The organism is Mycobacterium sp. 050134, assembly GCF_036409085.1.
Taxonomy (GTDB): domain Bacteria; phylum Actinomycetota; class Actinomycetes; order Mycobacteriales; family Mycobacteriaceae; genus Mycobacterium.
In genome coordinates this window covers 1-44,104 of the sequence record NZ_JAZGLV010000033.1, presented here as the reverse complement: position 1 = coordinate 44,104, position 44,104 = coordinate 1, and the positions used below count along the sequence as shown (strand labels likewise).

The 44,104-nt window shown below is 66.7% G+C and carries 41 protein-coding genes and 6 pseudogenes; 17 read left to right on the top strand and 30 right to left on the bottom strand.

The features are described from left to right. The coding region (locus tag SKC42_RS27875; RefSeq protein WP_442932267.1) for a hypothetical protein at positions 1-131 on the top strand (131 nt) is incomplete at its 5' end. A 171-nt stretch (positions 132-302) separates the two neighbouring features. Further along, entirely contained in the window at positions 303-1,193 is an 891-nt protein-coding gene (locus SKC42_RS25915) for a universal stress protein (protein ID WP_330967096.1), read from the top strand. 84 nt (positions 1,194-1,277) lie between these two features. On the opposite strand, the gene mhpA is transcribed toward SKC42_RS25915, so the two are convergent. From mhpA to SKC42_RS25900, 3 genes are read right to left on the bottom strand one after another with little or no spacing between them, the layout of a single operon-like run. Continuing rightward, positions 1,278-2,807 (bottom strand): bifunctional 3-(3-hydroxy-phenyl)propionate/3-hydroxycinnamic acid hydroxylase MhpA, encoded by a 1,530-nt coding sequence (mhpA, locus tag SKC42_RS25910; RefSeq protein ID WP_330967095.1) that lies wholly within the window; start codon positions 2,805-2,807, stop codon positions 1,278-1,280. Next, complete coding sequence (locus SKC42_RS25905; RefSeq protein WP_330967094.1) at positions 2,804-3,748, bottom strand: fumarylacetoacetate hydrolase family protein; 945 nt, start codon at positions 3,746-3,748, stop codon at positions 2,804-2,806. The genes mhpA and SKC42_RS25905 overlap by 4 nt, the downstream gene beginning before the upstream one ends. Then, entirely contained in the window at positions 3,745-4,875 is a 1,131-nt protein-coding gene (locus tag SKC42_RS25900) for a VOC family protein (RefSeq protein WP_330967093.1), read from the bottom strand. The genes SKC42_RS25905 and SKC42_RS25900 overlap by 4 nt, the downstream gene beginning before the upstream one ends. Positions 4,876-4,971: 96 nt before the next feature. Between SKC42_RS25900 and SKC42_RS25895 the strand changes: the two genes are divergently transcribed. Next, entirely contained in the window at positions 4,972-5,616 is a 645-nt protein-coding gene (locus tag SKC42_RS25895; RefSeq protein WP_330967092.1) for a TetR/AcrR family transcriptional regulator, read from the top strand. A gap of 32 nt (positions 5,617-5,648) precedes the next feature. Here the strand turns inward: SKC42_RS25895 and SKC42_RS25890 are convergent, their stop codons facing one another. The 13 genes from SKC42_RS25890 to SKC42_RS25830 form a co-directional block, all read right to left on the bottom strand. Next, on the bottom strand, positions 5,649-6,101 hold the full coding sequence (locus SKC42_RS25890; RefSeq protein ID WP_330967091.1) for a universal stress protein: 453 nt from the start codon (positions 6,099-6,101) through the stop codon (positions 5,649-5,651). A gap of 124 nt (positions 6,102-6,225) precedes the next feature. Continuing rightward, positions 6,226-6,828: a type II toxin-antitoxin system Phd/YefM family antitoxin gene (locus SKC42_RS25885; RefSeq protein WP_330967090.1), complete on the bottom strand. Its 603-nt coding sequence runs from the start codon at positions 6,826-6,828 to the stop codon at positions 6,226-6,228. 112 nt (positions 6,829-6,940) lie between these two features. Beyond that, positions 6,941-8,491 (bottom strand): MCE family protein, encoded by a 1,551-nt coding sequence (locus SKC42_RS25880; protein ID WP_330967089.1) that lies wholly within the window; start codon positions 8,489-8,491, stop codon positions 6,941-6,943. After that, positions 8,485-9,657: a virulence factor Mce family protein gene (locus SKC42_RS25875; RefSeq protein WP_442932266.1), complete on the bottom strand. Its 1,173-nt coding sequence runs from the start codon at positions 9,655-9,657 to the stop codon at positions 8,485-8,487. The genes SKC42_RS25880 and SKC42_RS25875 overlap by 7 nt, the downstream gene beginning before the upstream one ends. Beyond that, positions 9,657-11,213: a virulence factor Mce family protein gene (locus SKC42_RS25870; RefSeq protein ID WP_330967088.1), complete on the bottom strand. Its 1,557-nt coding sequence runs from the start codon at positions 11,211-11,213 to the stop codon at positions 9,657-9,659. The genes SKC42_RS25875 and SKC42_RS25870 overlap by 1 nt, the downstream gene beginning before the upstream one ends. Next, on the bottom strand, positions 11,210-12,769 hold the full coding sequence (locus SKC42_RS25865) for a virulence factor Mce family protein (protein WP_330967087.1): 1,560 nt from the start codon (positions 12,767-12,769) through the stop codon (positions 11,210-11,212). The genes SKC42_RS25870 and SKC42_RS25865 overlap by 4 nt, the downstream gene beginning before the upstream one ends. After that, on the bottom strand, positions 12,766-13,806 hold the full coding sequence (locus SKC42_RS25860; protein WP_330967086.1) for a virulence factor Mce family protein: 1,041 nt from the start codon (positions 13,804-13,806) through the stop codon (positions 12,766-12,768). The genes SKC42_RS25865 and SKC42_RS25860 overlap by 4 nt, the downstream gene beginning before the upstream one ends. Beyond that, positions 13,803-15,122, bottom strand: coding sequence for an MCE family protein (locus SKC42_RS25855; RefSeq protein ID WP_330967085.1), 1,320 nt, complete (start codon positions 15,120-15,122; stop codon positions 13,803-13,805). The genes SKC42_RS25860 and SKC42_RS25855 overlap by 4 nt, the downstream gene beginning before the upstream one ends. A gap of 7 nt (positions 15,123-15,129) precedes the next feature. Continuing rightward, entirely contained in the window at positions 15,130-16,008 is an 879-nt protein-coding gene (locus tag SKC42_RS25850; RefSeq protein WP_330967084.1) for an ABC transporter permease, read from the bottom strand. A 1-nt stretch (position 16,009) separates the two neighbouring features. Next, entirely contained in the window at positions 16,010-16,804 is a 795-nt protein-coding gene (locus SKC42_RS25845; protein ID WP_330967083.1) for an MlaE family ABC transporter permease, read from the bottom strand. 560 nt (positions 16,805-17,364) lie between these two features. Next, positions 17,365-18,045: a TetR/AcrR family transcriptional regulator gene (locus SKC42_RS25840; RefSeq protein ID WP_330967082.1), complete on the bottom strand. Its 681-nt coding sequence runs from the start codon at positions 18,043-18,045 to the stop codon at positions 17,365-17,367. A gap of 190 nt (positions 18,046-18,235) precedes the next feature. Next, on the bottom strand, positions 18,236-18,550 hold the full coding sequence (locus tag SKC42_RS25835) for a hypothetical protein (RefSeq protein ID WP_330967081.1): 315 nt from the start codon (positions 18,548-18,550) through the stop codon (positions 18,236-18,238). Between the two features lie 180 nt (positions 18,551-18,730). Next, the gene (locus SKC42_RS25830; RefSeq protein WP_330967080.1) at positions 18,731-20,059 is read right to left on the bottom strand and encodes an acyltransferase family protein; all 1,329 of its coding nucleotides are present in this window, start codon (positions 20,057-20,059) and stop codon (positions 18,731-18,733) included. A gap of 54 nt (positions 20,060-20,113) precedes the next feature. Between SKC42_RS25830 and SKC42_RS25825 the strand changes: the two genes are divergently transcribed. Next, positions 20,114-21,085 (top strand): aldo/keto reductase, encoded by a 972-nt coding sequence (locus tag SKC42_RS25825; RefSeq protein ID WP_330967079.1) that lies wholly within the window; start codon positions 20,114-20,116, stop codon positions 21,083-21,085. Continuing rightward, positions 21,070-21,607: pseudogene (locus SKC42_RS25820) on the top strand (NAD-dependent epimerase/dehydratase family protein); the annotation flags it as partial. The gene SKC42_RS25825 and the pseudogene SKC42_RS25820, both read left to right, overlap by 16 nt. 136 nt (positions 21,608-21,743) lie before the next feature. Here SKC42_RS25820 and SKC42_RS25815 read toward each other — a convergent pair. The 5 genes and pseudogenes from SKC42_RS25815 to SKC42_RS25795 all read right to left on the bottom strand — a co-directional run. After that, positions 21,744-21,956 (bottom strand): annotated as a pseudogene (locus SKC42_RS25815) (NAD-dependent epimerase/dehydratase family protein); the annotation flags it as partial. A gap of 208 nt (positions 21,957-22,164) precedes the next feature. Continuing rightward, positions 22,165-22,642: pseudogene (locus tag SKC42_RS25810) on the bottom strand (nuclear transport factor 2 family protein). Positions 22,643-22,703: 61 nt separating this feature from the next. Continuing rightward, complete coding sequence (locus tag SKC42_RS25805) at positions 22,704-23,504, bottom strand: acyl-CoA thioesterase (protein ID WP_330967078.1); 801 nt, start codon at positions 23,502-23,504, stop codon at positions 22,704-22,706. A gap of 42 nt (positions 23,505-23,546) precedes the next feature. Then, positions 23,547-23,909, bottom strand: coding sequence for a cupin domain-containing protein (locus tag SKC42_RS25800; protein ID WP_330967077.1), 363 nt, complete (start codon positions 23,907-23,909; stop codon positions 23,547-23,549). Positions 23,910-24,144: 235 nt separating this feature from the next. After that, on the bottom strand, positions 24,145-25,050 hold the full coding sequence (locus tag SKC42_RS25795; RefSeq protein WP_330967076.1) for a cyclopropane mycolic acid synthase family methyltransferase: 906 nt from the start codon (positions 25,048-25,050) through the stop codon (positions 24,145-24,147). Positions 25,051-25,371: 321 nt separating this feature from the next. Between SKC42_RS25795 and SKC42_RS25790 the strand changes: the two genes are divergently transcribed. Then, the gene (locus SKC42_RS25790) at positions 25,372-26,154 is read left to right on the top strand and encodes a glucose 1-dehydrogenase (protein WP_330967075.1); all 783 of its coding nucleotides are present in this window, start codon (positions 25,372-25,374) and stop codon (positions 26,152-26,154) included. 137 nt (positions 26,155-26,291) lie between these two features. Here the strand turns inward: SKC42_RS25790 and SKC42_RS25785 are convergent, their stop codons facing one another. The 4 genes from SKC42_RS25785 to SKC42_RS25770 form a co-directional block, all read right to left on the bottom strand. Beyond that, positions 26,292-29,198, bottom strand: coding sequence for an MMPL/RND family transporter (locus tag SKC42_RS25785; protein WP_330967074.1), 2,907 nt, complete (start codon positions 29,196-29,198; stop codon positions 26,292-26,294). After that, entirely contained in the window at positions 29,195-29,629 is a 435-nt protein-coding gene (locus SKC42_RS25780; protein WP_330967073.1) for an MmpS family transport accessory protein, read from the bottom strand. The genes SKC42_RS25785 and SKC42_RS25780 overlap by 4 nt, the downstream gene beginning before the upstream one ends. A gap of 200 nt (positions 29,630-29,829) precedes the next feature. After that, the gene (locus tag SKC42_RS25775; RefSeq protein ID WP_330967098.1) at positions 29,830-30,438 is read right to left on the bottom strand and encodes a TetR family transcriptional regulator; all 609 of its coding nucleotides are present in this window, start codon (positions 30,436-30,438) and stop codon (positions 29,830-29,832) included. 56 nt (positions 30,439-30,494) lie between these two features. Beyond that, the gene (locus tag SKC42_RS25770) at positions 30,495-31,418 is read right to left on the bottom strand and encodes an alpha/beta hydrolase (protein ID WP_330967072.1); all 924 of its coding nucleotides are present in this window, start codon (positions 31,416-31,418) and stop codon (positions 30,495-30,497) included. 116 nt (positions 31,419-31,534) lie between these two features. Between SKC42_RS25770 and SKC42_RS25765 the strand changes: the two genes are divergently transcribed. The 3 genes from SKC42_RS25765 to SKC42_RS25755 all read left to right on the top strand — a co-directional run bounded on the left by SKC42_RS25765 (position 31,535) and on the right by SKC42_RS25755 (position 35,100). Further along, entirely contained in the window at positions 31,535-32,914 is a 1,380-nt protein-coding gene (locus SKC42_RS25765) for an aldehyde dehydrogenase family protein (protein ID WP_330967071.1), read from the top strand. A 137-nt stretch (positions 32,915-33,051) separates the two neighbouring features. After that, a complete protein-coding gene (locus SKC42_RS25760) occupies positions 33,052-34,296 on the top strand; it encodes an HNH endonuclease signature motif containing protein (protein ID WP_330967070.1) in 1,245 nt (414 codons plus the stop codon). 90 nt (positions 34,297-34,386) lie between these two features. Next, positions 34,387-35,100, top strand: a complete 714-nt coding sequence (locus SKC42_RS25755; RefSeq protein ID WP_330967069.1) for a 2OG-Fe(II) oxygenase — start codon at positions 34,387-34,389, stop codon at positions 35,098-35,100. Between the two features lie 28 nt (positions 35,101-35,128). Here the strand turns inward: SKC42_RS25755 and SKC42_RS27870 are convergent, their stop codons facing one another. Together SKC42_RS27870 and SKC42_RS25750 are read right to left on the bottom strand one after the other, a co-directional pair. After that, positions 35,129-35,230 (bottom strand): hypothetical protein, encoded by a 102-nt coding sequence (locus SKC42_RS27870; RefSeq protein ID WP_442932265.1) that lies wholly within the window; start codon positions 35,228-35,230, stop codon positions 35,129-35,131. Between the two features lie 35 nt (positions 35,231-35,265). After that, positions 35,266-35,799 (bottom strand): annotated as a pseudogene (locus tag SKC42_RS25750) (PPE family protein); the annotation flags it as partial. Between the two features lie 336 nt (positions 35,800-36,135). Between SKC42_RS25750 and SKC42_RS25745 the strand changes: the two are divergent. Then, entirely contained in the window at positions 36,136-37,548 is a 1,413-nt protein-coding gene (locus SKC42_RS25745; RefSeq protein WP_330967068.1) for a phosphoribosyltransferase, read from the top strand. Between the two features lie 20 nt (positions 37,549-37,568). On the opposite strand, the gene SKC42_RS25740 is transcribed toward SKC42_RS25745, so the two are convergent. Further along, positions 37,569-37,865, bottom strand: a complete 297-nt coding sequence (locus tag SKC42_RS25740; protein WP_330967067.1) for a hypothetical protein — start codon at positions 37,863-37,865, stop codon at positions 37,569-37,571. A gap of 248 nt (positions 37,866-38,113) precedes the next feature. Between SKC42_RS25740 and SKC42_RS25735 the strand changes: the two genes are divergently transcribed. From SKC42_RS25735 to SKC42_RS25710, 6 genes are all read left to right on the top strand, one after another. Further along, positions 38,114-38,569, top strand: coding sequence for a DUF5709 domain-containing protein (locus SKC42_RS25735; RefSeq protein WP_330967066.1), 456 nt, complete (start codon positions 38,114-38,116; stop codon positions 38,567-38,569). Between the two features lie 87 nt (positions 38,570-38,656). Then, the gene (locus SKC42_RS25730) at positions 38,657-38,878 is read left to right on the top strand and encodes a hypothetical protein (protein ID WP_330967097.1); all 222 of its coding nucleotides are present in this window, start codon (positions 38,657-38,659) and stop codon (positions 38,876-38,878) included. A gap of 266 nt (positions 38,879-39,144) precedes the next feature. Beyond that, complete coding sequence (locus SKC42_RS25725) at positions 39,145-39,411, top strand: hypothetical protein (RefSeq protein ID WP_330967065.1); 267 nt, start codon at positions 39,145-39,147, stop codon at positions 39,409-39,411. Between the two features lie 57 nt (positions 39,412-39,468). After that, on the top strand, positions 39,469-40,743 hold the full coding sequence (locus tag SKC42_RS25720) for a DEAD/DEAH box helicase (RefSeq protein ID WP_330967064.1): 1,275 nt from the start codon (positions 39,469-39,471) through the stop codon (positions 40,741-40,743). A gap of 103 nt (positions 40,744-40,846) precedes the next feature. Further along, positions 40,847-41,050, top strand: a complete 204-nt coding sequence (gene cspE, locus SKC42_RS25715) for a transcription antiterminator/RNA stability regulator CspE (protein ID WP_330967063.1) — start codon at positions 40,847-40,849, stop codon at positions 41,048-41,050. 114 nt (positions 41,051-41,164) lie between these two features. After that, complete coding sequence (locus tag SKC42_RS25710; protein ID WP_330967062.1) at positions 41,165-41,770, top strand: class I SAM-dependent methyltransferase; 606 nt, start codon at positions 41,165-41,167, stop codon at positions 41,768-41,770. Between the two features lie 413 nt (positions 41,771-42,183). Here SKC42_RS25710 and SKC42_RS25705 read toward each other — a convergent pair. Together SKC42_RS25705 and SKC42_RS25700 are read right to left on the bottom strand one after the other, a co-directional pair. Then, positions 42,184-42,483 (bottom strand): annotated as a pseudogene (locus tag SKC42_RS25705) (MmyB family transcriptional regulator); the annotation flags it as partial. 135 nt (positions 42,484-42,618) lie between these two features. Then, entirely contained in the window at positions 42,619-43,047 is a 429-nt protein-coding gene (locus SKC42_RS25700) for a GNAT family N-acetyltransferase (protein WP_330967061.1), read from the bottom strand. Between the two features lie 163 nt (positions 43,048-43,210). Between SKC42_RS25700 and SKC42_RS25695 the strand changes: the two are divergent. Then, positions 43,211-43,594, top strand: a pseudogene (locus SKC42_RS25695) (CHAT domain-containing protein); the annotation flags it as partial. Positions 43,595-44,104: the final 510 nt, after the last annotated feature.

Below are 44,104 nucleotides of genomic sequence, written 5' to 3'. Positions count from 1 at the left end.
CCACCCGCACCAACGCCCGCGGCGAAACCGAATGGCTCCCCCCACCCCACCTCGACCACGGCCAACCCAAAACCAACCACTACCACCACCCCGAAAAACTCCACCACAACCAAGACGACGACCCCGTCTGACGGCGGATCCGGCCGCCGCCGGCACACCCGGTGACGAGCCGGTGAATACGCCGTAACGGGATCCCGAACCCGCTCGGGTGGAAGTCCTGTGGCCCGTGATGTTAAGGACTTAAGCCTCACGACCGGTGGCCCGCCCCCGCATAGCGTCGTCTGCGATGGAGGGAGTAGGAAATGCCGATTCCGGTTAAAGAACGTGGCATTGTCGTCGCCGTCGACGGCTCGCCAGCATCCGACGCCGCCACCCAATGGGCGGCCCACGAGGCGGCGATGAGGAACGTCCCGCTGACCGTGGTTCACGCGGTGGTGACCCCCACCTCGACCTGGCCGCCGGTCGCCTACCCGGAAGCCTTGGCCGTGCGGCTCGAGGACGAGGGCAAGAAGGCGATCATGCACGCCATGAAGATCGCCGAGGAGGCGATGCCGCCAGAAGACAAGGTCGCGATCAACAGGGAGCTGCTCTATGCGGCGCCGACGCTGGCGTTGATCGAGATGTCCGATCACGCGGAAATGATCGTCATGGGCACCGCCGGCCGGGGGTTAGTCGCGCGCGGTGTGCTGGGTTCGGTTAGCTCGGCGGTGGTGCGGCACGCGAACTGCCCGGTCGCCGTCATCCATGACGAGAAGCTGCCCGACGCGCACGCGCCGGTTCTCGTCGGCATCGACGGCTCGCCGACGTCCGAAGCCGCGACGGCGTTGGCGTTCGACGAGGCGTCCCGTCGCGGTGTCGACCTGATTGCCCTGCACGCGTGGAGCGATGTGACGGCGATCGAACTGCTGGCCCTGGATTGGGCGACGGTGGAGGAGGAAGCGCAGCGCAGCCTCGCCGAGAGCATGGCGGGCTGGCTCGAAGAGTACCCCGACGTCACGGTGCACCGGGTGGTCGTTCGCGACCGGCCGGCGCAGAACCTGATCGAGACTGCGGAGTCCGCACAGCTCATCGTCGTGGGCAGCCATGGCCGCGGCGGCCTGACCGGATTGCTGCTGGGCTCGGTGAGTAACGCGGTGCTGCACGGCGTCCGGATCCCGGTGCTCGTCGCCCGGGTCCCGGCCACTTCGCATTAGTACTTCGCCGCGTCAACAACGAAATTGCCGTGCGGGTCGTGCTTGGTCAGGGATCACGACCCGCACCGCACTTTCGGCGCTTAATCAATCGGTGGCGTGCACGACGGTAGAAGCCCACGTGCACAGCGCGGCGGCGTCACGCCCCGCCCGTGCGACGGTGCGGTCCGGCCGGACGAGCGCGGCGGTCGCGTGACCCCGCCGTAGCCACGCCCCGAGGGCGCTTTCGGGCTCGGCGGTCAGCACGGCGATCCCGCGCCGCCGCAACGAGGTCTCGGCCGGGGCGCTCAGCGGGGCGATGCTGATCAGGCCGAAGCCCGTCCCGAGCACCTCGTCGAGCCGTTGGCCGTCGGGCAGCAGCGGGTTCGGGCAAAGCGTCCCCGCGAGTTGCCGTAGCCCGGGCGAACGGCGCACGAGCGCAGAAGAACACAGGGCCGGCGTGGTGGAATCAACGACCTTCGAGCGCACGCCGGGGACTAGCCGCAGCCGGGGCAGCACCACGCGCCGCGCCGCATCTCCCGCACGGCCGCCGCCGGTCATCGCGCGCCCGACTCCCAGCGCGAGCCGAATCATGTGGCGGGCGTGTGGTTTCCGTTCCCGTTCGTAGCTGTCCAAAACGTCGGCGGCCAAGGTTGCGCCCCGGACGCCGGCGATCTTCCATGCCAGGTTCGCGGCGTCGCGCACCCCGGCCCCCAGGCCCTGGCCGATGAACGGGGGAGTGAGGTGCGCCGCGTCGCCGAGGATGAAGACGTTCCCGCGCCGCCACCGGTCGGCGATCTGGGCGCGGAAGGTGTACTCGGTGACGCGCAGGAGGGTCAGTTCGTCGTTGCCGAGTTCGCCGGTCCACGGCGCGATCAACGGACGCAGGGCGTCGAGCGTGCCGAAGTCATCGGCGCTTTCATCGGCCAGCAGCTGGAATTCCCACCGGTAGCGGCACGCCCCGATGCGCATGTACGTTCCCGCGCGGACGGGGTCGCACACCTGATGCACGCCGTCCCATTGGTGCAGCTCGGCGTCGGCGGCGACATCGGCGACCAGCCAGCGCTGGTGAAAGCCCAAGTCCCGCATGGTTGATCCGATCCGGCCGCGAACGAGGCTGTTGGCGCCGTCGCAACCCAGCACATAGTCGGCGTCGATCCGGTGTCTACTGCCGTCGGTGCGGTCGATGTAGGTGACGCGGCTCCGGTGTGCGCCGACGTCGACGTCGCAGACCTCGGCGCTGCCCCGCAGCACGGCATCCGGGTAGCGCTTGAGGTTGGCGCGCAGCAGGGTCTCCAGTTCCGGCTGGTCGAACATGTTGGCCTGAGGGAAGCCGTTCGCCCCCAACGACGGATCGCGGTGGAACTCCCCGAGCACCGCGAATCGCTTGTCCAGCAACCGCAATCCCAGCGTGGGTCGCGATATCGCGGCGAATTCGTCGGCGATACCGAGGCGGGCGAGGATGCGGTAGATCTCGTCGTCCAGATGCACGGCACGCGGCTGCTGATAGACGCCGGGCCAGCGGTCGAGCAGCATGCATTCCACGCCGTGCTGCGCCAGCAGCGTCGCCGCGACGACTCCGGTGGGCCCGGCGCCGACGATCGCGACGGGGACGCGCGAGACGGGAGCCTCGGTCACGCGAATCTGACTGCGGTGCGCTGTGTTCCGAGGTCGATGGCGCCGTCGTCGGTGGCCACCGCGGCCTCCACCACGTCGCCATCCTGCAAATACTTGGGGTTGCCGGCCTGGCGTGTGAAGAACATCTTCCACTTGATCGCGGGCGGCAACAGGTTGCCGATGATCTGGACCGGCTTCGGCGGGGCGCTCAGGGCGGTGCCGGCGGGGGTGCCGGTGAGGATGAGGTCACCGGGCGCGAGTTCCTGGAACTGGGTCAGTGATTGCAGTGCCTGCAGCGGGCGGTACAGCATGTCCCCGTCGACGAGTGCGTCCTGCCGTTGGCGCCCATTGACACTCAGGCGCAACCGCAGGTCGCCGAACCGCTTGAGCTCGTCGGCGGTCAGCAGCACCAGCTCGGGACCGACCGGGGTGAAGGTCGGGTAGGACTTGGCCTCGTAGAACTGTGTTTGGGGAAGCTGGATATCGCGCGCGGACACGTCGTTGGTGACGACCAGCCCGGCGACGAAGTCGGCCAGGTTCGCGTTGGAGATTTTGGTACCGATCGGGGTTGCGCGCCCGATGACGAGCCCGATCTCCACCTCGTAATCGAGCAGCTTGACGTGGGACGGTTTGATGATGTCGTCGAAGGGGCCCGTGATCGACGCCGACGCCTTGCGGAAGAAGGTGAGGGGCACCGTTGCCGGGTCCATGCCCGCGTCTTTGACGTGCGAGACGAAGTTCGTCATCTGGGCGATGACCCGGCACGGCCGCGTCACGGGTGAGATCAGCGCGAGTTTGTCCACTGGAGTCGGCTGCGCACCGGTCCCGCCCACCGCGGCGTCGATCGCCGCCCGATCGGCCAGCAGCGCGCCGGTGGTGGTGGCGGCGGTGTCGATTTTCCTGGCGCCGTCGGTGGTCTTGACCCACCAGGCGTCGGCGGTCCGCAGCACGGAAATGGTCATGAGGTAGGCACTTTCAGTAGGCCGACGAGGCGGTTGATGTCGAATTCATTGTGTGTGCGCAGCGCACCGGCCATCGCGGCAAGTTCACGGCGAGCCGATTTCAGGTCGGTTCCCAGGAAGTCCCGCGTCGCCCTCGGCCCCCACTGGGCCAGCCCGGAGGCGGTGAAGGGCGCCCAGCCCGGTTCGACGGTGTTGTCGAACAGGTCGCCGTCGGCGAAGTGCTCGACAAGGAAGCCGTCGGGATCGCGCCAGTAGTCGAAGATCTGGCTGCCCTGGATGTGCCTGCCGATGCCCCAGGACCTGAGGTAGCCATGGTCCTTGAGGTATTCGCCGCCGGCGGCCAGCGCGTCGAGATCACTGACCTGATACGCCGAGTGGACGTAACGGTTGGCCGGCCCGAGCGCCATCGCCAGCGTGTGATGATCGGCCGGCGTCGACCCACGATCGCAGCGGATGAAGCTCATCGTTGGTCCCCGCCGGCGCTGGCCGGGGAAGAACAGGAAGTCGCTGACGATCATCCCGAGGTTGTCCAAATACCAGTTCAGCGTCTCCAGGTATTTGGTGGACTGCACCACCAGATGACCCAGGCGCTGAATCCGCGCGGGCACCCGCGGGGGGCGCTGCCCCGCGTTAATGCGCGCTACGTCGTCGCCGAAATTGAACTGGTGGGCAGGCTGGCCGGGCAGTTCGGGAAGGTCGTCGGTGCCGGCGATCACGCGCACGGCCATTCCGCTCGGATCCCTCAGGTCGACCGAGAGCCCGCCGATGTCCTCGGGCAGCGGACGTGCCGGGGCGTTCCAGCGCTCGGCCAGCCGCCGGACGTCGGCCGTCTCGCCCGCGCGGTACGCCACGCCGGCGAACCGGGTGCGCGGTCCACGCCGCACGATCACGCAGGGGCCGGCGGCGCGCGTCCCGCGCAGCTGCAGCTCGTCGCGGCCGCGCCGGGCGGTGTGAAAGCCGAATGCGTGGGCGAACGCCTCGGCGCGCTCCAGGTCCGGCTTCTCGAACTGTAGCCACGCGATGTCGACCACCTTGATCACCGGGTTCCGGGACCGGCCGGGGTGTTCGCCGCGGAGCGCACCCCGTTCGCTGTGCAGCCCTTCGTGGACGTTCTTGATAGAACTCAAATCAGCTCCCTCGGTAACTGACGAAATCGTCACATATAGGGTGACGTGTGGTCAACACTTCTGACGAAATCTTCAAAAGTGATGCATACTCGGGTCATGAGCGCTACGGCGGAGCCGGCCAGCCGCCTGGCGCGGCGCAAACAACGCACCCGGGCGGCGCTGGTGAAGGCCGCGCAGCGGCTGATCGCGGAGGGCAAGGTCAACGTGCCGATCCTCGAGATCACGCGGGCCGCCGATGTTGGGATGGGATCCTTCTACAACCACTTCGAAACCAAGGATCAGCTGTTTGCGGCGGCGGTGGCGGACGTCCTCGATGTGCACGGGGCCATGCTGGACCAGATCACGGCATCGATTGACGATCCCGCGGAAACATTCGCCGCGAGCTTCCGGATGACCGGCCGGTTGTTCCGCCGTCGCCCGCAGGAGAGCGAAATTCTCTTGCTCAACGGGCTGGCGCTGCTGTCGTCGGACCGCGGCCTGGCTCCCCGTGCGCTGCGTGACATCAAGGCCGGCGTCGCGGCCGGACGGTTTGAGGTCGACGACCCGGAACTGGCCCTGGCGATGGCCGGCGGCGCGCTGCTGGGGCTGGGAAAGCTACTCCGCGACGACCCGCGCCGAGACGATGCGCGCACGTCCGACGCCGTCACCGAGAGCGTGCTGCGCCTGTTCGGGCTGGACGCCGCCGACGCGCACGCGATCTGCCAACGGCCGCTGCCCGACGACGCTTTCGGGGAGGCCTGAGCCCCGGAGGGCGCCGGCGCCGGACGGGCGGGTCACCCGGTGGTGTGGACGATCAGGACGTCGATCTTGGCCTTGGTCGCGATGCCGCCGGGAATCGAGAAGACCCGCCCGATGAGCGCGGATCGCGCGTCGAGCCCGACGTGGCCGACGACGAGGAGGTCCGCGTCGACCTGCTCGGCGAGTTCCACCAGCGCGTGTACCGGAGCATCTTGGATCGGTCTTTCCTCGATGTCGGTGGCCCCGGCCGCCTGGGCGCGTTCGTGGGCTTCCCGCAAGATCGCATAGATCGGTGCGTTGCCCTGCACCTTGTAGCCCTCGTTTCCGAGGACGTCGGCCGCCCGCGAATCGTCCTTGTGGGGAAAGTATCCCGTTGCGATGATCAGCTTCGCGTTCGACTCGGCGGCTATCGCGCCGGCTCGGTCAACCGCACGCAGCGACGATTCGGAGCCGTCAGTGCCGACGACCACCGTTCGATAGGCCTTCATCTGACCTCCCGGCCTCGTAGGGCGATTCCTATGGGAGACCGTAACGCGCCGGCGCGCGCGAGCCTACTGCCGCGGCTCTCGGGAGTCGCTGCCGGACGCCGAATCCCCGACATTCGACAGCGCGCTACTCGATTGGCGGCGGAACCGTCACGGCGACGGCCGCCGCACAGCGGGCGGCACCGCGCCGATGACGGCGCGGTGACTGTTGCTGTCCCACAGCCTGTTTCAAGAGGGGAGCCGCCGGGTTGGCCTCGGCCACGGCGGCTGAGACGATGCGGGCGACGAGTTCACCGCCTCGAGTGACCTCTATCGTCTGGCCGGCGGCGACGGTATCGAAGTAACGCCCGGCGCGCTTTCGCAGTTCGTCGAGTTCGATTCGTTCACCGGTGTCCGCGGGACTCGGTGCCGTCCGCGAGTCGCCGGCGGACACGATCTTCGCCAGGAATCTGCCGCCGCGGACCACGTAAATCGTCTCGCCGGCGGCCACCCGGTCGAAGCATCGCCCAGCGCGCGTTCGCAGTTCGTCGAGGCCGACCCAGCTGCCGGGGTCCGCCGCGGCCTTGACCGTGCGCGCGGGCACCGGTGCCACCCTCCAGGCGCCCACCGGGACTATTCGCGCGACCAACTTTCCCCGGCGGACGACATCGAGCGTCTCCCCGGTGGCAACGCGCTCGAGATACGCGCAGGCGTGACTCCGAAGCTGGCCCAGCCCAATCGCTTCCGGCATCTCGCTCCGATCTCTGCGCGTCGGCGGGACAGTGGCCGTGAGGCCCCGTCGTCGCCGGACTCAGTATATGACTGTACGTGCGGTCAGTGTCAACGGCCGCGGATCGTCAGCCTCAGCGCGGGGGCGCCAGCATGTCCTTCCAACCGTCGTCTCCCGTCTTGGTCGAGTTCTCGACGGCGTATCGGACGCCGTCGGGACCCACCAGTTCGCCGCTTTGCGGGTTGTACACGGCCGGGGGAGGACCGGCGGGGGTGTAGACGCAGGGGTTCGGCTGCTGGCCGTTGCACTGGACGGTCCCCGATCCCGGCCGCTGCAGCACGTCGCTGACGGGCGGGGGAGTCCCCGCCACCCGGTCGGCTGGCGCCGGGTTCATGCCGTTGTCGACCGAGGGAGCGGGGATCACGAGACCCGGCTTGACCGGCTGATCGCAGCGCGCGGCCGGCGCCGGGCAGGTCAGGATCTGGTTGGGATCGCCGTACCATGGGTTGGTGCCCAGCGGGACATAGGGTTTCGGGTCCCGACACTCGCGCGGGGTGGCGGCGCGTTTGCCCGGGACGTCGACGCACGGAAGATTGCGAGCGCCGCGCACGGCATTGGAGGGCGTGTCCTGCGGGATCCTGCAATAGGTTCCGGAGGGCATCGGCGCCTGGCTGATATCGGCCGGGGAGCGCCATTGTGGCGCCGGAAGGAATCCGGTCAGGCATGGCGGGGGTTGGTTGATCGTCAGCGACGTGCCGAGCGAGGCGTAGCCGGGGAAAGGCGTCGTCACCGTCTGGCCTTCGGAGGCGCCCTGCGGATAGGCGACCAGCAATTGCTCGACGCCCTTGTGGTAGCGCTTGAGCATCTCCAGCACGATCTCGACGTTCGCCAGGGTTTGGGGCAGCGCGTCGCGCACGTCGCTGAACACGGCGTTGACCTGATCGGCGGTGGGGGCGCCGCGCGTCAGGATGCTCTGCACGTGCTGGTCGTTTGCCGCGCTCTGCGCGGCCAGTGTGTCCAGGTTGTGCGTCCAGCGCTCGATGGAGTCCGCCGATTCGACCTGGCTGTCGATGATGGGCCCGGAGTTGTCGATGATGTCGTCGACGTCGGCGATGTTGGTCTTGAAATCGCCGGCGATCGCCTGCGTCGCGTCGACCAGCCGTTGCAGCGCGGGACCCAATCCTCCGACGGCTTGGGCGGTTTCGTCGAGCAGCGAGGCGATCTTCTCCTTTGGCAGGACGGCCAGGCCGCGGTTCGCGGCGTCGAGCGCGGGCCCGATATCGGTCGGCACGGTGCCCTTGGTGATGGTCTGTCCCGCCGAGAAATACTTGCCCGGGTTGCCCGCCGAGACCAGGTCCAGATACTGCTCGCCGACCGCCGACACCGAATGCACGTTCGCCGCCGCGTCGACCGGGATCTTGTAACGGTCGGAGATGCTCATGGTCACCCGCGCCCCCGTCTCGGTCGGCTCGACGCCGGTGACCGTGCCGATGGTCTCACCGCGATAGGTCACGTTGGCCGTCTGGTACAGGCCACCCGAGGCGGGCAGGTTGGCGTGCAGCGTGTACTGGCCGACCCCCGCCGCGGTGGGCAGCCGTAGGTAGTAACCGCCCAGCACCACCGCGGTGACCACGGTCAGGACGCCGAAGAGAATGAGCTGGCGCTTGATGAAGGGGGTCAGCATTGCCGGTCCGCCCGCTCCACCAGCGGCCCGCCCGGGGCGTCGTTCGGGTTGGGCGTGTACCGGACGTCGGGGATCATCGTTTCGGGGTCGCGGCCCCACGCCTGTTCGAGCGCGCGCAGCGCCCCGGAGAATCCCGTCCCGGTGAGGACCGCGTTGTCGACCGCGCTGAGGGTCAGGTCGAGCGTCAGCGACAGGTTGAAGTAATCACCGCGGAACGCCTTCGGCACGGCGTCGATGTCGAACGGCCGCACGAGGATCAGCTTGAGGGCCCGGATCAGATACGGCGAGGCACGCCCGAGTTCCCGTAACGGGCACTGCAGCGAAAGCAGATCCTGGTGAATGTCGCCCCTCGAGGGGGACAGGTATTGGTCGGCGACTCCGCTGAGCCGTCCCGTCGCGTCGACCGCATTGATCAACAGATTCTGTTTGTCGGCGAAATGCTTGATCAGGGGTGGAAATTCGGTGAGAACGCGGTCCAGGACGTCCGAGCGGGGACCCACGTACGCCAGGAGCCGGTTGGTGGAATCGATGGCTCTGGTGATGTCGTCGCGCTGCTCGTCGAGCCGGGTGATGAAGGTATCCAGCTTGCCGAGGAAGACGCGAATCTGGTCGGCCCGACCGTTGAAGACGTTGTACACCTCGTTTTGCAGGACCTCGAGATTCGGGATGCCGCCCCCGCGCACGATCATGGCGAGACCGGCCAGCGTCTGCTCGGTCGTGGGGTAAGCGGACGCAGCGCTCAGCGGGATCGTGTCACCGTCCCTCAGCGGCTCCCGGGACGGGTCGGGCGGCGCGGCCAGCTCGATGTGCTGAGAACCCAGGAGGCTCGTCTGCCCGATCTTGGCGGTGGCGTTCCTGGGCAATTTCACGCCCTTGTCCAGGCGCAGTGTCAGCGTGGCGACCCAGTTCTTCAGGCTGATCGACCGGACGGTGCCGACGAAGACGTCGGCCACCCGCACCCGGCTGTTGTCGTTCAGGGCCAGGGTGTCGGGCATCTGCACGTAGACGGTGTAGGAGCCGGGTCCGCTGCCCGGCCCCCCGGGCATCGGCACGTTGGCGATTCCCTGCCACTTCGCGCACGAGGTCAGCGCCACCACGGCGCTCAACAGGGCCACCGCCTGCCGGACGCGGCGACGGGTACGAGAACCCAAGGCATGCAAGGACATCACGATCCCGGTCCCGTCGACGCGGCCGCCGGGGTGGGAGCGATCGGGCCGGGCATCACACTGGGAGCCGGTGGCGGCGGGGGGATCGGCACCTGCGCGGCGCGCACGCCGATCGGTGGCACCACCGGGTACTCGTCGTACGCGTTCGGGGGACCCGGTGGCGTCTGCAGGCCCGCGGGCGGCGGTGGGCTGTCGGGTCCGCCCATCAGCTCGCCCAGTGAGTCCGGAGTCATCAACCCGGCCGTGATCGGCCCGACTTGAGTGCCCTGCATGCCTGGCGCGGCGACCCAGCCGGGCTGGGTGTTGCGGTGCGACAACGGGGTGTCCGGCACCCAGATGCCGGGCACCGTGGTGTCCTTGTACCCGTTCGGCGGCTGCAGCCGGGGCTCCGAGTAGGCGATTTCCTTGGGCAGCGTCTCGGCCGTGCTGAACAGGTTCAGCCCGAATGGCAGGTAGTTGAATTTGATCGCATCGAGGATGGGCGCCAGGTATTGCGCGCACAATTCGGCGGATTCCTGATAACCCAGTCGGCTGCCGGCCTGGATCATGCTGCACATGAACTGCATGGGGTTCGCGAAGTTCGGGATCGCCGGGATGGACATGACCGCGCCGTGCGACGGGTGATAGATCTGGCTGAGGTTGGTCTCGAGCGTCGGCAGGACGTGCAGGGCCGTTTCCAGGCCGTTGAGCGGATCGGGTTGGACCAGCGTGGTGGTCACGGTGGCAAGGTTGTCGATGTCGTGCGCGAGCACCGCGCGGTTCTTGTCGAGGAACGGCCGCAGGGTGGCCAGCAGGCCGTCGAATCGCTGTATGGCCGTGGCGAGTTCGGAGTCGGACGACGTCAGCTTGTCGGTGAACTGGGCCAGGTTGGTGTTCAGCGCCACGAATTGTTGGTCGTCTTTGTGCAGGGCGTTGACGAACAGCGCCAGGCTGTGCACCACTGCAAAGAAGTCACCGCGGCCCTCGTTCAGCGCGGTCAACGCCCGCGACAGGCTGTCCAGCGTGGCGTTGATCTGTTTGCCTTTGCCGGCCAGGCCGTCGGCGAAGGACTCGATGACGTCACCGAAGGGGCCCTTGGGCTGCTCGGGCGTCGGACCGAGCTTGGAGATGACGTTGGCGACGCTCTGGCTCAGCTGATCCCACTCCGTCGGTACCTGCGTGCGCTCGAGGGGGATGACCGCGTTGTCGGCCAGCACCGGGCCGCCTTTGTAGGGTGGCTCGAGCTGAATGTTGCGCGATGCCACCAGGGTCGGGTTCACGATCACGGCGGACGCGTTGGCCGGCACCTTGTACTTGTTCTTGTAGTGGAACGTCACTTTCATCTTGTCGCCGGCCGGCTCGATCTTGTCGACCGCACCCACGCGAACGCCCATGATCTGGACCTTGTCCCCGGGATAGAGTGCGTTGGCCTCCGGGAAATACGCGACGACGGTGTTGGTGGTCAACTTGTCGTACAGCCGCATCCCGACGAACCCGGCGAGCAGGGCCAGCGCGACGACGAGCGTCCCGATCACCTTCCGGGACCGGAATTTGCGGACAGCGTGGACGGCGTTCAATTCTGGTTACCTCCCGCTACGCCGCTGCCTCCCGTGCCGCTGGGATTGATGAACGGCGCGGGCAGCGCGGGCCCCGGCCCGGGTGGCGCCGGTGGGCCCGGCGGCAGGCCGGGAGCGAACGTCGACGGCGGTGGGACGGGCCCGGCGGGTTGGAGGTTCTCGGTGCGCGCGCCGGGCGGCGCGTCGGCCGGCAATGGTACCGGGGTGCCCGGGACGTCCGGCGGCGGTTCGCCCGGCCGGCCGGCGATCGGGATGCCGGGCGTCGGGGGCAGACCGTCTGGGTTGGGCGGCGACGCCTGCACATCGATCGGTGCGGGGAAACTGCCGCCGAACGGGCCGACGTCGACACCGGCGCACGGCAACGGGTTCCACGGTCGCGGTGACGCGTCCCGGGGCGGGGTGTACGAGCACGCCGTGCCCGGAGGGACGGCCGGTCCCGGGTGATCCGGGGTGCCCTCCAGTACCGGAGGCGCGGGTGGCGGCGCGCCGTTGGGGAACCGCGTGCCGTTGGGATCGGGCCAGCGGAACGCGGGCAGGCCCGCGCTGCGCCAGAAGTCCTCCGGGTCGATGCCCCGCTTCTTGAATGCCGCATCGACGAATGGCTGCAACATCCAGTAGGGCAGCAGATTGGACAAGACGATTTTGAAGTAGGGCCCCGACGCCACGGACTCCCCGAGCGACGCCGCGAATTGACTGACGTACGTGAGCGTTCGAGCAAGGTCGTCCTTACGTGCCACCAGGACGTCGCTGATGGTGCGCAGCTGCTCCAGTACCGGATTCAGGTTGGGATTGTCGTCGATAAACCCCTGCACCTGGACCGAGAAGGAGGAAATGTTCTGCAGCAGAGCGTCAATGGCCCTTCCCCGTTCGTTGAATGCGGCGAGCAGTGTCTTGGCATTGACGAGCAACCGATTGACCTGTTCGCTACGGTCGCCGAGCACGCTGGCCACCTGGTGGGCCTGCGCAAGCAGATGCTTGATCTGTTCGTCGCGTTTGCCGATGGTGTCGGAGAACCTCGTCAAACCGTCGAGCGCCGGGCTCAGGTGCGGATACGTCTGATCGATGATCTGCGACAGCACGTTCAGCGACCGCTTTACCGTGTCGATGTTCCAGCCCGAGGCGGCCTTGGTGATGTCGTAGTTCGCGTCATAGAGCTGATAGGGGGTGGTGCTCTGCCCGAGGGGCAACACTCCTCCGGGCCGCAACGTCTGGCTGCCGCGCGGCTCGATCTCGAGCACTTTCTTGCCGAGGATGGTGTCGGTCTTGATCGCGAGCCGGCTCTCGGTGCCGATCGTGTTGGCGCCGATGGTGAACTTGATGACCACATGGTCGCCGTCGATGTCGAATCCCTGCACGGTGCCGACGTTCACTCCGGAGATGCGCACCTTGTCGTTCTTGTTGAGCTGACCGGTGTCGGTGAACTGCCCGTAGTAGCTCGGACTCGCGAACAGCATGGGGACGCTGGTGAAGCTCTGACCGACGGCGACGACGAGTCCCAGCACCGTCGCGCCCATCAGCCCGCCGCGGAGGCGATTGAATTCTGTGAGTGTTCTCATTGCGGCGTGCACCTGCCCGTGGGCTGCTGCCAGATCCGCACCGTGCGCACGGGGCCGCCGGGCTGCAGCCCGTTCCACCTGATCGACAGGTCGCAGAGATAGAAGTTCACCCAATCGCCGTAGAGGCCGATGCTGCGGCCGATCAGATTCAGCGCCGTCGGCGTCTTGTGAATGAGATCGCCGAGCTGGTCGCGCTGGTCGACGAGCGGCTGCTGGAGCGCCTGCAGGTAGTTGATCTCCTTATGCAGCACGGCCCGGTCCTCCGCCAGGAGGTCGGCGACCGTTCCGGCGGCATTGCTGATGTTCGCGACCCCGGCGGCCAGCGGGTCGGCGTGGTTCTGCAGGCCCGTGATCAATCGCTCGAAATTGTCGATTGTCTGGTCGAATTCCTTGCGATGCCGAACCGTGGTGTCCAGCACGACGTTCAGGTTCTTGACCACCTCGCCGATCGCCTGGTCGCGCTCGGCGATGTGCGCCGTCACCTGTGCCGTCTGGTCGAGGATGTCGTTGATGGTGCCGCCCTGGCCCTGAAACACGGTGATGATGGCCGACGCGATGGTGTTGACCTTCTCCGGATCGAGCGCCCGGAACAGCGGCTTGAAGCCGCCGATCAGGGCGTCGAGATCCAGCGCTGGTGACGTTCGGGAGAGCGGGATGAATCCACCCGGCGGCAGGATTCGGTTGGCCCCCTCGCCCTCGCCGCGTTTGAGCTCCAGGTAGCGGTCGGCGAACAGATTGAGATAGCGGATCTGGGCGGTCGTCGATTCGTAGAGCGGTATCGAGCGGTCGACGACGAAGTCCACCAGCACCTTTCGGCCACCGTCGATCAGTCGCACCTTCTTGACTTTGCCGACCTCGACGCCGGACGCGCGGACGAACTGGCCGTCTTTGAGCCCGCTGCCATTGCTGAACTCCGCGCTGTAGCCGTTGGTGCGGTTGAAGCGCACCTGGGCGAACACCACGACGATCGAGACGGTGATGAGCAGCAGCACCAGCGAGACGATGCCGAGTTTGATGGCGGAGCCGGTGATCTTCATGGGTTGATCGTGTTGTCCCCGACTTGGCGGCCCCACACGTATTCGATGGCGTACGGTGAGCCGGTATCCAGGTGGTTGTACGGCGCGAGGCTGGCGCCCGTGTCGAGCACCAATTCGGGTGCGGGCCAAAGGTCGTGGGTGATGGCCTGCCAGCAGCCCGGCGCGCCTCCGGGTCCGCCGCGGGCGTTCACCCGGGGCAGGTTGTCCGGAAACACATAGGGATTCGGCGCGCCACCCACGAGTCCGGCTAGCCCGAGGAGCCCCTGGGTGAGGACGGCGCCGGTCAGGCCCGGGAGGGTGAGTATCCCTCCCAGCCCTGACGTCAGTTCGGTCATGGTTCTCAGCGCATAGCCGTTGCCGCCGCCCGTAGTCGCGTAGGCCGCCGGTTCCTCGTCGTAGTAATTGCGGATGGTGCAGAAGATCTCGGGGCTGTAGGTGTCGAGTAGCTGCGCCGTGGGCAGCAGGTCGGCCGCCCCGCGCTGCAGGTATGGCCCACCGCGCCGGAAGATGTCGGCCCCGGTGTTGCCCAGGCCGGTTGCGGCCAGCAGAGCGGCGTCCAGCTCGGCCTCCTGGCGGTGTAGCGTGCGGGCGGTGATGACCGCGTTGTCCAGCGCGTCCAACAGGTCCGGCGCGGCCTTGGTGTAGGTGTCACCAAGGGCGGCCAACCGTGCGATGTCATGGCGGAGCTGAGGCATCCGCGGATTGACGTCGTCGAGGATGGCGTTGCCATTGATGATCGACTGGCCGAACTTGTCACCCAGGCCGGTCAACGCCTGCGCCGCCGCGGCCAGCGTCAGGTTCACCTTGACCGGGTCCACTTTCTGCACGATCGAGTTGAGCGTGTCGAACAACGTGTTGAACTCCGTGGTCACCGAGCTCGCAATAATCACCTGCTGAGCGCTGATGCGTTGCGGTGTCGGGTCTTTCGGCGAGGTCAGCGACACGTACTTGTTGCCGAAGACCGTGGTGGCCTTGATCTTTGCGTCCACATTGGCTGGAATGAGCGCGATGTATTTCGGTTTCACGTCCATCACGAACTTGGCGGCCGGTGAGCCGTCGCGCTGAATCTCGGAGATGCTGGAGACTCGGCCTATCTCGACGCCGTTGTAGGTGACTTTGGATCCCGGGTCCATCACCAGGCCGGACCGGGGAGCGACCATCGTCAGGGTCGTCTTCGGCGTCAACTCACCGCGGAACTGCAACCAGACGAACCCCAGAACCACCGCTGCAACGACCAGGGACACCGCGGCGGTCGTCTTGTACGGCGGGACGCGCGGCGCGTTCTGCTTGGCGATGTTCGGCGCGGGGGTCGTCATAAGGCCGCTACACGGTGAGATTGAAGTTCGGGCTCTTGCCGTAGACGGCCATCGCGGTCAGCACGACCACCAGGACGATGGTGATCAGCGACAGCCGCATGGATCGTCCGACCGCTTCACCGACGCCGACTGGGCCCCCGGTCGCGGTGTAGCCGTAGTAGCAGTGGGTGGTCATGACGACCACCGCAACGAGGATCACCTCCACGAAAGACCAGCCCACGTCGTTGAGGCGCAGGAAGGTGTGGAAGTAGTGGTTGTACGTGCCCGCGGACTGACCGTAGAAGAACACCGTGGTGACCTGCTGCGACACGAAGGCCAGGGTGACCGCCAGGCCGTAGAGCGGGATGATGACGACGAGCCCCGCGACCACGCGGGTGGACGCCAGGAAGGCGACCGAACGGATGCTCATCACCTCGAGCGCGTCGATCTCCTCGCTGATGCGCATGGCCCCCAGTTCGGCGGTGGCGCCGGCGCCGACCGTGGCGGCCAGTGCCTGGCCGGCGGCCACCGGCGCCACAAACCGAACGTTGACGAGTGCGGCCAGAAACCCGGTGAATGCCTCGACCCCGATGTTGCCCAGCGTCGCGTAGCCCTGGATGGCGACCAGTGAGCCCGCGGACAGGGTGATGAAGCCGACGATGGCGGCGGTGCCACCGACGACTGCCATTGCGCCGGTACCCATGCCCATCTGGGCGACCATCCGCAGCAGCTCTTTCGGGTAGCGGCGCACGGCGAAAGGGATCTGTCCCACCGCACTCAGCGCAAACCACACGATTTGCCCGATTTCGACCATGACCCGTGCCGGGGCTTCCCCGTACCGGTGCAGGGTGGCGGCGGTCCCGGGAAAGCGCACCCGAAGTGCTGCGGCGGTGGAGGTCCCGGTCATGTCAGCGCCCCGTTCCGAACCGGACGCCGATGGTGGTGAGCGCCGCGTTGACTGCGAACAGCGCGATGAAGCAGAGCACGACCGTTTCGTTGACCGCGGTGCCCAGGCCTTTGCTCCCGCCGCGGACGATCAGGCCGCGATAACAGCCCACCAGGCCGGCGATGAGCCCGAACGTTGCGGCCTTGACGAAGGCGATCACCACCTCGGGTAGCCCGGTCAACGCCGTCAACGTGGAGAGGTAGGCACCGCTCGAGACGTTCTGCAGGTAGACGCTGAACAGGTAGCCGCCGCCCAAACCGACGGCGACCACCAGGCCGTTGAGCAGCACGGCAACGATCGTCGAGGCGACGACGCGCGGCACCACCAGCCGGTGGATCGGGTCGATGCCGAGCACCTCGAGCGCGTCGATTTCCTCGCGGATGGTGCGGGCGCCGAGGTCGGCGCAGATGGCGGTGCCCCCGGCGCCGGCGACCACGAGCACCGTCACGATTGGGCCGAGCTGGGTCACCGCGCCGATCGCGGCGCCGGCCCCGGAGACGTCGGCGGCGCCGATTTCGGCTAGGAGCAGGTTGAGCGTGAAGATGAGCAGCACGGTTTCCGGGATGGACACCGCTATCGTCGGCAGCAGCGAGACCCGCATCAAGAACCAGCCGTTCACGATGAACTCGCGCCATTCGAACGGCAGCAGCAAAGCTTTGCCTGTCAGCACGCACATGCGGAAGAAGCCACCGGCCACCTCCGCGCCGGGCCGAATTCGCTCGCCGAGTTTGCCGGCCAATATCGGTGAGGTCGTCATCGACGCGACCCCCGATCCGGCCGGCCGCCCAGGCGCCGGGTTAGGGCATTCGGCTCGAGGGATTCGAGTGCGGCACGGGCGGCATGGAATTCGATGCGGTCTGCGGTCACGTCGGGGGAGTAACAGCCCATCGAATCTCTCTGCGAGACAACGTAATCAGCGGATATCGTCAACGAACGACACGTCCGACTGCGTCGGTCCGTGACCGGATGGGGTTGTACCGCCGGGGGTGGCTGATCGCCGCGGAAAGGATTCTGATCCACGCATTCCTCCCCGCCGACGGACCGGGCCCGCGTCGCCGAGCGCCGCGCCGCCTCCGTTTGCAACACGCAGCAACTATCGCATTAGACCGTACGGTCAGTCAATCAAATGGTCACGCTTTGGCCATTTTCCGTGGTCCCGGCCGCGCCGGTCGGGCCGAAGTGCGCCTTGCACGCCGGGACGCGACCACTTCTCGCCGGGTCGGTTGACTTCCCGTACGGTCTCGCGTCAGCGTCACTGTCAGGCTCACCTGATGCGCGGGAGGAGGCGAATCGATCGCCGGCAGAAGGCGTTAGCCGTTATGCGTTCTGTTGTGCGGCCCCGGCGACCGCGGCCATGGACTCGCGAACCACGGAGATCAGGGGAGTCTCCGGGTTCGCCCACTTCGCGAGCCCGAGGCGGTCAAGCAGTAACCCGCCCAGGAAGACGTCAACGAACGCGGCGCCGACCTGTTCGGGTGTCCACAGGTCGGCGGGACTGAACCACACCCACATCCACTGCAGCGAGCCCCACAACTGGAGCGCCGCCAATTGCACGTCCACGCCACGGAATACGCCGATGTCGATGCCGCTGCGGATCTCGTCAACGGCAAGCGACTGCAATTTGTCGCGCAGCTCGCGGACCTGTTGCATGGCGGGGTCGTCGAACAACTGGACGACCTCGCGTTGGCTTGCCACGGTCGCGTCGCGAGAGGTCACCTGCAGGAGCGCGGAGGTGTAGATGATCGCGGCGATGCGTTCATGCGGGGCGCTCAATCGATCCCACACCAACCGCAATACCTCGAGTTGGTGCGCCAGGTGCGTCTCCTCGAGCTCCTTCAGCATCTGCGCCTTGGTTCCGAAGTGATGCACGATGGTGCCCTTGGACATCCCGAGCTCGTCCGCGATGTCGCCAATATTCGTTCTCTCGTAACCGCGTTCGGCGACGTAGCGGACGAACGCGTCGAGGATCTCGCCACGCCTACCGGGCGACCTGGGCATCTGGAAAACCTTCGGGTAGGGAACTAACCGTACGAACGGTCTATCACACGGCCGGCGCGCTGCGTTAGTCCCCACCGGTTATGTCGCCGATTCGTTGGGAACTCGTTGCGTTGCCGGCGAGCGCGGGCTCGGCGCTCGGCGGCCTGCCCAATGCGTCTCCGAACGAAAGCTACGGTCGAAGCTTTTCAGGTCAGCAGGGGCGGCAGCGTCCGCCCCGGACGCGGTCCGGCGCGGTGACGACAAACATATTGGTTCCGGGCGCCGACTTGATCTCACCCGCGGTGTACACCGTCATGAGTTCTCGGCCATCGCTGTCGGCAATGCACACATAGGTGTCGGTCTCAGCGTCGTAGTCGAAGCTGTCCCATGCCAATACGAACGCCAGGCAGTTACCGTCGCGGTCCGCGACCACGAGCTTGTGCACGCCTGAGTCCTTCAGCAGATCGGCATCCTGCGCGCGCTGCGCAGGTGTCCCGTCGGGCTGGACCTTAACGCTGTTCAACATCGGTGTACTCCCTTGACGACGTCGGCGAGGTGGTATCCGTCTGGTCCGGTCCCTTGTGGGCTGCGGACCTGCAGAAATTGTCCCCCCGAAGACGCGCGTGGGCCAGGGCATTACGACCCCTGTCCAACAGGGCGTAAGTCGGACGGCGACCAGGCCGCGACAACCTTCGGTGCGGCGGAGTCAACTCTCGCCAGTTGTGGACCCGATCGACTGCCAGCTCGGCTCCTTGGGGCGCAAGGCCACCAGCGTCACCCCGGCGGCGAAAATGACGGCGGTCGGCCACGAGAAGCGGCCGTCCGGCGCGAAGCCCGCTTGCGCCAGCCAATGCAGGCCGGCGGCCGTCAGGAGGGCGCCGATCAGCATGACCGCCTCGGCCCAGCGTGCGCGGAACGGCAGGTCGAGCAGGGGCAACGGCGCAGCAAACACCCGTCGCAGCCACCAGAGCACGACCATCTCGATCGCCGTCACCAGGCCGAGAACGGTGATCCACTCCAGCCGGACCAGCCACCAGGCCGCCGTTCCCTCGGGGGGCTGAGGTATCAAACCCGCCGGATACGCGGTGATCGCGACGATCACGACGGGGACCATGTGCCACAGATAAAGGGCCATCACGTTCGCGTTGCCCGTGGACAGCACGTTTCGGACGGGCCGAGGCCGCAACGCGCGGTTCAGCGCCGGGGCGATGGCCACCGCCAGGCCGGCTTGAGTGCAGGCGTAGGCCAGCATCGCCACGGTCGGCGGCGTGGTGTTCTCGATCGCCTCGCCTGGAACGCCGATCATGCTGACGGGATAGGGGCCGATCCGGATGAGCAGGGCAAGCGCAACCGCCGATCCGGCGGCAAGCAGTATCGGCCTACGGCCGGTCAACAGCCCACCCTGCCAAGCGATCCCGAGCTGGTAGAGCAACCCCCAGCACAGCAGGTAGTTGAGCCACCCGACGTAGGGCACGTGCCCGGCCAGTGCCGCGGCGTCGACCAGAACCACGCCCAGGGCGAGAACCAGCGGAGCCTTGAGACCCCAACGGGATTGTGCCGCAACGGCAATCGGCGTCAGCGACACCACCAGCACGTAGACCGCCAGGAACCACAGGTGCATGGCGACCGCCCACCCCGCGTACTCCAGCACGTCGCCGGCGACGCCCCGGGCCTGCAGCACCACCACGACGATCGAGAGCAGCGCAACGTAAACGGTGGTCGGCCCGAGCACGCGAGCGAGCCGGTGCCGAATCCAGGCCTGGCGTGAGAAGCCGCCGGCGCCGCGCCGATGGGCCCACGACACCGCGCCGGCAAAACCGGCCACGAAGAAGAACACGGGGACGGCCTGGAAGATCCAGGTGAGCCACTGCGTCCAGGGCATGTCGAGGAGCGGGTTCTCCCGACCGAACCGCCGGTTGTGGTAAGTCACGGAACCGGCCAGCCAGTGGCCCAGCACGATGAGGACCACTCCCGACACGCGGTAGAAGTCCACCGCCAGGTTGCGGGCCGGACGCGCGGTGTCTAGCTCGTCCACCCGCGCAACGGTACCCGCCCGGTGCCGCGAAGTCGCTCGGCGCAGAATGGCCCCATGAAACCCGCTCACCTCGCCGACCTGCAGGTCGGCCGCCTCGGCCTGGGCGCCATGGGCATGTCCGTGGCCTACGCTGGCGCCGGCAGCGACGACGCCGAATCGATCCGCACCATCCACCGCGCCATCGACCTCGGTGTCACGCTCATCGATACCGCCGAGGTGTACGGCCCCTACGTCAACGAGGAACTCGTCGGCCGGGCGCTGCGCGGCCGCCGGGACGAGGTGGTGCTGGCCACCAAGTTCGGCATGATCTCGCACACCGGCCGCGACGGCCTCGACAGCAGCCCGGCCAGTGTTCGCGCCGCCGTGGACGGTTCCCTGCAACGGCTAGGCACCGATCGCATCGACCTCTACTACCAGCACCGGCTCGACCGCGGGACGCCGATCGAGGACACCGTCGGCGCCCTGGCCGGACTGGTCGGGGCGGGGAAGATCCGGCACATCGGACTTTCGGAAGTGGGTGTGAACACGATCCGGCGGGCCCAGGCCGCGCATCCGATCACCGCCGTGCAATCGGAGTACTCGCTGTGGACCCGGGATCCGGAGGACGGCGTGCTGGCCGTATTGCGCGAGCTCGGCATCGGTTTCGTCGCCTATTCGCCGTTGGGTCGTGGCTTCCTGACCGGAACTATTCGGACCACCGACGGCCTGCCGGACACCGACTTCCGCAAGTCCAACCCGCGGTTCTCCGACGAGAACTTCCAGCACAATCTCAGGTGCGCGGACGAGGTGCGCGACCTCAGCGCCGAGGTGGGTGCGACACCCGCACAGGTGGCGCTGGCGTGGTTGTTGGCGCAAGGTCCAGATATCGTGCCGATTCCGGGAACCAAGCGCGTCGAACGGCTCGAGGAGAACGTCGCGGCCGACAGCCTCGAGCTCACCGCGGACCAGCTGGCCCGGCTCGACCGGCTCACGCCGCCCGCCGGGGGCCACCATGCGGAGGCGCAGATGGCGTGGATCGACCGGTAGGGGGTTCCAAGAAGCTGGTGGTCGACGCCAGCGGGTTTCTCGGGTCGCACGTCACGCGTCAGCTGGTCCAACGCGGCGCAGATGTGCGAGTCATGTTGCGGCGCAGAGCAGTTCCATCTAGGGCATCGACGATCTGTCCGTCGAGCGCTGTTACAGCGACGTGTTCGACGACGAAGCGCCGCGCGCGGCGATGGCGGGCTGCGATGTGGTCTACTACTGCGTCGTCGATGCCCGCATGGCGGTGCGGGCCGACCTGACGAAGTTCGTATACACAAGCACCGCAGGGACTTTGGGCATCAGCGACCACGTGCCCGTCACCGATAAGGATCCGCACAATCGGGACCAGGGCGGCCCGTATATCGAAGCGCGGTTGGCCGGGGAGAACCTGCGGCTTCCTACGCGCGCGACAAGGGGTTGCCCGGCGTGGCGATGTGCTTATCCACCACCTACGGGCCCGGCGACTGGGCGCCCACGCCGCACGGCTCGCTGCTGGCCCTCGTCGCCAGGGGGCGATTGCCCTTCTGCCTTCGCTCCTGTTTCCGAGCGTGGGCCCTGTGGAGGAAAAGTGTTGAAAATGTGTACTTTTCCCCCACGTTCCACGCGTTCACAGCGGGATGCACGGCCGAAGATGCTGGTGCACTATTAACGACTCACGACACTAGTCCGACGTGGCCAGCGCGGCGCGACCGTAGTTCTTCTCGATGAGCGTCCACGGGTCCGCGTACGGACCGCGTCTCTCGGCGCGGCGCTGCAGCCTGAGCCCCACGCGCATCGCCGGCCGCAACAGCGGGCCCAGCGTCCGCAGGACGAGACGCTGGCGGCGGCCCTGGGATTCGGCGATCCACGCCATCGTCTGTTCCCAGTCGTGCTCCGGCGCGCCGCGCCGGCGTCCGTCAGGTCGACGTATTCGGCGACGAAGGTGCCGGGATGGTCGGCGGCCGCCAGTTTGGCTGCGGTGGCCACGGTTTCGTTGGTCCGCAGGTCCGTGGCGATGACGGTCTTGCCGCGGCTCAGCAGGATCTGGCTGCACCGCCTGCCGACCTGACCGAATGCGCCCGTGACGAGAACAGTTGCGCCGGTCATGACTTGATCACCCGGCCGCCGATCTTGGCGATTATCCCGCGGAGCCGGTCGGACAGGTAGACGGAGAACAGGGGAGTGACAAGGTCCTCGCGCAGGCGAGTCAACTTGGAACTCCCGACGAGCCACTGCCCGCCGACGTTCGCGTAGGTCTCGTGGTAGTGCCCGTACCCCACCAGGCTCACTCCCGGGCCGAACCGGACCACGTCCTGCAGCGGCCAGACGCCGGTCGCGGTGGCCGCCGACGTGAACGCGATCTCGGGGGCGTGCACCGGATGTGCGGTGGCCTGGCGCCCCGCCGTCCGAGCGCCTTGCGCGTGAAAGCTACGAAATCGTCGGCCCCTTCGATCACCATGCCGTCCAGTGCTTCGCGACGAGGAGCCGGCAGTAGCGGGCCTTGAGTTGCTTGATCGATTCGATGGCCAGCAGTGCCGCCGCATGGGCGTCGGCCGAAGCGCCGTCCGCGCGCTCCGTCATCGCGGCCCGATCCGTTCCCAGGCCGTATCGGCGTGACGTTTCACTGGCGAAGCGTAAACCGTCAGCCTTTGAAGTAGACAACCTGATGGGTGGTGGCAAGCAGCACGGCGTCCCGCGTCCATACCTGGGCGCTTTGGTCGAAGTAGCCCCGGGTGAACCGGTTGGCGCGGGCGGTGCACAGGACGAAGTCGTTTCCCACGGCGTCGAGTTGGTGCTGATCGGCGAGGAAATACGTGGTCAGGGAGATCGTTCCCGAGGGAACGAAGCCGCCGCGCCGCAGGAATACCCGCGGGTAGAAGATGTCGCACTGCGCGGCGAGCGCCGCGTAGTCCAACCGGCGCTGCGCGGCGTCGCGGACCCACAAGGTGGTGGTGGACGAGTTGCTTGGTTGCGCGTCTTTGCCGGGCATGGCGCCGTCGACGAAACGCATATCGTAGAGGCTCGTCCATCGAACCAGGCCGGGGTCGGCGGACGGGAGATGATTCGGGTCGGGCGCCCCCGGCGGGCTGCTCTCGGTGTCGGCCCAACCGTCACGACGTAGGGCGAACAGCGCGGTCGCCGTCGTCTTGATCTCGCCGTCCTGGCTGAGTTCGACGATCCAGTGCTGATTGCTGCGGTTGGTGCGGGCCGCCCGCAAGGCGATGTCGAAGTCACCGTCGGCGATGGGGGCGGCGTAATTCACGGTCAGCGCCAGCGGCTCGCCGATGCGTTCGGGGTGTGACGCGACGGCGCGCAGGATCACGGCGGCGGTGATTCCGCCGAACGGCCCGACCATATTGGCCCATTCGGGGTGGGTGTGGCCGCGCCTGGTGTCGGGGCCGACGTTCTCGAGGCGGATGGCGTCGTCAAAGGGATGCGTCATGGGCGTCGACCGCAGACTACCGGCGCTGGCCCCTGCGTCTGGCTAGGGGCGGGCGAGAAGCGTCCCGTGAGATACGGTCCGGCGAGCGACAACACCAGGAAAGCGAGGCACGGTGCGCGTGGTCACGACCAAATCCACCGCCGGCTCGTCGGAGACGTTCCGATGCGCATGCAGGACCCCACCGGGTATCCGGACGTAGTCGCCCGCACGGGTGTCGTGCCACGCGAGTCCGTGGTCCGTCGGGATGAGCACCTGCTGGGAGCCGGAGAGGATCAGGAAATCTTCGGCATCAGGGTGGCGATGCAGCGGCACGGTGACGCCCGGAGGGAGCGTGCCGCGCATCACGCAGAACTGACCGTGGTCGTCATCGGACCACGTTACGAACTCGACGGTAGGGCCGAACACCTCGAACGCCTCTCTGGCAGTGCCCCCTGCGATCCGATGCAGGACTTCGCTATTCGCCGACCCAGAATCCATCGGGTGCCCAGCCTTTCCGGTGCGTCGCACGATGCGCCAGCTTCACTAACGGGTCCGCAGATCGAACGGTTCAACAGAAACCATCGACTTAGGTGCGGCTCGCCGCGGCGGCGAAAATGCGAAGTCGGCGACTGTGCGGCCGGCATCCGGCCGGCCCCGCGGATTAACCGACCGCGCCGGGCTTGAGGTGGCTCACCACGAGGCAGTCCAGCATCTCTTCGGAGAAGTAGTGTTCGCAGCCGCGCAGGTACTTCAGGTACCGGTCGTAGACGTGTTCCGAGGTGAATTCGATGGCCCTGTCCCTATTGGACTCCAGCGTGTCACCCCAGAGGTGCAGCGTCCTGATGTAGTGCCGACGCAGCGAAAGGGGTTCTGGTACTTGAAAACCCGCCTTCTCGGCATGCTCGACCATCATGGCGGTGGTCGGAAGCCGCGCGCCAGGGAAGATCTCGGTGATCATGAACTTGATGAAGCGCATCGTTTCGAAGGTCAGCTTCTTGCCGCGGGCGGCCAGATCGTAGGGGTGGTAGCTGACGTTGCTCTGGATGGTCATCCGGCCGTCGTCGGGCATGATGTCGAAGCACCGCTTGAAGAAGTCGGCGTAGTTCTCGTGTCCAAAGTGCTCGAAGGCCTCGATCGACACGATCCGGTCGACGGGCTCGAAGAAGTCTTCCCAGTGCTGCAACCGAACCTCGCGCGACCGGGTGCTGTCGATGGCGCCAAGGACCTGCTCGCAGCGGGCATGCTGGTTGTGGGACAGTGTCAGCCCTATGACGTTGACATCGAATCTTTCGACGGCCCGCTTCATGGTGGTGCCCCACCCGCAGCCGATGTCCAGCAGCGTCATCCCGGCCCTGAGGTCCAGCTTGTCCAGGTGAAGGTCGATCTTGGCGAGCTGAGCCTCTTCGAGGGTGAGGTCCGGGGGCTCGAAGTACGCGCAGCTGTAAGTGCGGCTGGGATCCTGGAAGAGCGCGAAGAAGTCGTCGGAAATGTCATAATGCGCCCAGATGTCTTCCGGGCGCGTCCGTGTCTTCGTCGGGCCACTCGATAGCCCAGCTGTATTCGTCATATTCCCCCGGGGAGATGCACTGCCTGTGCTCGATCCGCACGTCATGATTCCGTGCGAGAAGAAGTCTACGAGGCTGTGCCGCAGGCGGCATTTCGTTTGGCGCAGGGGTGACCCGTGTAACAGCAGGTGCTCGTCATCTGTCGTGGTGGCTCCGGAGAAGGCGCGTATCGAGCGCGAGCGTTGAAGCACGGTCGACGGATCACGCGCCGGGGTCAAGGCCATGCAACGACTGATCCTGGTCATACATCTGTCTGCGTCTGTATGGTGCAAAGACCTTGCTTTGACCTACAGACCTTCGACCTACAGAAGAGGAGAAGGGCAGTGGCAGGACGGTTGGCGGGAAAGGTCGCGTTGATCAGCGGCGGCGCCCGGGGGATGGGCGCCTCGCATGTGCGGACGCTGGTGGCCGAGGGCGCCAAGGTGGTCTTCGGCGACATCCTCGACGACGAGGGCGAGGCCGTCGCCGCCGAAGTCGGTGACGCCGCCCGGTATCTGCACCTCGACGTGACGAAACCTCAGGACTGGGACGCCGCGGTGGCCACCGCCCTCGGTGAGTTCGGTGGGATCAACGTGTTGGTCAACAACGCCGGGATCATCAACATCGGCATCATCGAGGACTATGCCCTCTCGGAGTGGCAGCGGATCCTGGACATCAACCTGACCGGCGTGTTTCTCGGCATCCGCGCCGTGGTCAAACCCATGAAGGAGGCGGGGCGCGGATCGATCATCAACATCTCCTCCATCGAGGGGATGGCCGGGACGATCGCCTGCCACGGCTACACCGCAAGCAAATTCGCGGTGCGCGGGCTGACGAAGTCGGTGGCATTGGAGCTGGGGCCCAGTGGAATTCGCGTGAACTCGATTCATCCCGGGCTGATCAAGACGCCGATGACCGAGTGGGTGCCCGACGACATCTTCCAGACGGCGTTGGGTCGCGCCGCCGAGCCCCGGGAGGTGTCCAGCCTGGTCGTCTACCTGGCCAGCGACGAGTCCAGCTATTCGACCGGTTCCGAATTCGTCGTCGATGGCGGCACGACCGCCGGGCTGGGGCACAAGGACTTCTCCGCGGTCGACGTCGGTCAGCAGCCGGAATGGGTCACCTAGACGAGTTCACCCTCTTCGAGACTGCGGCCGCTGCGTCGAAACTGCGGCCATTGCTGGGGATTCGTCGTTCAGGGCGCGCTGAGCGCAGTTCCGGCGCGACCAGCGCAGGCTCGGGCGCAGTGCTACCCGAACCGACGTCAGCGGGCCCCCGCCGCGACGGGCTCGCCGGCCTTCTCGAGCGGCGCGGGCCAGGGCGACGCAACGGGCCGCTGGCGGACGCGTTGCGGCCACCAGAACCACTTGCCCAGCAGCGCGGCGATGGCGGGCGTCATCAACGACCGCACGACAAGCGTGTCGAAAAGCAGGCCCAGACCGATCGTCGTGCCGACCTGCCCGATGACCGTCAGCTCACTCACCGCCATCGTCATCATCGTGAAGGCGAACACCAGCCCCGCCGACGTGACAACGGATCCGGTCCCGCCCATGGCTCGGATGATGCCGGTATTCAGGCCGGCGTGGATCTCTTCCTTGAACCGGGACACCAAGAGCAGGTTGTAGTCGGCGCCGACGGCGAGCAGGATGATGACCGACATCGCCAGCACCATCCAGTGCAGTTCGATGCCGATCAGGTGTTGCCAGATCAGCACCGAGAGGCCGAAGGACGCCCCGAGCGATAGCAAGACGGTGCCCACGATCACCGCTGAGGCGACCACGCTGCGCGTGATGATCAACATGATGATGAAAATCAGGCAAAGCGAGGCGATCCCGGCGATCAGCAGGTCGTAGTCGCTGCCATCCTGCATGTCCTTAAAGGTTGCCGCGGTGCCGCCGAGGTAGATCTTGGAGCCTTCCAGGGGGGTGCCCTTGAGCGCTTCGTAGGCGGCCTTCTTGATTGCTTCGATGTGCGAGACGCCTTCCGGCGTCATCGGGTCGCCGTCGTGGCTGATGATGAAGCGCACCGCGTGGCCGTCGGGGGGCAGGAAGTTCTTCATGCCCTTCTTGAACTCGGCGTTGTTGAAGGTCTCCGGTGGCAGGTAGAACGAGTCGTCGTTCTTGGAGGCGTCGAACGCCTTGCCCATGGCGTTGGAGTTCTTCTGGGCCTCGTTCTGCTGATCCTGCAGGCCCTTCTGGGTCGAATACATGGTCAGCATCGTGGTTTTCATGGCCTTCATGTTCTCGATCATCGACGGCATCAGCGCCACCATCTGCGGCATCAGAGCGTCGAGGCGATCCATGACGGGCAGCAGGCTCTGGATGTCATCGGTCATGGTGTCGACGCCGTCGAGGGCGTCGAATATGGATCGGAGCGAAAAGCACACGGGGATGTCGTAGCAGTGTCGTTCCCAGTAGAAGTAGCTGCGGATGGGCCGGAAGAAGTCCTCGAAGTCCGCCATGTGCTGGCGTAATTCCTCGATGTCCATGGTCATGTCATGCATCTTCTTGACCATGATGTGCGTAGTGTCGGCCATCTGCGCGGTGATGCTCTGCATCTTGACCATGCTGTCGATGGTCGTCTGCATCATGTCGGCCTGGTGCAGCATGTCGGCCATCAGATCTGCTTGGTACTTCTGGTTCATCTGCTGGCTGACGCCCTGCATGCTGATCTGGAAGGGGATCGAGGTGTGCTCGATCGGCGTGCCCTGCGGCCGGGTGATCGCCTGAACGCGGGAGATTCCGGGCACCCGGAAGATCGCCTTGGCGATCTTGTCGATGACCAGGAAGTCCGCGGAGTTCCGCAAATCGTGGTCGCTCTCGATCATCAGGAGCTCGGGGTTCATTCGCGCGTTCGAGAAGTGCCGGTCGGCCGCCGCGTAGCCGGCGTTCGCCGGTAGGTCGGCGGGCAGGTATTTGCGATCGTTGTAGTTGGTTCTGTATCCGGGCAGGGTCAGCAGACCGACGAGTGCGATCGCGATCGTCATGATCAGCACGGGGCCGGGCCATCGGACGACGACGGCGCCGATCTTGCGCCAACCCCGAATGCGTTGCGCCCGCTTCGGTTCGAGCGTCTTACGAAAACGCGACGCCACCGAGATGACCGCGGGACCCAGCGTCAAGGCCGCCGCGACCACGACCACCATGCCGATCGCCAACGGGATGCCCAGCGTCTGGAAGTAGGGAAGGTTGGTGAAGTGCAGGCAGAACGTCGCGCCCGCGATGGTCAGTCCGGAACCGAGCACCACGTGAGCGGTGCCGTGATACATCGTGTAGTAGGCGTCTTCTCGCGATTCGCCGACTGACCGGGCTTCCTGATATCGCCCGATCAGGAAGATCGCATAGTCGGTCGCGGCCGCGATCGCCAGCGTGACCAACAGGTTCGTGGCGAAGGTCGAGAGCCCGATGATGTTGTAGTAGCCCAGGAAGGCCACCATCCCGCGGGCCGCGGAAAGCTCTAGCACGACCATCACCAACGTGAGCAGTACGGTGACGATCGAGCGGTAGACCATCAGCAGCATCGCGATGATCACGATGAACGTGACGGTGGTGATCACCTGCAGGCTGCGGTCACCGGCAATGTGCTGATCCGCTTGCACCGCGGCCGGTCCGGTGACGTAGGCCTTGACCCCGTTGGGCGGGGGCATGCTCTTGACGATGTCTTGCACCGCCTCGACCGACTCGTTGGCCAGGGCTTCACCCTGGTTGCCGGCGAGGTAAACCTGGACGTAGGCGGCCTTGCCGTCGTTGCTTTGGACGCCCGCGCCACTTAGCGGATCGCTCCACATGTCCTGAACGTGCTCGACGTGTTTGGTGTCGGCGTCCAGCTTCTTGACCATCTGGTCGTAGTAGGCGTGGGCGTCGGCGCCCAACGGATTCTGGCCCTCGAGAACGATCATGACCGAGCTGTTCGACTTGTACTCGCCGAACACCTCGCCTATGTGCTTCGTCGCCATGACCGACTGCGCGTCGTCCGGGCTCATCGAGACCGAGCGCATCTTCCCGACCTCGTCCAGCTGCGGGACGATCGTGTTCAGCACGGCGATGATCGCGATCCAGGCCAGGACGATGGGCACGGCGAACGTCCGGATGAATCGGGGGATGGCCGCGCGCCGCGCGTGTCCGGCGACAGGCAGGGTGTCGGTGCGGGCGTCGTCGACGTGTGTGCTCATGCGGATTTCACCAAACAAAAGGTCAGGGCGTGCACGCCGTCGGTTATCTTCTCGTCCTTGACTTCGTCGTCGATCGTGATGCGACAGCCGAGGCGGTCACCGTCGCTTTGCGCCGAGAGGTTGGGGAACACCGACGGCGCGGTCGTGCTGAGGACCAGCGTCCAAGGCAACGGAGCATCGTCGATCCGCTTGGGGTCGGCGGACAGATCCAGGTAGTTCACGTTGGCGTGGCTGGCCGAGCCGAACACCTCGTATTTGACGACCTTGGGCTTGAATGGCTTGGAGTCCTCCTGCCGCGGGCTCGTTAGGACGCCGGTGTCATTGGCTATGAAGAAAGACTTGACCCGCGCCACGGTGACGCCGCCGACCACCACGACCGCGATGATCAACAGCGGCAGCCACGCATCGCGCACAAGCTTGGAGATCCGCACGTGCCTGGATCCCTCCCCTCGTGATTCAGCGGCACCGTCGTCGCCTTCGGGCCTGGTTCTGCGGTTGTCTTACGCGCGCTCACCGCGTCACGGAGCGCCGCAATCGCCTGGGGTGGGTGAGGATCGCTACTGAAGCATCCTACATCGCATGCATTATTTGCAGTCAATGCAAGAAGGTGATCTACCTAACTGCGGCGGCCTCACTCCGCAAAGATGCTGTTAACCAGCGCCGCCGCGCTCTCGACATAGGGCATCGGCGTGTCGTCAGCGTCCCGCGGTTCCCCGCTGGCCCAGTGCTCGATTCCCGAACGCACCGCGGTGAGCGCCAGCGCGGCGATCAGCGCGGGCACCTCGTCGTCGGACCGCATGCCTTGGCGGCGGGCGACGATGTCGGTCAGCTGGATCTGGAACCGCTCCAGCTCGGCCAGGAATGCCGCCAGCACGGCGGGGGAGGTCTTGGCGAGTTCGAGCATGCCTGCGGCCTGTTCGCGCCGCGGGGGCAGGTCGCGGAGGTGGTGCGCGGCCAGGGTGATCAGTTCCGCCAGCACCACCCGGTAGGGGGCGGCTCCAGCAGCGACGAACTCCTCCGCCAGTTCCGGGGGGAGGTCCGAGGGGCCGTATGCGAGCGCCGACTCCTTGGTGGGGAAGTAGTTGAAGAACGTGCGGGTGGAGATGCCCGCCTCGGCGCAGATCTCCTCGATGGTGACCTTGTCGAAACCCCGGTCAGTCGCCAGGCGCACCGCGGCGTTGCGGATGTCCGCGCTGGTCTGGCGGCGGCGCCGCTCGCGCAGGCCCACCTGGTTCGACATGCAACCCATAGTTGCACGATACGCAAACTTTGCAGTCGACTCGTCGGCACCCGCCGCTACCGCTGGGCGAGCGCGTGCCGCAGGTGACCGCATTGACTGGCGAAGAAGGCCACTGACGCCGGCGCCTTGTCGGCGATCTGGTCGAACGCGTGGAAGGCGCCCGGGACGATCTCCTCGTGCACGGCAACACCCGCCGCACGCAGGCGCCGGGCGTACTCGAGCGACTCCTCGTAGAACAGGTCCAGCGTTCCGATCCCGATCCAGGTTGGCGGCAGGCCGGACAGGTCCGTGCGACGCGCGGGGGCCGCCTCTCGGGGGTCTGCCCCGTTCAAATACCACCGCCACGCCAGCTGGTTGTCCTGTCCGGTCCACATGAGGCGCTTGCGGCCGTCACCGTCCGCGCCGGTGCGGTCGTCGAGCATCGGATACACCAGCAGCTGGTAGGCGAGGTCAATCTCGCCGCGATCGACTGCTCGCTGGGCGAGCGCCGCGGCGAAACATCCACCGGCGCTGGCGCCGCCGACACCGATGCGCGCTGGGTCGACCCATGGTTGGCGGGTCAGCCACGACAACGCCGCATAGCAGTCCTCGAGCGGTGTCGGATAGGGGTGTTCGGGAGCCAGCCGATGTTCCACCGCGGCGATCGCAACATCGGTGCGCCGCGACAGCTTGCGCAGGAACTTGTCGTCCTGGGTGGCCGTGCCCATCAGGGTGCCGCCGCCGTGGATCCAGAGCAGCGCGGGCGCTCGGTCGGGGAGGCTCGGCGGACGGTGCAGGCGGACGCTGACGTGTTCGTCGACCCGGGCCACCGGGACGTCGCGCAGCCGGCCCGCGCTCCCCAAGAGCCGCATGAGCACCCGTTGGATCTTGTAGCCGCGATGCAGCGCATAGCCCCGTGGCGCGAGGCGTGCGGCCTTGCGCAGACCCGGATCGATTACTTCAGGTGAGGTAAATACGTTGTGGGGCAGAGTATCTGACATCTTGCGCTCTCTGATCCGGTCCGCCGACAGGCATACCGACCATACAGGACGCGTGAGGTGTCCGTGAGGGTCCGCGATCGCTGATTGGCCGGTCACGACAGGGGGTATCCGGTGCCGTGTCTTCAGCCCTGACCAAGATCGTCAGTGTCCTGGACCCGCGCACCGGGGATGTCGCAACCCAGGTGCCCATCACCGAACCGTCCGACTGCGACGCGGCCATCGACCGCGCGGCGGCCGCCGCCGGCGCCTGGGCCCGCACGTCACCGGCCGACCGCGCGGCCGCGGTGGCCGCCGCGGCCGCCGATGTTGCCGCCGCCGCCGACGAGCTCGCCGAACTCAACGAGCGGGAAACGGGAAAACTGCGCGGCGACGCCCGCGGAGGTGTCGACGCCGGAGTCGGCACGCTCCTGCAGTACGCCCAGCTCGGCCCGCTGCATCGGGGCCGGGCGCTGCAGGGCGGGTGGTCGGCGACCGATCTGATGGTTCCCCAGCCGCGCGGCGTGGTCGCGGTGTTGACGCCCTGGAACGATCCCGTCGCCGTGGCCGCCGGGTTGCTCGGGGCCGCCCTGGTCACCGGCAACACCGTCGTGCACAAGCCGAGCGAGCGTTGCCCGCAGACCGGACGCCGATTCGCCGAGCTGCTGGCCGCCCGGCTGCCCGCGGGCGTGCTGGAGATCGTCGACGGCGACGGAACCGTGGGCGCTCACCTGGCAGAGGCCGAGCGCGTCGACGTCGTCGCGCACGTCGGCGGTAGCGCCGCGGGTCGGCAGATCGCGCGGGCCTGCGCCGAGCGTGGGGCCAAGGCGCTGCTGGAAAATGGCGGGAACGATGCCCTGATCGTCGACGACAACGTGGACCCCGGCTGGGCGGCCAGCCAGGCCGCGCTGGGCGCGTTCGCCAACGCCGGGCAGATCTGCGTGTCGGTGGAGCGGATCTACGTCGTGCAATCGATCGCCGACGTGTTCCTCGACGCTCTGGTGCGTGAGGCATCCGCGTGGGCGGACCGCATCGGCCCGTTGGTGGACGAGCGACACCGCGAGCACGTGCACGCGCAGGTGGAGGATGCGACGCGGCGTGGTGCCGGCGTGTTGATCGGCGGCCAGCCCCAGCCGGGCCCCGGCACGTTCTACCCGCCGACGGTGCTGGCCAACTGCACGCCCGACATGCAGATCATGTGCGAGGAAACCTTCGGGCCCGTCGCGCCGGTGCGGCTGGTGCCGGACTTCGACGCCGCCCTGGTCGAGGCGGCCGACGACCGCTACGGGTTGGCCGCCACCGTTCTGACCGGCGACATGGCGCACGGCCAGGAGGCATGGCGCAGCCTCCCGGCCGGAACGGTCAAGATCAACAATGTGTTCGGCGGCGCGCCCGGCGGAGCCTCGGAGCTCCGCCGAGCCAGCGGGACCGGCTTCGGTTTCGGGCCCGAGCTGCTCGACGAGATGACGGCGGTCAAGGTCGTGCACTGGTCGGCACCAGTGATCGACCCGACCGCCTAGCCCGACTTGGCCCAAACACCGTCCTTGGGCCGGCCGACTCGGGCCGCGCCCTCTGACGGTTTGTCATTCGAAAGGCCCGTCATGCCCGGGGGGCGACTTAGCCGAAACTTGTCGTACCGGGCTGTGATGATGGTGTTGTGTTGTTGACCGCATCTTCGCCCGCCGCGGCTGTGAGGCCTGCTGATCGGCTTGACGTGTTGTTCGGAGAGTTGGCGGAGTTGGCGGGTCAGCGCAACGCGATCGATGGGCGCATCGTGGAGATCGTCGCGGAGTTGGATCGCGACGAGCTGTGCGGTATGACGGGGGCGCGGTCGGTCGCGGCGCTGGTGGCCTGGAAGTTGGGGTGCTCGTCGGCCAACGCCCACACGATCACCACCGTGGCGCGCCGGGTCGAGGAGTTTCCGCGCTGCGCCCAGGGCCTGCGCGAGGGGCGGCTGTCGCTGGATCAGGTCGGCGTCATCGCCGCCCGCGCCGGGGCCGGATCCGATGAGCACTACGCTCAGCTGGCCCACGTCGCCACGGTCAATCAGCTACGCACCGCGATCAACCTCGAACCCCGACCCCAACCCGAGTCTCGCCCGCAGCCGCAGCCCGCGATCAGCAAAACCTCGCACGGGGAGTCCACCTGCTGGCGGATCAGCCTGCCGCCCCCCGACGCGGCGAAGTTCGAAGCCGCCCTGGCGTCTCACCGCGACGCGCTGATCGCCGAATGGAAGCACGATCACGGCGAGCGCGCCGAGGATACGACGCCGCCATTGCCGGGCACCCTGGAGGCGTTTCTGCGTCTGGTCGACGCCGGCTGGGATGCCGAGGCCACCCGCCGCCCACACGGCCACCACACCACCGTGGTGGTGCACGTCGACGTCGACCAGCGCGCCGCCACGCTGCACCTGGGCCCGCTGCTCACCGACGCCGAACGCCAATACCTGACATGTGATGCCACCTGCGAGGTCTGGTTCGAACGTCACGGTGAGCCGATCGGCGCGGGACGCACGACCCGGGTGATCTCCCGGCGGCTGCGCCGCGCCCTTGAACACCGCCACCGCAGCTGCGTCGTGCCCGGCTGTGGGGCCACGCGCGGCCTGCACGCCCACCACCTGCGCCACTGGGAAGACGGCGGCCCCACCGAATTGGCCAACCTGGTCCTGGTTTGCCCCTTCCACCACCGACAACACCACCACGGCGACATCACCCTCTCCGGTCCCGCCGACCACCTCACCATCACCGACAGTTCCGGCCGCCCCCTGAGCCCCGGATCGCTCGCGCGCGCACCCGCGCTGGCCCCGCCCGCCGTCGCGCCCTACGCCGGACCCACCGGCGAACGCGCCGACTGGTGGTGGTACCAACCCTTCCAACCACAGGCACCACCAACCAATAACTAGGCCGGTTGCCGGCGGGGCTGAGCGTCGCTTCGGCGAGACACCCCGGCCCCGGTAGCTGCGATGGTTCAATGATCGGCGTAGGTTCTTCCGATGCAGTCGATCTGGCAGCGGCGCGTCGATGTCGCGGACTGGGACGCGGTCGCGGCCGAGTTGAACGACGTTGGCGGAGCGCTGCTTCCGCCTCTCATTTCCCCCGACGAATGCCAGGCCGTCCGCGCACTCTACGACGACGACAGCAACTTTCGCGCCACCGTGGACATGGGCTGTCATCGCTACGGACGAGGGGAGTACCGCTACGTCAATCGGCCCTATCCGCAGCCGATCGAAGAATTGAAGCAGGCGCTATATTCTCGGTTGCTACCGATCGCTCGTGACTGGTGGACCAAACTGCGCCGCGACACCCTGTGGCCTGACTCCCTCGACGACTGGCTCGAAATGTGCCACCGCGCAGGGCAAACCAAGTCCACTGCGCTCATGCTCAAATACGGTGTCGGCGACTGGAACGCGCTTCACCGAGACCTCTACGGCGACCTTGTCTTCCCGCTGCAGGTCGTCATCAATCTCGACGAGCCGGGAGTGGCGCACACCGGGGGTGAGTTTCTCCTCGTCGAGCAACGGGCGCGGGCCCAATCCCGGGGAACGGTGACGTCGCTGCCGCGGGGACACGGCTACGTCTTCACCACGCGGGAACGGCCCGTTCGCTCAACCCGGGGATGGTCGATCGCCCCGGTGCGGCATGGGGTCTCGGTCGTTCGTTCGGGTGAGCGTTACACGCTCGGCCTGATTTTCCACGACGCCGCCTAGGCGCACCGCCCGATTGGCCCGCGCGGCGTCACCGCCCATCCGGGCTGCCGGGATGCCGGCTCCCGGGCAACATCGGGGCTGCCGGTCCGGCGCCGAAGTCGTTGCCACGCAACGTGGTCAGCCCCGCCACCGGTCGTCCGGCACTCCCGCCCGCGGGTTCCCCTTCATGATTTGCGGTGGCGGTGCGGCGCTTGGTGTAGCGGCCGTCGCGGCGGCCGAAGTTGCCTGATAGGTGGCCATCGTGGCGGCGGCTTGGATCCACATTCGCGCGTAGTCGGCCTCGTTGAGGGTGATCGGGATGCTGTTGATGCCGAAAAAGTTTGTCGCCACCAGTACGCCGTGGACCGCGTGATTTATCGCGAGTTCGGCCAGAGTCGGCATGCCGGCTAACGCCGCCGTGTAGGCCGTCGCCGCCGTTTCGTGCTGCGTCGCCCGCGCGGCGCAGTCTGCGCCGGCTTGCAGCAGCCACGCCACGTACGGGGCGTGGACAACCACATATTGCGCGGCGCTCGGGCCCTGCCACACCATCGCCTGTACGTCTACGAGTACCGCGGCGAGGTCGCCCGCGACCGCCGCATACTCGCGGCTCAACGCGGTCCACGCGGTGGCCGCGGCCAGCAGCGAGCCGGGTCCTGGCCCGCTCGAAAGCAGCCCGGAGTGCAACCCGGGCGGAAAGGCCATCCAGGTCGGTGCTGTCACCTCAGGCTGGCCGTATCGAGAAACGTTGCGTCACAGGTAAGTCGATGGCGCCGCACCTGGGTCCACCCGCGCCCACGCAGCCCCCTTTTGACCAAAGTTGACGAGGCGACTCATACCGCCGACAACAGTATACGTAGTACGCAATCCGCAGATGCGGGGTAAAGGCTGTGTAAGATATGTATATACGGCAATTATCGGCATATTGATCCGTATTGCCGCAGAACTGAGCAGCGGAGGTTCGCGCCGGCGCACACCCACCGGCTGAAGGCCTTGGTCCTGCCAAGGTGTGGTCCTTCGACCCTTCGACGCGAAGGACCGTCGCGCCACACTCGGTGGATGACGCAGTTTGACGGTGCCGGTGAGGGTGAGCGTCTATTGGCCGATCGGCTGGTTTCGTTGCGGGGCAACGAAAGGCTGTTCGACGACCGGGCGGACGCCGGGAGGCGTTTGGCCGAGCGCCTCGCGTCTTTGCGCGGCCAGGACGTGGTGGTGTTGGGACTGCCCCGCGGCGGCGTTCCGGTTGCCTTTGAAGTCGCCAAGGCGCTGAACGCCCCGCTGGACGTTCTCGTGGTTCGCAAACTCGGGGTGCCGTTCCAGCCGGAACTGGCCTTCGGTGCGATCGGGGAGGGCGGCGTTCGTGTGATCAACCAGGACGTCGTTCGGGAAATCCGTTTATCCGAGGAGGACATGGCAGCCGTCGAGGCGAAGGAGCGCGCGGAGGTTGAGCGCCGCTCCGCGCGGTTCCGCCACGACCACGAACGGATTTCCTTGGCGGGGCGGACCGCACTCATCATCGATGACGGTGTCGCCACCGGCGCGACGGCCGAGGCGGCCTGCGAGGTGGCGCGCGCTCAGGGCGCCAGTCGGGTGATTCTCGCGGTTCCGATCGGTGGAGGCGACGTCTTCGCACGCCTTTCCAGGTACGCCGACGAGGTGATCTGCATGCACACGCCCGCCTTCTTCTTCGCCGTCGGGCAGGGTTACCGCAACTTCACCCAGACCTCGGACGCCGACGTGGTCACGCTGCTTGACCGAGTGCGGGAAGGGTTCGGTGACCCGCCTGCCGATGCCGCAGCCGACGACCCACCGCTGCGTGACGAGGAAGTTCGGGTCAGCGCCGGTCCCGTGACCGTCGCCGGGCACCTGAAGGTTCCGCAACGGCCCATCGGAATCGTCGTCTTCGCGCACGGAAGCGGAAGTAGCAGGCACAGCGCCCGAAACCGTTATGTGGCGGAGGTGTTGAACGGCGCGGGCATTGCCACACTGCTGTTCGACCTCCTGACGCCCGACGAAGAAGTCAATCGCGCCAACGTCTTTGACATAGAGCTGTTGGCCCGACGGCTGGTGGACGTCACGATTTGGCTGGCGACCCAGCGCGAGACGGTCGGCCTCCCGATCGGCTACTTCGGTGCCAGCACCGGAGCCGGCGCGGCGCTGGCGGCGGCCGCCGATCCGCGGGTGAAGGTGAGCGCCGTCGTTTCGCGGGGCGGTCGACCCGATCTGGCTGGTTGGGCGTTGACCAAGGTTCAGGCGCCGACGCTGCTCATCGTGGGAGGGCGGGACGATGTTGTCCTCGGGCTGAATCGGCAGGCGAAGTCGATGATGCCCGGCGTGTGCAAGCTCATGGTCGTTCCGGGCGCGACTCACCTCTTCGAGGAGCCCGGCACCCTCGAGCAGGTAGCTGTCCTCGCCCGCCGTTGGTTCGTCGAGCACCTCAGTCGAGTGGTCGCGACGGCCCAAAGCCGTTGAAGTCCCGCGGCACAATCTCATCAGCCGATTTCGGCGCGAAGCCCTTCGTGTCTCTGCTCGAGTTCGCTGCTCACGCCGGTGAAAAGGTCGTGCGCGTCGGCGTCGACGGCCCTCAGCCTGACGCGCAGCACGCCCGATCGCCTATCGATGACGATGCTGCCGGACGGCCGCAGCGGGTACTCGTTCGAGCCCGGGGCGCCGGCACTCAGCTCAAGCCCGTGGTCGTCCCTCAGCCGGTCAGCCAGGGCCGTCACAACCTCTTCTTCAAGTTCCGTGGCATCGACTGTCTCGGGCACGGTCACCGTCAGGGTGGTCACGAGGGCGACGCTACCAGCCTGGGAGGCCAACACTGTTGGACGCATAGGGCCGACCGGGGGAGTTGCCGCCGACTCCGCCGGCTCAACGAGCGCCTTTTCCGGTCGAACGCCTTCCTGGAAGGGACGAATGACCCTAGGCGGGCGTACCGCGCCGCGTTTAGCTTCGAAGTGCCCGGTCCAAAAACGATTGGGCTTCAGGATGATTCAAGGAGTCCCGCGATGACCGTCGACGACATGGCCGCTAACCGATGAGCGCCCCCTACGGTGGAACCAGTCCGGCCGCGGGCGAATACAGCACAGACGATGACAACCAGCTCCAGCCGGAGGACACCCTCATCGACCGCGGCATCGATGACATGCTCGACGAGGGTTATTCACCGCCCGAGCGACCGTATGGACGCGGCGCCTTTGGACCGGCCGAAACCATGGACCAGATACTGGCCGAGGAAGAGCCGGATCCGGCCTCCCGGATCAACGTCGTGACCGACCAAGCCGAGCGGCAGCGCTCGGACGCCTTGGAGCGCGAATTCGAATTCCCGGAGCGGCGCGAAGTAGGTCGTGAACGCGCGGGCCGTCTAGTCGCCCCGGACCACGGATTCGGCGCGGACGTCGACGACGAGTTGGTCGCCGAGGACGTCGGGATCAGTGGCGGCTCAGCATCCGCCGAGGAAGCGGCCGTCCACATCATCGACGACGAAGACTGACGCACCGCGCGAAAACGACTTCGGGCCAACGGGTTCGGCTGGCCCGGCAAGATCTACGATGTCCGACTCAGGGCGGGACACTTGAGCATGAAGATTTGGATACAAATCCGGGATCAAGATGACGACGACGAATACCCGGATGGCGCTACCTATGAAATCGCCCCCGGCGGGGTGTTAAAGGTAACCAGCGGTACGGATATTCACCTCTACAGCCCCGCTCGCTGGCTAGAGGCCACGATTGACTCTCGCCCAGCGGGGGAGCGTGCCGAGGCCGGCGAAGAGCTGAACGACGAGCTTAATTGGCAGTAACGGCCGCCCTCAGAAACGAACGACCGAGCCGCTCAGGGGCGTTGTGGCGCGGGCGCAGCCTTCTCGGGGCGGTCAGAGAACGCCGGGTACTCGACCGGCTTGCTGGAGGCCTCCGATGAAGCGACGTGCTCCGGTGCTTCCGGGTGGGAGAAAAGGTTCGAGTTGTCCATGTGGATCCTTAAAAATGAATCTCGGCCGGTGCGCGGTGTTGACGAACGGACGACAATCGCGCACTGATCCCTCTGCTGATGCGCTTACGATTCGCGGTGACCGCGAGAAAGATGGTTCATCCCCAACTGTACAGGGAGCCCGCGCGGCGCAGGTGGGGCACCTCGGCCGTGGCGGCGAGTGCCGTGGTCGGCGTGATGTATGCTGATGTGAACGTTGGTCGTCAGTGCGACGGCCGGCACGTCGTGAAACGTTTCTTCACCCTTCCGGTGTCCGCCCTGAACCAGTGGCTGACGCACTCAATCCGGCAGTTCGTATCGCGGCGATCGATTTTGCCCACCGGCAATCTCGCCACCTTGTGCTGACCGACCGCGTGCATCGTCGCCGCCAACTCGGCACAACCGAATGCTGAAAGACATCAAGTGACTACTGGCAAAACCTTTGCCGATCTTGGCGTGCGCGAATCACTCATCGGAGTGCTCGCCGACCGTGGAATCACCCATCCGTTTCCGATCCAGGTCGAGACACTCCCCGACACACTCGCCGGCCGGGACGTCCTCGGCCGCGGCAAGACCGGCAGCGGTAAGACGCTCGCCTTCTCGCTCCCGATGGTCAGTAGGCTGGCCGGCCGCCCGCGCCGCCCGTCGCGCCCCGCGGGTCTGGTGCTGGCCCCGACCCGGGAACTCGCCAGCCAGATCACCGCGACGCTGGAGCCCCTGGCCGCCGTCAACAATCTCCGGGTGACCACGATCTTCGGCGGCGTGCCGCAAGGCAGGCAGGTGGCGGCGCTGAAGTCGGGCGTCGACATCGTCGTGGCCTGCCCCGGTCGCCTCGAAGACCTGATGAAGCAACGCTTGGTCAGCCTCGACTCGGTCGAAGTGACGGTCATCGACGAGGCCGACCACATGGCCGACCTCGGCTTCCTGCCCGGGGTCACCCGCATTCTGGCGGCCACCCCGAGCGGTGGCCAGCGGCTGCTGTTTTCCGCGACCCTCGACAACGGCGTCGACAAGCTCGTCAATCGCTTCCTGCATGATGCGGTGCTGCATTCCGTCGACAGCTCTGACTCGCCGGTCGCCGAGATGACGCACCACGTCTTCCATGTCACGGGCGTGGAAGCCAAGAAGGAATTGGTCCACCGGCTGGCTTCCGGCACCGGTCGCCGAATTCTTTTCATGCGCACCAAACATCAGGCGCGCAAGTTGGCAAGGCAGTTGACGGAATCCGGGGTGCCCGCAGTTGACTTGCACGGCAACCTATCTCAGCCGGCCAGGGACCGTAACCTCGCGGCCTTCGCGGCTGGTGAGGCCCGAGTGTTGGTGGCGACCGACATCGCCGCGCGTGGAGTCCATGTCGACGGAATCGAATTGGTGGTACACATTGATCCGCCGGCCGAGCACAAGGCATACCTGCACCGGTCCGGACGCACTGCACGGGCCGGCAACGCGGGCGACGTCGTGACGGTAGTGCTGCCCGAGCAGCGCAAGGACGCTCAAGTGCTGATGCGCCGGGCGGGCATCCGCGTGACCCCGCAGGAGGTCACCGTCGACTCGGCCGCTGTGCACGCGGTGGCCGGTGAGGTGGCGCCGTACCGGGCTCCCGCACCGAGAAAGACGGTGCCCCCGCCCGCGTCGCCGTCGCGCCGTTCCGGTTCGGCTAGCCGGGGACGGAGTCGCCGCTCAGGCCGCAGGGCCTGAATGGCATTGCGCCACAATTCCTTTAAATTTTGGGCCGGCACATGTTACGCTGGCGCGTCGGATGTTTAAGGTACATCCGCATTGAAATGAGAGAAGTAAGTAAATGGCACAGGGAACTGTGAAATGGTTCAACGGTGACAAGGGCTTCGGCTTCATCACCCCTGACGACGGTGCGAAGGACCTCTTCGTCCACTACTCCGAGATCCAGGGGAATGGCTACCGCTCACTCGAAGAGAACCAGCGAGTTCAATTCGAGGTTCAGCAGGGAGCCAAAGGACCCCAGGCAGTAGGAGTTTCTGCCGTCTAAGAAACCCCATACCTGGCAGTGGGCTGGTGCGACTCTCGCGCCAGCCCACTGGCGTTTCCAGGGCCGGCACGCCCGGCCCTGAGCCCGCCCTCGCCCATTGCGACAATGGTTCCCATGGCTGAACAGAGCATCTGGATGCAGAAGGTTGCGGCCAACCCCAATCACTCGCGCTGGTACATCGAGCGCTTCCGTTCGATGGCGCGCGCCGGCGAAGATCTGGTGGGCGAGGCCCGCATGGTGGACGCAATGGCATCGCGCGGCGCCCGCATCCTCGATGCCGGGTGCGGCCCGGGCAGGGTGGGCGGCTACCTGGCCGAGGTCGGTCACCAGGTGGTCGGCGTCGACGTCGACCCGGCGCTCATCGAGGCGGCGGAGCAGGACCATCCCGGACCGCGTTGGCTCGTTGGCGACCTTGCCGATCTCGACTTGCCCGCGCGCGGCATCGACAAACCGTTCGACGTGATCGTGATGGCGGGCAACGTCATGACGTTTCTTGCCCCCGGCACCCATGTCCGGGTGCTGACGCGGCTGCGTGCCCACCTCGGTGCCGACGGTCGCGCGGTGATCGGTTTCGGCGCCGGCCGCGGTTACGAGTTCGCGCAATTCCTTGATGATGCGGCTGAGGCAGGGTTGGTGCCTGACCTGTTGCTGTCCGCCTGGGACCTGCGACCCTTCAACGAGGACTCGGACTTTCTGGTGGCGATCTTCCGGATGGCGTAGCCAAAAAGGAAGTCGTCCCATCCGGCCGGCCTGCGCAGGCCGCGTGCGGCGCCGGCAGCGCCGGGTTTAGACCGCCGCGAATCAGGTAATCAATCGACCAGCGATTCAACACACGTCGAGCTAGGAGGCCGCTGATGGCGACGGTCCTGATTTGCTGCGCCTGCGGTTATCCCACGGTTGGCGCGGAGCTGTGCTTCTATTGCCGGCCCATCGCCGCTGAAGCGCTGAACGGCGGCCGCACGGCCGAGCTGACTCCTTCGGCGACGATGCTGAGGCCTGGGTCGGTGCCGGTTGAGCTACGGCGCTCCGTCCGCAGTTGGACTGCGCAAGCCAGTTAGCTCAGGCTCGGGCGGGTTGGCCGCCGTCATCGCGTGTTCGTTGCCCGCCACCCAGGCGGGAGGCGGGCGGGTGGACTATCCGTTGTGCGCTTCGGGCTCCGTCGCCAGCGTCTGTTGGGTGGCCGCCCACGACGCCAGGAGCGCCAAATTGTCAGCGGTCGGCGTGCCGGCGGGCGCAGTATAGATGTTGAGGCGCAGGCCGGGGTCGGCGGGCAGTTCCAGGGACTCGACGTCCAAGTCGAGCTGGCCCACAATCGGATGGTGCAACCGCTTGCGGCCGGACCGGTGCAGTCGCACGTCCTGAGATGCCCACCGCTGCCGGAATAGCCCACTGCACGTTGACAGTTCGCCGACGAGGGCGATCAGCTCCTCGTCGAAGTACTCACCCTGACCGGGGACTCCTACCGCACCCGGGCACGGCGCCAACTACTCGCCAAGGACCGCACCACCGACTGAGCCAAGCCCCCTCACTACCGCACCGCGATCGCGCCGCGCGGCACCATAAGGACGTCACACCGCACCAGTTCGATACTGGTGCGAAAACCGGTGCATACCGTCGTCGAAACCGTCGAGATGCCAACCCGTCGAGGCAAAGAAATCGAACGCCGGGCGATTGTCCGGATCGACGAATGCGATCCACTGCTGCGTCGGCGGATGCCCGTCCCAGGCCAACACCGAGGCCAACACCTGACGCCCCAGACCTGAACGCCGCCTCTGCGGGCAGACAGCCAGGTCGGTGATCGCGTGCGCGTCACCCGCAGGATCCCAGGCGCACCCGGTGAGACCCACCGCTGCACCATCGGCAGCAGTAATCACTAGCTCAACACCGTCGTCTGACGATAAGACGTGTTCGAGCCAGTCCCGATCGAGCGGACCCAGCTTGCGGCTGAGTTCCACATCCTCGAACCAACCCGCAATCCACTCCCAGTCGGCACGCACTGTCCGACGAACGTGCAAACCCCCCGCTGCCGACGACTCCACAACACCATCATTTCAGCTCAGCCAAGACCGTCGAGCCCCGCAGACACCACCTGTGGGGGGTCAATCCCAATCCGTCGCGGAGGGGTCAATTCCAATCCGACGTTGACACTCTGCATGCCAGACCGGGATCACCGAATCCGCACGGGTACCCGATGAGGTCATTGGCATACCGGCGGGACTCCTGCAAGCCGGCATCCCCTGCGTCGTGGCCACCCTCTGGCCGGTCAACGACCGGTCCACCGCGGTGCTGGTAGCCGAGTTCTACCGACTGCTACTTCTTGAGAAGAAGGACCCGGCAGCCGCGCTGCGTGGAGCCCACCAACATCTACGCAAGGCCAGTGCTGGTGAACTCGCGGCTTGGTTCGAGGAGTGTTACGACCGCTCTGGCGGAACCGACCTCGCAGCCTACGACGCCGCCACAGAATTCCGGTCGCGTCCCGACCCGCTGGACCACCCCTATGACGCCCCGGTGTTCTGGGCCGGCTTCATATACTCAGGTCCCTAGGTTCGGATTCGACTACTACCAATCTCGCCCCTGCGAAATATCGGCGACGGTGAAGACTCACCGACGTAGCACAACCCCACCCGCCTGAGTGATGTCGTCACGTGACATAACGGTCGCTGACCTTCAACCGTCAGCACGCGGACCCAGGAGGCGGATTCGTTGGGTCGCGCGGCGCTCGATGTTGTGCGGACAGTGGTCCGCGGCGGCACGACGTCCGGCGAATGGAGAGAACCCGGGACTGGTGGGAATTTCGATGAGCGTCAGCGGGGAATTTCAGCGAGCACGATCAAGGAACTTGATCACGAGTATTCGCGGCTTGTAAGGCCCCCTTCCTGGACCCCGCTTTCGTCACCGTGACGTTTTAGGCCTTGCGGGGGGGGGGGGGGGGCAACCGGTCGGCGAGTCCGCCGATTGTCGGTGCGGCGACGAGGAGATGCTTCATTGCTCGGCCGGTGAGTGTCGCGACGCCTTGCGTCGAAACGACTTGCCGTCGAACGTCGCGTCGGCACC

What these genes read in the sequence shown, in the direction of transcription:
- SKC42_RS25905 (WP_330967094.1), bottom strand. Translation starts at nt 3,748, where the DNA reads ATGACCATTTCCGTGCTGCGGACCGCCGACGCCTGGTGGGTCAAGACC.
- SKC42_RS25710 (WP_330967062.1), top strand. Translation starts at nt 41,165, where the DNA reads ATGGCTGAACAGAGCATCTGGATGCAGAAGGTTGCGGCCAACCCCAAT.
- SKC42_RS25915 (WP_330967096.1), top strand. Translation starts at nt 303, where the DNA reads ATGCCGATTCCGGTTAAAGAACGTGGCATTGTCGTCGCCGTCGACGGC.
- SKC42_RS25795 (WP_330967076.1), bottom strand. Translation starts at nt 25,050, where the DNA reads ATGACGAATACAGCTGGGCTATCGAGTGGCCCGACGAAGACACGGACG.
- SKC42_RS25840 (WP_330967082.1), bottom strand. Translation starts at nt 18,045, where the DNA reads ATGCCCAGGTCGCCCGGTAGGCGTGGCGAGATCCTCGACGCGTTCGTC.
- SKC42_RS25775 (WP_330967098.1), bottom strand. Translation starts at nt 30,438, where the DNA reads ATGTCGAACCAGGTGGGCCTGCGCGAGCGGCGCCGCCGCCAGACCAGC.
- SKC42_RS25770 (WP_330967072.1), bottom strand. Translation starts at nt 31,418, where the DNA reads ATGTCAGATACTCTGCCCCACAACGTATTTACCTCACCTGAAGTAATC.
- SKC42_RS25865 (WP_330967087.1), bottom strand. Translation starts at nt 12,769, where the DNA reads ATGAGAACACTCACAGAATTCAATCGCCTCCGCGGCGGGCTGATGGGC.
- SKC42_RS25890 (WP_330967091.1), bottom strand. Translation starts at nt 6,101, where the DNA reads ATGAAGGCCTATCGAACGGTGGTCGTCGGCACTGACGGCTCCGAATCG.
- SKC42_RS25845 (WP_330967083.1), bottom strand. Translation starts at nt 16,804, where the DNA reads ATGACGACCTCACCGATATTGGCCGGCAAACTCGGCGAGCGAATTCGG.
- SKC42_RS25805 (WP_330967078.1), bottom strand. Translation starts at nt 23,504, where the DNA reads ATGACGCATCCCTTTGACGACGCCATCCGCCTCGAGAACGTCGGCCCC.
- SKC42_RS25895 (WP_330967092.1), top strand. Translation starts at nt 4,972, where the DNA reads ATGAGCGCTACGGCGGAGCCGGCCAGCCGCCTGGCGCGGCGCAAACAA.
- SKC42_RS25745 (WP_330967068.1), top strand. Translation starts at nt 36,136, where the DNA reads ATGACGCAGTTTGACGGTGCCGGTGAGGGTGAGCGTCTATTGGCCGAT.
- SKC42_RS25850 (WP_330967084.1), bottom strand. Translation starts at nt 16,008, where the DNA reads ATGACCGGGACCTCCACCGCCGCAGCACTTCGGGTGCGCTTTCCCGGG.
- SKC42_RS25875 (WP_442932266.1), bottom strand. Translation starts at nt 9,657, where the DNA reads ATGTCCTTGCATGCCTTGGGTTCTCGTACCCGTCGCCGCGTCCGGCAG.
- SKC42_RS25880 (WP_330967089.1), bottom strand. Translation starts at nt 8,491, where the DNA reads ATGCTGACCCCCTTCATCAAGCGCCAGCTCATTCTCTTCGGCGTCCTG.
- SKC42_RS25825 (WP_330967079.1), top strand. Translation starts at nt 20,114, where the DNA reads ATGAAACCCGCTCACCTCGCCGACCTGCAGGTCGGCCGCCTCGGCCTG.
- SKC42_RS25835 (WP_330967081.1), bottom strand. Translation starts at nt 18,550, where the DNA reads ATGTTGAACAGCGTTAAGGTCCAGCCCGACGGGACACCTGCGCAGCGC.
- SKC42_RS25730 (WP_330967097.1), top strand. Translation starts at nt 38,657, where the DNA reads ATGAAGATTTGGATACAAATCCGGGATCAAGATGACGACGACGAATAC.
- cspE (WP_330967063.1), top strand. Translation starts at nt 40,847, where the DNA reads ATGGCACAGGGAACTGTGAAATGGTTCAACGGTGACAAGGGCTTCGGC.
- SKC42_RS25855 (WP_330967085.1), bottom strand. Translation starts at nt 15,122, where the DNA reads ATGACGACCCCCGCGCCGAACATCGCCAAGCAGAACGCGCCGCGCGTC.
- SKC42_RS25755 (WP_330967069.1), top strand. Translation starts at nt 34,387, where the DNA reads ATGCAGTCGATCTGGCAGCGGCGCGTCGATGTCGCGGACTGGGACGCG.
- SKC42_RS25860 (WP_330967086.1), bottom strand. Translation starts at nt 13,806, where the DNA reads ATGAAGATCACCGGCTCCGCCATCAAACTCGGCATCGTCTCGCTGGTG.
- SKC42_RS25885 (WP_330967090.1), bottom strand. Translation starts at nt 6,828, where the DNA reads ATGCCGGAAGCGATTGGGCTGGGCCAGCTTCGGAGTCACGCCTGCGCG.
- SKC42_RS25735 (WP_330967066.1), top strand. Translation starts at nt 38,114, where the DNA reads ATGAGCGCCCCCTACGGTGGAACCAGTCCGGCCGCGGGCGAATACAGC.
- SKC42_RS25785 (WP_330967074.1), bottom strand. Translation starts at nt 29,198, where the DNA reads ATGAGCACACACGTCGACGACGCCCGCACCGACACCCTGCCTGTCGCC.